Origin of the sequence: Nonomuraea sp. NPDC050227 (assembly GCF_044459705.1) — a bacterium.
In the GTDB taxonomy this organism is placed as follows: Bacteria; Actinomycetota; Actinomycetes; order Streptosporangiales; family Streptosporangiaceae; genus Nonomuraea.
Window position 1 is genome coordinate 56,908 of sequence record NZ_JBITJF010000010.1, and the last position, 53,407, is coordinate 110,314.

General features: G+C 72.0%; 62 protein-coding genes (2 of these 62 running past the window's edge). 21 read left to right on the forward strand and 41 right to left on the reverse strand.

Going from position 1 to position 53,407, the window contains the following annotated elements:
• On the reverse strand, positions 1-2,022 hold the 5' portion of the coding sequence (locus tag ACIBK9_RS33715) for a M4 family metallopeptidase (RefSeq protein WP_397162636.1). It extends 222 nt beyond the left edge of the window; the window shows 2,022 of its 2,244 coding nt (coding positions 1-2,022); its start codon is at positions 2,020-2,022; its stop codon lies off the left edge, out of view.
• Between the two features lie 467 nt (positions 2,023-2,489).
• On the reverse strand, positions 2,490-2,630 hold the full coding sequence (locus ACIBK9_RS33720) for a hypothetical protein (RefSeq protein ID WP_397162637.1): 141 nt from the start codon (positions 2,628-2,630) through the stop codon (positions 2,490-2,492).
• 244 nt (positions 2,631-2,874) lie between these two features.
• Between ACIBK9_RS33720 and ACIBK9_RS33725 the strand changes: the two genes are divergently transcribed.
• Positions 2,875-3,354, forward strand: coding sequence for a SigE family RNA polymerase sigma factor (locus tag ACIBK9_RS33725; RefSeq protein WP_358302255.1), 480 nt, complete (start codon positions 2,875-2,877; stop codon positions 3,352-3,354).
• The gene (locus tag ACIBK9_RS33730) at positions 3,351-4,391 is read left to right on the forward strand and encodes a hypothetical protein (RefSeq protein WP_397162638.1); all 1,041 of its coding nucleotides are present in this window, start codon (positions 3,351-3,353) and stop codon (positions 4,389-4,391) included. Before ACIBK9_RS33725 ends, ACIBK9_RS33730 begins: the two co-directional genes overlap by 4 nt.
• 165 nt (positions 4,392-4,556) lie before the next feature.
• On the opposite strand, the gene ACIBK9_RS33735 is transcribed toward ACIBK9_RS33730, so the two are convergent.
• Positions 4,557-6,056 (reverse strand): serine/threonine-protein kinase, encoded by a 1,500-nt coding sequence (locus ACIBK9_RS33735; protein ID WP_397162639.1) that lies wholly within the window; start codon positions 6,054-6,056, stop codon positions 4,557-4,559.
• Positions 6,057-6,294: 238 nt separating this feature from the next.
• Between ACIBK9_RS33735 and ACIBK9_RS33740 the strand changes: the two genes are divergently transcribed.
• Together ACIBK9_RS33740 and ACIBK9_RS33745 are read left to right on the forward strand one after the other, a co-directional pair.
• Complete coding sequence (locus ACIBK9_RS33740; protein WP_397162640.1) at positions 6,295-7,497, forward strand: sensor histidine kinase; 1,203 nt, start codon at positions 6,295-6,297, stop codon at positions 7,495-7,497.
• Positions 7,494-8,156, forward strand: coding sequence for a response regulator (locus tag ACIBK9_RS33745; protein WP_397162641.1), 663 nt, complete (start codon positions 7,494-7,496; stop codon positions 8,154-8,156). The genes ACIBK9_RS33740 and ACIBK9_RS33745 overlap by 4 nt, the downstream gene beginning before the upstream one ends.
• Before the next feature lie 32 nt (positions 8,157-8,188).
• On the opposite strand, the gene ACIBK9_RS33750 is transcribed toward ACIBK9_RS33745, so the two are convergent.
• From ACIBK9_RS33750 to ACIBK9_RS33770, 5 genes are all read right to left on the reverse strand, one after another.
• Complete coding sequence (locus tag ACIBK9_RS33750; RefSeq protein WP_397162642.1) at positions 8,189-8,788, reverse strand: TetR/AcrR family transcriptional regulator; 600 nt, start codon at positions 8,786-8,788, stop codon at positions 8,189-8,191.
• Positions 8,758-10,275, reverse strand: coding sequence for an FAD-dependent monooxygenase (locus tag ACIBK9_RS33755; RefSeq protein ID WP_397162643.1), 1,518 nt, complete (start codon positions 10,273-10,275; stop codon positions 8,758-8,760). Before ACIBK9_RS33755 ends, ACIBK9_RS33750 begins: the two co-directional genes overlap by 31 nt.
• Before the next feature lie 157 nt (positions 10,276-10,432).
• The gene (locus ACIBK9_RS33760) at positions 10,433-11,419 is read right to left on the reverse strand and encodes a CU044_5270 family protein (RefSeq protein ID WP_397162644.1); all 987 of its coding nucleotides are present in this window, start codon (positions 11,417-11,419) and stop codon (positions 10,433-10,435) included.
• A complete protein-coding gene (locus tag ACIBK9_RS33765) occupies positions 11,419-11,988 on the reverse strand; it encodes an RNA polymerase sigma factor (protein ID WP_352364199.1) in 570 nt (189 codons plus the stop codon). The genes ACIBK9_RS33760 and ACIBK9_RS33765 overlap by 1 nt, the downstream gene beginning before the upstream one ends.
• A gap of 215 nt (positions 11,989-12,203) precedes the next feature.
• Positions 12,204-13,196, reverse strand: coding sequence for a helix-turn-helix domain-containing protein (locus tag ACIBK9_RS33770; RefSeq protein WP_397162645.1), 993 nt, complete (start codon positions 13,194-13,196; stop codon positions 12,204-12,206).
• Between the two features lie 303 nt (positions 13,197-13,499).
• Here ACIBK9_RS33770 and ACIBK9_RS33775 point away from each other — a divergent pair, with 303 nt between their 5' ends.
• Positions 13,500-13,925 carry a spore-associated protein A gene (locus tag ACIBK9_RS33775; RefSeq protein ID WP_397162646.1) on the forward strand — a complete coding sequence of 142 codons (426 nt, stop codon included), beginning with the start codon at positions 13,500-13,502 and terminating at the stop codon, positions 13,923-13,925.
• Positions 13,926-14,182: 257 nt separating this feature from the next.
• Here the strand turns inward: ACIBK9_RS33775 and ACIBK9_RS33780 are convergent, their stop codons facing one another.
• The 6 genes from ACIBK9_RS33780 to ACIBK9_RS33805 all read right to left on the reverse strand — a co-directional run bounded on the left by ACIBK9_RS33780 (position 14,183) and on the right by ACIBK9_RS33805 (position 20,040).
• A complete protein-coding gene (locus ACIBK9_RS33780; RefSeq protein WP_397162647.1) occupies positions 14,183-14,644 on the reverse strand; it encodes a hypothetical protein in 462 nt (153 codons plus the stop codon).
• Positions 14,645-14,692: 48 nt separating this feature from the next.
• A complete protein-coding gene (locus ACIBK9_RS33785) occupies positions 14,693-15,154 on the reverse strand; it encodes a hypothetical protein (RefSeq protein WP_397162648.1) in 462 nt (153 codons plus the stop codon).
• A gap of 126 nt (positions 15,155-15,280) precedes the next feature.
• The gene (locus ACIBK9_RS33790; RefSeq protein WP_397162649.1) at positions 15,281-16,252 is read right to left on the reverse strand and encodes an ArsR family transcriptional regulator; all 972 of its coding nucleotides are present in this window, start codon (positions 16,250-16,252) and stop codon (positions 15,281-15,283) included.
• 70 nt (positions 16,253-16,322) lie between these two features.
• Complete coding sequence (locus tag ACIBK9_RS33795) at positions 16,323-16,757, reverse strand: YybH family protein (protein WP_397162650.1); 435 nt, start codon at positions 16,755-16,757, stop codon at positions 16,323-16,325.
• Entirely contained in the window at positions 16,757-17,362 is a 606-nt protein-coding gene (gene wrbA / locus ACIBK9_RS33800; protein ID WP_397162651.1) for an NAD(P)H:quinone oxidoreductase, read from the reverse strand. The genes ACIBK9_RS33795 and wrbA overlap by 1 nt, the downstream gene beginning before the upstream one ends.
• Before the next feature lie 95 nt (positions 17,363-17,457).
• On the reverse strand, positions 17,458-20,040 hold the full coding sequence (locus ACIBK9_RS33805; protein ID WP_397162652.1) for an ATP-binding protein: 2,583 nt from the start codon (positions 20,038-20,040) through the stop codon (positions 17,458-17,460).
• Between the two features lie 191 nt (positions 20,041-20,231).
• Between ACIBK9_RS33805 and ACIBK9_RS33810 the strand changes: the two genes are divergently transcribed.
• Positions 20,232-20,426 carry a hypothetical protein gene (locus ACIBK9_RS33810; RefSeq protein WP_397162653.1) on the forward strand — a complete coding sequence of 65 codons (195 nt, stop codon included), beginning with the start codon at positions 20,232-20,234 and terminating at the stop codon, positions 20,424-20,426.
• 68 nt (positions 20,427-20,494) lie between these two features.
• On the opposite strand, the gene ACIBK9_RS33815 is transcribed toward ACIBK9_RS33810, so the two are convergent.
• From ACIBK9_RS33815 to ACIBK9_RS33855, 9 genes are all read right to left on the reverse strand, one after another.
• Complete coding sequence (locus ACIBK9_RS33815; RefSeq protein WP_397162654.1) at positions 20,495-23,806, reverse strand: BTAD domain-containing putative transcriptional regulator; 3,312 nt, start codon at positions 23,804-23,806, stop codon at positions 20,495-20,497.
• A gap of 426 nt (positions 23,807-24,232) precedes the next feature.
• Positions 24,233-24,415, reverse strand: a complete 183-nt coding sequence (locus ACIBK9_RS33820; RefSeq protein WP_397162655.1) for an alpha/beta fold hydrolase — start codon at positions 24,413-24,415, stop codon at positions 24,233-24,235.
• Positions 24,376-25,065, reverse strand: a complete 690-nt coding sequence (locus ACIBK9_RS33825) for an alpha/beta fold hydrolase (protein ID WP_397162656.1) — start codon at positions 25,063-25,065, stop codon at positions 24,376-24,378. Before ACIBK9_RS33825 ends, ACIBK9_RS33820 begins: the two co-directional genes overlap by 40 nt.
• A gap of 37 nt (positions 25,066-25,102) precedes the next feature.
• Positions 25,103-25,300 carry a hypothetical protein gene (locus ACIBK9_RS33830; protein WP_397162657.1) on the reverse strand — a complete coding sequence of 66 codons (198 nt, stop codon included), beginning with the start codon at positions 25,298-25,300 and terminating at the stop codon, positions 25,103-25,105.
• A complete protein-coding gene (locus tag ACIBK9_RS33835; RefSeq protein WP_397162658.1) occupies positions 25,236-25,931 on the reverse strand; it encodes an alcohol dehydrogenase catalytic domain-containing protein in 696 nt (231 codons plus the stop codon). The genes ACIBK9_RS33830 and ACIBK9_RS33835 overlap by 65 nt, the downstream gene beginning before the upstream one ends.
• A 24-nt stretch (positions 25,932-25,955) precedes the next feature.
• Positions 25,956-27,218 carry a cytochrome P450 gene (locus tag ACIBK9_RS33840; protein ID WP_397162659.1) on the reverse strand — a complete coding sequence of 421 codons (1,263 nt, stop codon included), beginning with the start codon at positions 27,216-27,218 and terminating at the stop codon, positions 25,956-25,958.
• Positions 27,219-27,243: 25 nt separating this feature from the next.
• On the reverse strand, positions 27,244-28,647 hold the full coding sequence (locus tag ACIBK9_RS33845; protein WP_397162660.1) for an NAD(P)/FAD-dependent oxidoreductase: 1,404 nt from the start codon (positions 28,645-28,647) through the stop codon (positions 27,244-27,246).
• Entirely contained in the window at positions 28,644-28,862 is a 219-nt protein-coding gene (locus ACIBK9_RS33850; RefSeq protein WP_397162661.1) for a ferredoxin, read from the reverse strand. The genes ACIBK9_RS33845 and ACIBK9_RS33850 overlap by 4 nt, the downstream gene beginning before the upstream one ends.
• Positions 28,863-28,997: 135 nt before the next feature.
• On the reverse strand, positions 28,998-29,348 hold the full coding sequence (locus ACIBK9_RS33855) for a hypothetical protein (protein ID WP_397162662.1): 351 nt from the start codon (positions 29,346-29,348) through the stop codon (positions 28,998-29,000).
• A 252-nt stretch (positions 29,349-29,600) separates the two neighbouring features.
• Here ACIBK9_RS33855 and ACIBK9_RS33860 point away from each other — a divergent pair, with 252 nt between their 5' ends.
• Together ACIBK9_RS33860 and ACIBK9_RS33865 are read left to right on the forward strand one after the other, a co-directional pair.
• Positions 29,601-29,870, forward strand: coding sequence for a GlsB/YeaQ/YmgE family stress response membrane protein (locus ACIBK9_RS33860; RefSeq protein ID WP_397162663.1), 270 nt, complete (start codon positions 29,601-29,603; stop codon positions 29,868-29,870).
• A 90-nt stretch (positions 29,871-29,960) separates the two neighbouring features.
• Positions 29,961-30,446, forward strand: coding sequence for a hypothetical protein (locus ACIBK9_RS33865; RefSeq protein ID WP_397162664.1), 486 nt, complete (start codon positions 29,961-29,963; stop codon positions 30,444-30,446).
• Between the two features lie 33 nt (positions 30,447-30,479).
• On the opposite strand, the gene ACIBK9_RS33870 is transcribed toward ACIBK9_RS33865, so the two are convergent.
• Complete coding sequence (locus ACIBK9_RS33870; RefSeq protein ID WP_397162665.1) at positions 30,480-31,145, reverse strand: hypothetical protein; 666 nt, start codon at positions 31,143-31,145, stop codon at positions 30,480-30,482.
• Between ACIBK9_RS33870 and ACIBK9_RS33875 the strand changes: the two genes are divergently transcribed.
• Positions 31,144-31,617: a tyrosine-type recombinase/integrase gene (locus tag ACIBK9_RS33875; protein WP_397163077.1), complete on the forward strand. Its 474-nt coding sequence runs from the start codon at positions 31,144-31,146 to the stop codon at positions 31,615-31,617. The genes ACIBK9_RS33870 and ACIBK9_RS33875 overlap by 2 nt on opposite strands.
• A gap of 204 nt (positions 31,618-31,821) precedes the next feature.
• Here the strand turns inward: ACIBK9_RS33875 and ACIBK9_RS33880 are convergent, their stop codons facing one another.
• Both ACIBK9_RS33880 and ACIBK9_RS33885 read right to left on the reverse strand, forming a co-directional pair.
• Positions 31,822-32,439 (reverse strand): sporulation protein, encoded by a 618-nt coding sequence (locus ACIBK9_RS33880; RefSeq protein ID WP_397163079.1) that lies wholly within the window; start codon positions 32,437-32,439, stop codon positions 31,822-31,824.
• A 2-nt stretch (positions 32,440-32,441) separates the two neighbouring features.
• Positions 32,442-32,666, reverse strand: coding sequence for a Tn3 family transposase (locus ACIBK9_RS33885; RefSeq protein WP_397162666.1), 225 nt, complete (start codon positions 32,664-32,666; stop codon positions 32,442-32,444).
• A 174-nt stretch (positions 32,667-32,840) separates the two neighbouring features.
• Here ACIBK9_RS33885 and ACIBK9_RS33890 point away from each other — a divergent pair, with 174 nt between their 5' ends.
• Positions 32,841-33,140, forward strand: a complete 300-nt coding sequence (locus ACIBK9_RS33890; RefSeq protein ID WP_397162667.1) for a DUF4158 domain-containing protein — start codon at positions 32,841-32,843, stop codon at positions 33,138-33,140.
• Positions 33,141-33,169: 29 nt separating this feature from the next.
• Here the strand turns inward: ACIBK9_RS33890 and ACIBK9_RS33895 are convergent, their stop codons facing one another.
• From ACIBK9_RS33895 to ACIBK9_RS33910, 4 genes are all read right to left on the reverse strand, one after another.
• Positions 33,170-34,594 (reverse strand): FG-GAP and VCBS repeat-containing protein, encoded by a 1,425-nt coding sequence (locus ACIBK9_RS33895; protein WP_397162668.1) that lies wholly within the window; start codon positions 34,592-34,594, stop codon positions 33,170-33,172.
• A gap of 475 nt (positions 34,595-35,069) precedes the next feature.
• Complete coding sequence (locus tag ACIBK9_RS33900; RefSeq protein ID WP_397162669.1) at positions 35,070-35,654, reverse strand: hypothetical protein; 585 nt, start codon at positions 35,652-35,654, stop codon at positions 35,070-35,072.
• Positions 35,655-35,670: 16 nt separating this feature from the next.
• A complete protein-coding gene (locus tag ACIBK9_RS33905; protein ID WP_397162670.1) occupies positions 35,671-36,324 on the reverse strand; it encodes a C39 family peptidase in 654 nt (217 codons plus the stop codon).
• Between the two features lie 562 nt (positions 36,325-36,886).
• Complete coding sequence (locus ACIBK9_RS33910; protein WP_397162671.1) at positions 36,887-37,123, reverse strand: hypothetical protein; 237 nt, start codon at positions 37,121-37,123, stop codon at positions 36,887-36,889.
• A gap of 41 nt (positions 37,124-37,164) precedes the next feature.
• Here ACIBK9_RS33910 and ACIBK9_RS33915 point away from each other — a divergent pair, with 41 nt between their 5' ends.
• Positions 37,165-37,863 carry a right-handed parallel beta-helix repeat-containing protein gene (locus ACIBK9_RS33915; protein ID WP_397163080.1) on the forward strand — a complete coding sequence of 233 codons (699 nt, stop codon included), beginning with the start codon at positions 37,165-37,167 and terminating at the stop codon, positions 37,861-37,863.
• Positions 37,864-37,951: 88 nt separating this feature from the next.
• On the opposite strand, the gene vanY-N is transcribed toward ACIBK9_RS33915, so the two are convergent.
• Positions 37,952-38,524 carry a D,D-peptidase/D,D-carboxypeptidase VanY-N gene (gene vanY-N, locus ACIBK9_RS33920; protein WP_397162672.1) on the reverse strand — a complete coding sequence of 191 codons (573 nt, stop codon included), beginning with the start codon at positions 38,522-38,524 and terminating at the stop codon, positions 37,952-37,954.
• Positions 38,525-38,715: 191 nt separating this feature from the next.
• On the opposite strand from vanY-N, the gene ACIBK9_RS33925 reads away from it, so the two are divergent.
• Genes ACIBK9_RS33925 through ACIBK9_RS33935 form a run of 3 tightly spaced genes read left to right on the forward strand, consistent with a single transcriptional unit; the run spans position 38,716 to position 41,391 of the window.
• Positions 38,716-39,390: a response regulator transcription factor gene (locus ACIBK9_RS33925; protein ID WP_357986639.1), complete on the forward strand. Its 675-nt coding sequence runs from the start codon at positions 38,716-38,718 to the stop codon at positions 39,388-39,390.
• A 7-nt stretch (positions 39,391-39,397) separates the two neighbouring features.
• A complete protein-coding gene (locus ACIBK9_RS33930; protein ID WP_397162673.1) occupies positions 39,398-40,918 on the forward strand; it encodes an ATP-binding protein in 1,521 nt (506 codons plus the stop codon).
• On the forward strand, positions 40,915-41,391 hold the full coding sequence (locus ACIBK9_RS33935) for a hypothetical protein (RefSeq protein ID WP_397162674.1): 477 nt from the start codon (positions 40,915-40,917) through the stop codon (positions 41,389-41,391). Before ACIBK9_RS33930 ends, ACIBK9_RS33935 begins: the two co-directional genes overlap by 4 nt.
• Before the next feature lie 55 nt (positions 41,392-41,446).
• On the opposite strand, the gene ACIBK9_RS33940 is transcribed toward ACIBK9_RS33935, so the two are convergent.
• From ACIBK9_RS33940 to ACIBK9_RS33950, 3 genes are read right to left on the reverse strand one after another with little or no spacing between them, the layout of a single operon-like run.
• A complete protein-coding gene (locus tag ACIBK9_RS33940; RefSeq protein WP_397162675.1) occupies positions 41,447-41,857 on the reverse strand; it encodes a DUF2871 domain-containing protein in 411 nt (136 codons plus the stop codon).
• A gap of 59 nt (positions 41,858-41,916) precedes the next feature.
• Entirely contained in the window at positions 41,917-42,405 is a 489-nt protein-coding gene (locus ACIBK9_RS33945) for an RNA polymerase sigma factor (RefSeq protein WP_397162676.1), read from the reverse strand.
• Positions 42,402-42,917, reverse strand: a complete 516-nt coding sequence (locus ACIBK9_RS33950; protein WP_397162677.1) for a hypothetical protein — start codon at positions 42,915-42,917, stop codon at positions 42,402-42,404. The genes ACIBK9_RS33945 and ACIBK9_RS33950 overlap by 4 nt, the downstream gene beginning before the upstream one ends.
• A 72-nt stretch (positions 42,918-42,989) precedes the next feature.
• Here ACIBK9_RS33950 and ACIBK9_RS33955 point away from each other — a divergent pair, with 72 nt between their 5' ends.
• Positions 42,990-43,424 carry a DUF3995 domain-containing protein gene (locus ACIBK9_RS33955; protein WP_397162678.1) on the forward strand — a complete coding sequence of 145 codons (435 nt, stop codon included), beginning with the start codon at positions 42,990-42,992 and terminating at the stop codon, positions 43,422-43,424.
• Here the strand turns inward: ACIBK9_RS33955 and ACIBK9_RS33960 are convergent.
• Positions 43,421-44,053 carry a TetR/AcrR family transcriptional regulator gene (locus tag ACIBK9_RS33960; protein ID WP_397162679.1) on the reverse strand — a complete coding sequence of 211 codons (633 nt, stop codon included), beginning with the start codon at positions 44,051-44,053 and terminating at the stop codon, positions 43,421-43,423. The two genes, ACIBK9_RS33955 and ACIBK9_RS33960, sit on opposite strands and share 4 nt — an antisense overlap.
• A gap of 60 nt (positions 44,054-44,113) precedes the next feature.
• Here ACIBK9_RS33960 and ACIBK9_RS33965 point away from each other — a divergent pair, with 60 nt between their 5' ends.
• The 4 genes from ACIBK9_RS33965 to ACIBK9_RS33980 all read left to right on the forward strand — a co-directional run bounded on the left by ACIBK9_RS33965 (position 44,114) and on the right by ACIBK9_RS33980 (position 46,937).
• The gene (locus tag ACIBK9_RS33965; RefSeq protein ID WP_397162680.1) at positions 44,114-44,404 is read left to right on the forward strand and encodes an antibiotic biosynthesis monooxygenase; all 291 of its coding nucleotides are present in this window, start codon (positions 44,114-44,116) and stop codon (positions 44,402-44,404) included.
• 64 nt (positions 44,405-44,468) lie between these two features.
• On the forward strand, positions 44,469-45,386 hold the full coding sequence (locus ACIBK9_RS33970) for an ATP-binding cassette domain-containing protein (RefSeq protein ID WP_397162681.1): 918 nt from the start codon (positions 44,469-44,471) through the stop codon (positions 45,384-45,386).
• On the forward strand, positions 45,376-46,143 hold the full coding sequence (locus ACIBK9_RS33975) for an ABC transporter permease (protein WP_397162682.1): 768 nt from the start codon (positions 45,376-45,378) through the stop codon (positions 46,141-46,143). The genes ACIBK9_RS33970 and ACIBK9_RS33975 overlap by 11 nt, the downstream gene beginning before the upstream one ends.
• Entirely contained in the window at positions 46,140-46,937 is a 798-nt protein-coding gene (locus tag ACIBK9_RS33980) for an ABC transporter permease (protein ID WP_397162683.1), read from the forward strand. The genes ACIBK9_RS33975 and ACIBK9_RS33980 overlap by 4 nt, the downstream gene beginning before the upstream one ends.
• A 44-nt stretch (positions 46,938-46,981) precedes the next feature.
• Here the strand turns inward: ACIBK9_RS33980 and ACIBK9_RS33985 are convergent, their stop codons facing one another.
• Positions 46,982-47,728, reverse strand: coding sequence for a hypothetical protein (locus ACIBK9_RS33985; RefSeq protein ID WP_397162684.1), 747 nt, complete (start codon positions 47,726-47,728; stop codon positions 46,982-46,984).
• A 144-nt stretch (positions 47,729-47,872) separates the two neighbouring features.
• Between ACIBK9_RS33985 and ACIBK9_RS33990 the strand changes: the two genes are divergently transcribed.
• The gene (locus tag ACIBK9_RS33990) at positions 47,873-48,649 is read left to right on the forward strand and encodes a hypothetical protein (protein ID WP_397162685.1); all 777 of its coding nucleotides are present in this window, start codon (positions 47,873-47,875) and stop codon (positions 48,647-48,649) included.
• Positions 48,650-48,689: 40 nt separating this feature from the next.
• On the opposite strand, the gene ACIBK9_RS33995 is transcribed toward ACIBK9_RS33990, so the two are convergent.
• The 5 genes from ACIBK9_RS33995 to ACIBK9_RS34015 form a co-directional block, all read right to left on the reverse strand.
• On the reverse strand, positions 48,690-49,379 hold the full coding sequence (locus tag ACIBK9_RS33995) for a hypothetical protein (protein ID WP_397162686.1): 690 nt from the start codon (positions 49,377-49,379) through the stop codon (positions 48,690-48,692).
• Between the two features lie 252 nt (positions 49,380-49,631).
• Positions 49,632-50,534 (reverse strand): alpha/beta fold hydrolase, encoded by a 903-nt coding sequence (locus ACIBK9_RS34000; protein WP_397162687.1) that lies wholly within the window; start codon positions 50,532-50,534, stop codon positions 49,632-49,634.
• 97 nt (positions 50,535-50,631) lie between these two features.
• Positions 50,632-51,180: a DUF6461 domain-containing protein gene (locus ACIBK9_RS34005; protein WP_397162688.1), complete on the reverse strand. Its 549-nt coding sequence runs from the start codon at positions 51,178-51,180 to the stop codon at positions 50,632-50,634.
• Between the two features lie 190 nt (positions 51,181-51,370).
• Entirely contained in the window at positions 51,371-52,123 is a 753-nt protein-coding gene (locus tag ACIBK9_RS34010) for an SDR family oxidoreductase (RefSeq protein WP_397162689.1), read from the reverse strand.
• A gap of 14 nt (positions 52,124-52,137) precedes the next feature.
• Positions 52,138-52,629 (reverse strand): carboxymuconolactone decarboxylase family protein, encoded by a 492-nt coding sequence (locus tag ACIBK9_RS34015; protein WP_397162690.1) that lies wholly within the window; start codon positions 52,627-52,629, stop codon positions 52,138-52,140.
• Between the two features lie 216 nt (positions 52,630-52,845).
• Between ACIBK9_RS34015 and ACIBK9_RS34020 the strand changes: the two genes are divergently transcribed.
• On the forward strand, positions 52,846-53,407 hold the 5' portion of the coding sequence (locus tag ACIBK9_RS34020) for an RNA polymerase sigma-70 factor (protein ID WP_397162691.1). It continues 347 nt past the right edge of the window; 562 of the gene's 909 nt are visible here — the first part of the coding sequence; the start codon lies at positions 52,846-52,848; its stop codon lies beyond the right edge, outside the window.

Genomic DNA, 53,407 nt, shown 5'->3' on the forward strand with positions numbered 1-53,407 from the left:
CGTGATGGACAACTTCACCGGGGAGACCGCGGTGCCCGTCGCGTTGGACGTGATCGAGCTCTGGGTGGTGGAGTAGTCCCTGATCTGGTAGTCGGTGTTGTTGGTGAACGTCCGGCCGGGGCCGCCGGTGCCGACCGTCAGGGTGTACGTCGCGGTGTGCGTGGTGGAGCCGGTGCCCGTGATGGTGATCGGGTAGGTGCCCTGGGCGGTGGAGGCGCCGACCGACAGGGTCAGCGTGGAGGAGTTGCCCGAGGTCACCGAGGCCGGGTTGAAGCTGGCGGTGGTGCCGCTGGGCAGCCCGGAGGCGGTCAGGTTGACGGTCTGGGCGCTGCCCGAGGTCGTCTGGGTGTTGACCGTGGCCGTGGTGGTGGCGCCGGGCTGGGCGCTGCCGGAGGACGGGTTGAGCGACAGCGAGAAGTCGGGGCCGGCGGTGCCGCAGGCGGGCTCGCCGGAGGCGGCGGCGACGCTGACGGCGCTCCAGGCGGCCTTGGTGCTGTTGCACTCGGCGCTGTTGGCGCCGTACAGCTCGATGGCCGCGGCCACCGAGGCCGAGCGGATGTTGGCGTAACGCCAGGAGGAGGTCTTGCGGTTCAGGGCCCCCATGTAGATCTTGCCGGCCTTCTGGATGCTGACGCCGGTCACCGAGGACGGGCCGCCGGAGCAGATCGGGCTGGAGGGCTTGCCGCCACCGGGGTTGTTGCCCTCGGCCAGCAGGTAGAACCAGTGGTTGAGCGGCCCGGCCGCCGAGTGCACCTCGGTGTTGGGGATGGAGGAGGAGTAGCAGTTGGGGTCGCCCAGGGCGCTGGGGTTGTACATGTTGCGGATCGGGCCCTGGCCGACCAGGTCCACCTCCTCGCCCACGAGGTAGTCCGGCGGGTCGTTGGGGTTGTTGGCATACGCCTCGGTCAGCGCGCCGAAGATGTCGCCGGTGCCCTCGTTGATGCCGCCGTTCTCGTTGCCCGAGCCGGCGCCGCCGGGGGTGGTCTGGAAGACGGCGTGGCCGAACTCGTGGGCCACGACGTCGATCGGGGTGGCCTGCTGGGTGTTGGCCTGGTTGTGGCCGAAGTTGGTGTAGCTGCCGTTCCAGTAGGCGTTGACGTCGGCCAGGCCGACGCGGGCGGGGAAGCCCCGGCCGCTGCCGTCGATGCCGCTGCGGCCCAGCCAGTCGCGCAGCATGTCCCACTCGCGCTGGACGCTGAACAGGGCGTCGACGCAGGCGGTCTCCAGGTTGGTGCCCGAGCCGTTGCCCCAGGCGTCGTCGGTGCCGGTGTAGGCCGAGCCGCCCTGGCCGCCGCAGGCGATGCCGGGCCGGGTGGTGTCGGTCATGGAGTAGGAGCTGCCTGAGCCGCTGGTGTTGATGGTGACCTGGCCGTAGTAGAAGCCGTTGCCGCTGCCTTCGCGGACCAGGTCGACGGCGTCGGCGACGGCGCCGGTGCGGGCGTCGACGTAGACGTTCTGCACGCTGGGCTTGCCGTCGGCCAGGCCGGAGACCTTGACCTCCCAGGCCGGCCTGGGTGTCGCGTCCTTGGCGAGCACGACCAGGCGGGGGGCGGTGCTGTCGTCCACGCGGGACAGGCGGGCCTTGGCGGTGGCGGTGGCCTTGGCCGCCGAGATGGTGGCCTTGGTGGCGACCTCGCGCGTGGTGGGGCCGGCGGCCGAGACGGTGTCGCGGACGTTGCCGGCGGCGTCGGTGACCACGACGGCGTCGCCGCCGATCACGGGCAGGCCCTTGTAGGTGCGCTCGTAGGCGACGTAGAACATGTCACCGGCGCCGGGGGTGACCCGGACGCGGCTGTAGGCCTCGTCGGGGCCTCTGCTGAGGTTGTCGAGCTGGCTGGAGACCGCCCTGTCGGCGACCGCCGCGGCGAGCGAGGCGGGGTCTGCCGCGGCCGGTGCGGTGGTGCCGGGGTCTTGTGCGGGGGTGGCTCCGGGCGGGGCGGCGCTGGCGGGAGACGCGGGAAGCGTCAAGGTCGCGGCCGTGGCCAGGCCGGCGACCGCCGCGAGTAAGGCTTTGCGTTTCACGCTGTGGTGCTCCTTTCGGCAGGCTCCCTTCGGGCCGTTGCCGCCTTTGGGCGTGCGCGGGTCACCACGCGGTCAGGGGTCTCCTGGATCGCGGGAGGTGAAAGGGGGCATGGGGGGTGATAAAGGGTGACGGATACAGCAAGCGAACCGTTTCGCCTTGTTGCCGCCAGACGCTAAGCGCTGGTTGACTGCTCGAAAATACGTATGTTCATCGGTAGGCATACCGACATTTCTGTTACCGCTGGTCACACCCATCCACGTGCCAGAATCGGCCGTCATGCCGGACAATCGGGCAGGGAAAGTCCGGCATTCCGGGCCCGCTGAAGGGCGAATCGGCCGGCGGCGACCGGCTCGCCGACGCCCGATAGGGGCGGCGGCGTCACCGCTATTCGGCGGGACCGGAACCTGCACCGGCGCATCCGCCCGCGTCCCCGTGACCCCCGTCTAACCGGCACCGGACGGAAACGTCACGCCCCGGATGCATCCGGCACGGCCCGGGTGTTCAGTGCGGTTCCGGGGCGAGACAGATTCCGCTCATGAACCTGGTCCTGCGGCGGCGGCTCGACGGACACGTCGTTGCCCCAGTCGGTGAAGTCGATCTCGGTCACGCTGCTCCTGGGCACGCCCTCCTCGGCCGAGGGGTTGGCCGCGCGCCGGAGGAGGGCGCAGGCGCCGCGAGCCTCTCCAGCACCTCGGGTGACAGGACCGCCCGCGCGTCGAGTGCCCCGGCGAGCCGCGCCGCCGTCCCGCGTTCGGGGCTGCTGTGGTGCGGCCAGCTCTCGCTGTCCGCGAAGAAGGCGGGATCGGCGTGGCGAGGCAACCTGATCGCGCCGGCACCGCGTCAGTACGGGTGTGCCAGACAGGAAGCTCTTTGACAACTTCGTGGCCTCGCGATCCGACCGGTTACTGCGGACGGCGTACCTGCTGACCCGCGACTGGGGAACGGCCGAGGACCTGCTCCAGGAGTGCCTGGCCAAGGCGTGGTTCGCCTGGTCGCGCATCGAGGAGCCCGAGGCGTACGTGCGGCGGGTGCTCGTGACGACCTACACCTCGTGGTGGCGGCGGCGATGGCGCGGTGAGGTGCCGAGCGGCACGCTGCCCGAGGAGGGGGTGCCCGATGCCGAGCGGTCCGGGCGGGAGGAACTGTGGGAGGCGGTGGGAAGGCTGCCCGCCAAGCAGCGCGCGGTGATCGTGCTGCGGTTCTACGAGGACCTGTCGGTGCAGGAGGTGGCCAGGATCCTGGGCTGCCATGACGGCACGGTCAAGAGCCAGACCGCCAAGGCGCTGGCCAAGCTGCGCGTGGACGAGTCGATCGTGAAGGAGTGCCGATGAGCGTGCAGGACCTGCGTGAGATGCTGCGGGAGCGAGCCGAGGGCCCCGCGCCCGCGATCCCGGACCGTCACGAGCTCGTCCGCCGCCGTGTGCGGCGTACCTGGCGGCGCAGGGTCCTGGCCTCCGCCGCCGCGACGGTGGCGGCGACGGTGGCCGCGGGCGCGGCCGTGCTCTCCCTGCTGCCCGGTGACGCCGTGACGCGGCACGAGCCCGCGACCTCGGCCTCCGCCGTGGCCCCCGCCCCGGAGCCGCTGCCGGAACGGTTCACCGCCCACGACGGCACCGGCTACCGGCGGCTGGCGACGGCGACGGTCAGGACGGACGGCGCGCGCAAGACGTCGGTCACGATCCCGGTCACCGGCAGGCCGCTGGACGTGGCCGCGCTGTGCGACGGCTCGTTCGGCGCCACGGCGCCCAGGATCTCCGTGGCGGGCCGCGCCGCCGGCGCCTCCCCGCCCCTCTCCCCCTGCCTGAAGGGCATGGAGCTGGTCCCGTTGCCGGTGCCCGCCGGGGCCGGCCAGGTCACGGTGACGTTCGACACGACCACCAGGGGCGGGGGGTGTACGCGGCAGGAGAAGGGGGCGCCGTGCGTCACCCCCGAGCCCGTCAAGGCGGTCTGGAGCCTGGCCGTCTACGAATGGACGCCTCCCGCGCGGCCGGTCGATCCCGAACCGCTCAGAGCCTTCCCCAAGCGGCTGCCGAGCTGGGAGCTGGCCGGCGCGACGCAGGACCGGATCTGGCCGCAGGACGGGACGGCCACGGTCACGGTCCGGGGCGACGGCGGCAGGATGGGCATCGAGGCGCTCTGCGCCGGTGACCTGGCCAGGCGGATGTGGTTCACGTACCGGATCGGGGGCGGCGACGAGGAGGTGGTCACCTGCAGCCAGTGGACGAGCGGCCCGTACCCGATGGCGATGGCCGAGCTGACCGTGCCGGAGGGCAGGCGGGTCACCGTCACCGTGCGGGCGGGCATCTGGGGCGAGGACGCCAACCGCCCGGTCCGCTGGGCCTTGGCCGTCTACCGCAAGCGCTCCTGATCGTCGCCCCGCGGGTCGGTGACCGGGCGCCTGCCGGCCTGATGACGACGTTCGCCGGCGGCGGGCGGGGCGGCCGCCCGGGCCGCCTCGGCGACGTGGGCCTGCATCACGTGCCCCTCCCCCGGCCGGCGACGGACGAGACAGGCGGTTCCTCTGACAGCCGGGTCACCCCGATGACTGCGACGGGCCGAGATCGTTGAAGAAGCACGCGTCGGAGATCTCGGTCAGGTGCCCGAGCTTGTCCTTCGTCACCGCCTGCCGGTACGTGTCCACGTCGTCGGCGCGAAGCGCCTTGAGCGCCTTCTTGGCGGTGTCGATGTCGTTCCGGAGCGCGGTCTTGAGCGCCGGGCGGACCGCCTTGGACAGATTGGCCTGCTGAAGGTCGATGATCTCGTTGAGCAGGTTCTCGGTCGGCGGCAGCGGCACCGTTCCGCTGACCGGGACCTGGGTCCACTTCTCCATGACGCCGGTCTGGTTCTCGCAGCCCGGCGGTATCCCGTGGCCTTTCGTGCCGGGCTGGTCGTCGGCGGCCGCCGTCTGCTCTGCCGTCGTGCCGGACGAGCCCGCCTGCGGGGTCTGGTCGCCGTCTCCCGAGATGGCCACGACGACGGCGACGGCGGCGATCGCCACAGCGAGCCCTGCGCCGCCCGCGATGAGCAGCTTGCGGTTCCGCGGCCCGCCCGGGCCGGGCCGTGACGGGTCGTGGAAGGCGGGCGCCTGCTCCTGCAACGTGGGCGGCGGCGGAGGCGGGACGTTCTCGGTGCGCGCCGACGGGCCGGCCGGAGCGGAACCGGCGTCCGGGAAGGGCTGCCGCGGCGGCACGGAGTGAGGGCCGGCCGGGGGTGGCGGGGTGTTCGGCAGGCGAGGCTGCCCGAGGGCGTCGATCATGGCCAGGGCCTCGGCGGCGGTGGGGCGGTTGGCCGGGGTCTTGTCCAGCAGGCGGGCGATCAGCGTCCCGAGGCCGCCGGCGTCGCGGGGCACGGGCGGCTCCCCCAGCAGCACCGCGGTGAGCGTCTCCGTCGGGGTGTCGCGGTGGAACGGGGACACCCCCTCCAGCGCCTGGTACAGCGTCACCCCGAGCGAGTACAGGTCGCCGGCGCCGCCGCTGTCCACGCCGTTGAACCGTTCCGGCGCGATGTACTCCAGCGAGCCCATCAGCCCGCCGCTCTTGGTGAGGGCGGTGTCGCCCTGTTGCACGGCGATCCCGAAGTCGGTGAGCAGCACGCGGCCGTCCCGGGCGATCAGCACGTTGGCCGGTTTCACGTCCCGGTGCACGATGCCGGAGGCGTGTGCCGTGCGCAGGGCGTCCAGCAGGCCCCTGGCGGCCGACGTGACGGCGCCGGGCGGCAGGGGGCCGTCCCGGGCGATCAGCTCGGCGAGGGTGCCGCCGTCGACCAGTTCCATGACGATCCACGGCGCCTCGTCCTCGATCACCACGTCGTGGACGGTGACGATGTGCGGATGCGACCGCAGCCGGGCGGCGTTGCGCGCCTCCCGCTCGGCGCGGCGCAGCCGTTGCGCGTGCTCCTCGTCGGAGGTGGCCGACGGGAGCCAGACCTCCTTCACCGCCACGGACACGTCGAGAGACTCGTCGTGCGCCTTCCAGACCCGTCCGAAGCCTCCGCCGCCCAGAACGGACTCCAGCCGGTACCGTCCGCTGATCACACGTCCTGGTTGTGTCTGCGCGGCCACCATGCTCCCTCGTCGGTGATCAAGTTGTGGCAGCCTATCCAGGCGTGCTCGCGCGTATCTGCCGAATGTCCAGACTCGTGACCCATTCGCGCGCTGCCGCAGAGGCCGACGCGGCGCGTCACCTGTCCCCCTCGGCCGCTGGCTATCCTGTGGCAGGTCGAGCCGGGCACGGCTCCCCCACCACGAGCCCACCGGAAGGCGACGACCGACCGTGACAGCCCCTCCGCGCCGGAGCGCCTGGCCGGCCACGACGGTGGCGGCGCACGCGCTCCTGGCGTTCCTGACGGTGATCATCCTGGTGGGCGCCTGGTACCTGGGCGCGGCCTGGTGGCAGGTCCTGCCCGCGGCGGGCGCCGCCGTCCTGCTCCATGCGGGGGCGGTGGCGGCCGCCCGGCGGCCGTGGGCGGGGTACGCGATCGGCGCGCTGGCCATGCTCGTCCTGGTGCTGACGCCCTCCCCGGGATGGTCGCTGAACCTGCTGCCCTCGGCGGTGTGCTTCCCCTTCGCGTTGTGGCGGCTGACCGGCCTGGTCCCGGTCAGGTCCTCGGCGCCGGCGTTGGCGGTCGCGGCGCTCGGGATCGTCCTGAACGAGGCGGTGGGGTGGGCGCGGCTGCCCGCCGACCCGCTGTGGACCCGCCTGCTGGAGGGCGGGCTGCTGACGCTCGTGGTCGGCGGGGTGTGGCTCGCGGCCCTGCTGGTCCGGCGCAGGCGCGAGGCCGCCCGACGGGCCGAGGACGAACGGCTGGCCGCGGCGCTCGCCGGCGAACGGGCCGGCATCCGCCGCGACCTGCACGACGTGATCGCCCACACGGTCACCGTCATGGTCGCGCGGATCGAGGCCGCGGCGGTGACGACGGCGGATGCGGCGACCCGGCGCGAACTCGGCGACATCGCCGAGACCGGCCGGGACGCCCACCAGGGTCTGCGCGCGATGCTGGCCACCTTGGGCCCGTCCGCCGGGGGCCCGTCCGCCGGGGGCGCGGCCACCGCGGCGTCGCGCGCCGGATCCCGGCCCGGCCAGGCGCCGATCTCGCTCGACGTGCTGCCCGACCTGGTGGCCTCGGCGGCGAGCCCGCTGCACGCGGTGACGCTGGCGGAGGCGGGTGAGCGGCGGCCGCTGAGCCTCAGCGCCGAGGTCGCGGCGGTGCGGACCGTGCAGGAGGGCGTCACCAACGCGCTGCGCCACCTGGAACCGCCGGTCGCGGTGAGCGTCAGCCTGCGCTGGGGGCCGGCCGAGATGGTGGTGGAGGTCCGTGACGACGGCGGCAGCGCGCCTCGCGGCGCCCGCGGCCAGGGGACCGGCTTGATGGGGATCGAGGAACGGGTGCGCACCGCGGGCGGCACGCTGTCGATCGACGACGGGGACGACGGATGGGTGCTGCGGGCGCGGCTCCCCACGAAGGAGGGGGCATGAGCGCGATCCGGGTCATGCTCGTCGACGATCAGGAGCTGCTGCGGGCCTCGCTGCGCACGGTCCTGTCGGCCGACGAGCGCATCGAGGTCACCCACGACGTCGCCGACGGCGGCCAGGCGATCGAGGTCGTCCGGCGGCACCGCCTCGACGTGGTGCTGATGGACATCCGCATGCCGCGCCTGGACGGCGTCGCCGCCACGGCGGAGATCGTGCGGCTCGCTCCGGCGACCCGGGTGCTCATGCTGACGACGTTCGACGACGACGAACTGGTCGTGGCGGCAGTCCGGGCCGGCGCCAGCGGCTACCTGACCAAGGACGTCCGGCCCGCCGCGCTGGCCCAGGCGGTGTGCGACGTCGCGGCCGGCACGGCGGCGCTGGCCCCGGGGGTCGCCGCGACGATCCTGGGCCTCCTGCGGCAGACGCCGATGCGCAGGACGGCGGCCCTGGACGGCCTCACCCCGCGCGAGGTCGAGATCTTCGGCCTGCTGGCGCGCGGCAGGTCCAACGCCGAGATCCGCGCGGAGCTGGTGCTGAGCGAGAACACGGTGAAGTCGCACGTCCGGGCCGTCCTGCAGAAGCTGGGCCTGCGCGACCGCGTGCACGCGGTGATCCACGCCTACGAGAACGGGCTCGTGGCCCGCGACGATCTGCCCGGCTGAGCGTGCAGGGACGGGACGGCGGCCGCGCGGTGTCAGGGCCGGTACCCGATGTGCCCCAGCAGGGTCCGCAACCGGCGCTCGATCTGTTCGGCGGTCACGTCGTCGGCGTGCTGGAGCAGGACGGATCCGATCGAGCCGGCCAGGATGTCCTGGACGACGCCGGGGTCGGTGCCCGCCGGAAGGTGACCGGTCTCGACGGCCTGCCGCGCGACCTGGGCCACGGCGTCCAGCCGGGGCCGCAGGTAGCGCTCGGTGTAGGCGGCCACCAGCTTGGGGTAGTCGACCGAGGCGCCGATGACGCGGGCCATCAGCGCGCGGAAGCGGGGACGGCTGAGCAGCTCGGCGACGGAGCCGACCAGTTCCTCGATCGACCGCCCGGCCGGGGCGGCGTCGATGTCGGGGGCACGGGCGTGCTCCAAGGCGGCCATCAGGAGGTCCTCCTTGGTCCGCCAGCGCCGGTAGACGGTCAGTTTCGCCACGCCGGCGCGCTGGGCGACCGCTTCCACGCTGGTGCCCGCCGCGCCGCGTTCGATCAGCAGGTCCAGCGCCGCCTCCAGGATGGCGGCGTCGTTTCCCGGATCGCGGGGACGGCCGTGGCGTTCTACGCCGGCCACAGCACCTTGTTCAGCCATGTGGTCAGTCTGTCGGGTGCCGGATGGTGACGCCAACCGATGTGCCCGTCGGGGCGGATCAGCGCCACGTCGGGTGAGCCGGGCTCCACCGGCGTGAGCGCGAGGACCAGGTCGGCGCCCAACTCCGCCGCGGCGGCCGCGGCGTGGCGGGCGGCGACGTGCCGATCATCGGCGAGCACGACCCAGCGTCCGCCGATGGCGGCGTGCAGGGTGGTGGCGCCGCCGTCCGGGCGCCGGCAGGCGAGGTCGGGCATCCGGTCGCCGGGACGCAGTCCGGGCATCCACCGGTGCTCGGCCGGGGCCAGCGGTCCTCCTCGGTAGCTGATGCCGAGCTGGGAGGCGGCCAGCCACAGCCGGCGCTGCACGGCGGGCAGCCGCACGACCGGCAGGACGACGTGGTCGCGCAGCAGGCGTTTCCAGGGGGCGTTCGGCAGCATGATGTCCACGGCGGTGCTGGTGGCGCGCAGGACCTTGCGGGCCAGCGGCCGGCGTTCGCCTTCGTAGGTGTCGAGCAGCCGCCGGTCGGCGCGGCCGCGGGCGACCAGCACCAGCTTCCAGGCCAGGTTCTCGGCGTCGCCGAGGCCGGTGTTCTGTCCCTGGCCGCCGGTGGGGCTCTGGATGTGCGCCGCGTCGCCGGCCAGGAGGATCCGGCCGCGCCGGTAGGCGTCGGCCAGCCGGCGGTGGATGCGGAACTCCGAGGCCCAGCGGAGGTCGGTGACCGTGTCGAGGCCGATCCCGCTGCGGCGGGAGAACTCGCTCAGCACCCGGTCGCCGATCTCGCGTTCGGACAGCCGGTCCGGCAGCTGCGACGGCGGTTCGGTGAACACCCGCCAGGTGTCGTCGGGCAGCGCGGTGACCGACAGCATGTGGCCGGCCTCCATCCAGGTCGTGCTGCCGTTCCTGTCCAGCGGCCACCGGGCCTGCACGTCGACCATCAGCAGGCGTTCGAGGAGTTTGCGGCCGGGGAAGCCGATGCCGGCGAGCTTGCGCACGGTGCTGTGCGCGCCGTCACAGCCGATCAGCCAGTGGGTCCGGATCGGGCGCTCGGCGCCGTCGGCCGTGCGGACGGTGGCGGTGACGCCGGCGTCGTCTTGCCGGGCCGCGGCCAGGCGGGTGTCCCACTCCACCTGGCCGCCCAGTTCGGCCAGACGTCGCCGCAGCGTGCCCTCGATCTCGGCCTGCGAGATCAGCAGGGTCTGTTTCGGCTGGTCGGCGACGGCCTGGCCGACGTGGAGGCGCAGCACGGTGCGGGTGCCCTCGTTGTAGGACATGGTGAGCGAGGACCGGGAGCGCTGGGGCAGGTCGCCGAGCGCGCCGATGCGTTCCAGGACCTCCCTGCCGCGTGGTTGCAGGCCGAGGGCGCGGGAGGCGGTGGCGGGGGCGGGGGCGGCGTCGATGACGCGGACGGGGATGTCGTGCAGGGCCAGGTGGACGGCCAGGGCCAGCCCGGTGGGGCCGGCGCCCGCGATGAGCACGGTGTCAGTCACTTAGTAAACGATACGGTACCGATTACTAAGTGGGGAAGGGGGCTCGGGCGACTCCGGGTCCGGCCCGGGGGTCGATCCCGACCACTGCGGGCCGGGCTCCCCTTGAGCCCGGCGGCCGGTGCCCGGCCCTCGTCACGGGCACCGGCCAGGGGCTCGGCTACGGAAGGTCGCCCGCCTCGTCGACGATGCCGACGGACACCCGGGCCCTGGAGGTGATCACCTCGCCCTCGGGCAACCCGCTGTAGTACGGGTCGGGCGACTTGGCCCCGCCGACGTAGACGCGGCGCGCCCCGAGCAGGTCGAAGGTGGTCGGGTCGATGATGACCTCCTGGCGGACCCCGTCGTCGTCGCGGGTGTAGATCGCCACGCCCTGCCGGCCCAGCAGATCGCGCACCGGTTCCACGCCGACGTCGTCCAGCCGGGACAGGACGGTGTAGAGGGCGGCGCGCAGGCGAGCCGCCGGAGCGCCTTCTTCCAGGATGCTCAGGATCTGGTGGGACACCGCCCGCGCCTGCGGCAGAGCGATCTGGCTGGTGTCCTTCTTCAGGCGTTCGGCCAGGGCGGAGGGCTCCAGCGGCAGCGAGCGCAGGTAGGCGGGGTCGAACCGCAGACGGGGGTCCGCCCCGCCCCGGCGGCGTTCGATCGTCTTGCCGCCTTCCTTGCGCATGGCCCTTTCCTGGCCGTCGCCCCGCGTCCATCTCTCGACGGTCTCCCGCGAGTCCGCCCGGCCCGCGCCGGCCGGTGGCGCGGTGGCTCTGGCCGTCAGCCTGGGCGAGGTGTAGCTGTCCCATTTGACGTAGACCCACTGGTCGGCTCGCGGGTAGACGTCCGGCTGGCCGGCCGCCGCCGCCGTCGCGTGCTCGGCCAGGGTCTGCGCGTTGGCCACCGGCAGCCATGCCGGGGCGCCGGTGGTCTGCGTCCCCCGGCCGTCCGGGGCGAGGCTCTGCACCACCGTGACGCCCGCCGCGATCGTGGCGCCGAACGCGCCCACCGCGGCCACCCGCAGCACCACACGCCGGACCCGGCGGGCCGGTGGCTCCGGGGCCAGCGCGGCCAGCATCCGCCGCCGGGCGTGACGCAGATCGCCCGCCTCGCTCTGCCGCACCTCCGAGCGCAGGTCGCGGACCATGTCCAGATCGTTCATCAGACCTCCTCGATCACGTCGGTGGGGTTGCTGCCGCCCAGGGCGTGGGCGATCTTGCGGCGGGCCCGCGACAGCCGGGACCGCACGGTGCCGATGGGCACGTTCAGCGCCTGCGCCGTCTCCTCGTAGCTGAGGTCGCCCCAGGAGACCAGCAGCAGGACGTCGCGCTCGCCCTTGCCCAGCGCGGCCAGGGCGGCCGCGAGCGGTCTGCGGGTCTCCGAGGCGGAGACGCGGGCGACCACCCGCTCGTCGAAGGCCACCGCCACGGGGTCCTCCCCGGTTCGGGCGAGCGCGCGGTATCCGCGGGTCTCGGCCCTTCGATGGGTGCCGATGATGTTCGTGGCGATGCCGTACAGCCAGGGCAGGGCGTCCTGGCGATCCAGGGCGTACTTGTGGCGCTTCTCGAACGCCCTGGTGAACGTCTCGGCCACCACGTCCTCGGCCTGATCGGGCCCGAGCCGCCGGACGACGTAACGATGCAGGACGGCGGCATGCCGCTCGAACAGCTCGGCGAAACGCTCCGGCTCGGCCAGCGACGCCTCGATGACCGCCGAGTCCTGCGCGGGCACATCGAGGGCTGCTTCGAAGGCTGATTCGAGGACTGTTTCGCAGGCTGTGGGGACCTTCGGCTGGACCGGTGCCGGGCCGTCCGCCCGAAGCGGCGCCCGCGCGCCCGCCGGAGGACCTGCCAGGACGGGTTCGTCGTGTGGAAGGGATGTCACGACGGTACTTATCCGCATGCGGGAGAAAGGTTCCATCCAGGATCCCGCCGGGGGGGTTGAGGTCACCGCTGGCGGTGGGTCAGGTCGCCGCCCAGCCGGGTGAGCTGGTGGATGACCATGTTGGCGTGCCGGGTGCTGGTGATGAGCCCGGCCCGTTGCAGCACCTGGGCGTGCGCGCTGGCCGACGACAGCGAGGCGCCGGTCCGGCGGGCGAGCTCGCTGGTGGTGCAGCCGTCGGTGGCGGCGATGCAGCGCAGGACGCGGGCCCGGGTGGCGCCGAGCAGGTCGGGCAGCGCGTCGTCGGGGACGGCGTCGGGCATCTCGTGCTGGATCGGGAAGACCAGGACGGGCGGCAGGCTGGCGTCGGCCATCGCGACCGGGGTGAAGCGCCCGAAGTAGGAGGGGATGAGCGTCAGGCCGCGTCCTTGCAGGTGGATCTCGTACCGGCCGGGGGCGTAGTCGGCCTCCAGCACCGGGGGCCGCCACCGCATCGACGGCCCGAGGCCGGCGAGCATCGCCTCCACGCCCTGGCCGGTGAGCAGGCGGGTCAGCCTGGCGCGCTCACGTCCCAGGGCGTCCTCCATGTCGGTACGGCGGGAGCCGAAGGCGACCTGGCAGTACCGCTCGCCGAGCCGGGCCAGGCCGCGGATGGAGCGCCGGTTGCCGCGGGCAAGGTCGTCCAGCGTCGCGGGAACGGGCGCGTGCCGGCGCAACTGGTCGACCTCGTGCCGCACCCGTGCCGACGGTGTGTCTGTCAGGACGTCCAGCCCCTGCCGGAACCCGTTCATCGACTCGTACGGGGTCAGGAAGTCGGGGAAGTACGCCCCGAGCGGCACCAGCCGCACCAGCTGCTCCCGTACCGGTTTGAGCAACCCGGCCTCGGCGAGGTCGGCGCGGGCCTGCCGCCGCCAGCCGGACAGCGCGCGCACCCCGCCCGGCCGCTGGAGTATGTGCAGGCTCAGCGCCATTTCCCACATCATGTCCGCCCGGCCGGCGATGCGCACGCGGGCCAGGTCCTCGCCGGTGAAGATGATCCGCAAGGTCCCCTTGATCATGATCACATCCTCGGCCGTCAATGTCACCGTCAGATCAAAGGCGCCGCTTCGGGCCCCGGCGGGTGAACGCCGGGCCGGATTCTCGGCCCGGAGCTTGAGCGACACCGGGCTCGCGTCCTGCCGGGCCGGTGATCGCGCCGAAGGAGGGGCCGCAGGACTCGCCTGTCGCCGTCTGCGCTGCCGCCTGACGGCAACCCGTCGGGGGTGATTTGTGCGAACTATCACATTGATCACGAGTTGCGTGTAGCAGAAGTGAGCCGGTGGTACTCAAGATCGCAACACTGGGCAATCGAAGGGATCTTCGTGCGAGCACGCAAGCTGACGATCCTCCTGGCCGCCGCGGCCCTGACCTCCACCACCACCCTGGCGGCGACCGCCGCCCCGGCCGGCGCGGCCGGACCCTGCGGCAGCGGCTACACCCGGGTCGGCGTCTACAACATCGGCATCGAGAAGTACGGGTACCGCACCGGCATCCTGGAGGTGTACTACAGCTCCGGCACCGGCAAGAACTGCGCACTCACCTACGGCGACGGCCCCTACGCCAACACCACGAGCTGGAAGGGCGTCGTGATCTCCAGGGGCGACGGCAGCGGGAAGGACAGCGACGCCGGAAACTACCAGTACTACGCCGGCCCCGTGTACGTCTCGGCGGCCGGGCAGTGCATCGACGTCGAGGGCATCTCGCCGTCGTGGACGAGCGTCAAGCTCGACAACGTGCACTGCGGCTGAGACCAGCCTGACCGGCCGGCCTCCTCCCGCTGAGCACGCCGCCGTCCCGTTTGGAAGGACGGCGAGGGCGTGCCCCCAGCAGGGGGTTGTCGAGAAGAGCCCGCACCCCAGGGTCGAGGGCACTGGCGTGCGCCATGGGCTCTGACGGCTCAGTGCGCCATCACCGACGTCCGCGTCGATGACGCACTGAGCACCACACGACACCTGACCATGATCAGCCTCGCGCGCTTCCCTCGCCGCGTCGGCCGCACGGCGAGTCAGTCCAGCGGTGTCCCGCCCACGGCCGCGAGCAGCAGGACGGGGAACTCCGGATCGGCCTGACCGACGGCGAGCGCGACCCAGCGGCCCGCGTCCGGCCGGCGCCAGGCGAGCATCGTGCCGGTGAGCTGGCCGAGCTCGTCCAGCGGCGCGGGCGCCGCGGCCTCGCCTTCCGCGTACGGCCACAGATCGACCACCCGAGGGGCACCCCAGCGCTCCGTCAGGGCGGCCGCCAGCTCCTGGAGGGCGGCGTCGATCTCCGCCTGGGCCGCCTCGACGACCTCCTCGCCACGGTCGTCCCAGAAGTCACGGCTGGCCATCAGGTAGCACACATGGTGGTCCGGGCCGCTGGAACGGTATCCCTCCCACACCTCCCGCGACCTGCCCTCCCGTTCCTCCGTCTCCGGGAAGGGACGGGCCAGGAGGGCGTCCACGACGGCGAGTCGATCGTGCAGAGCCATCCCATGAGGATAGGGTCCCGCGGCGCGGTCCCTTCGGGGCGGCGGAGATCACTTGTAGTACTGCACCCAGTACTCGACCGTGTGCTTCTTGTCGAGGGAGAAGGTCGCCCAGTACTGCGAGTGGCCAGCGTTGCTGATGCGGACGATGCCGTACTTGCCGTTGCAGCGCCACCTGCCGGACTTGGCGACCCTCTCGCCACCGAAACGGCGCAGGAACCACAGGTCGACCTTGATCCCCGTGTCGTTGCCCCAGCAGCGGGCCTTGACCTGCATCACGCGCACGCCCGAGGGCCGCTTCCACTCCGAGGTCGAGAAATATCCCTTGTACGGGCCCAACTCCTCGTGCCGCTGGGTGTGCCAGCTCGCCAGGGCGCTACCGGCCTTGGCGGTGCTCGCCTGGGACGTGACCTGGCCGCGCGCGGCCGGCGCGGCGACGGCGGGAGCGGCCGTCAGCACGGCCAGGCCGGAGACGGTGGCCGCGAGGGCGAGGGCGGTTCTCGTGGGACGCATCGGCGCCTGCCTTCCGAGGTCGAATCAGGTGTTCTGCTCGAACGCGAAGGTATGACCGCAGGTGTTGAGAAAGCGTTGAGCGCACGTTGAACCGGCCCGCGACGATCCGGCCAGGCGGCGTCGCCGTCAGCCGGCGTCCGGGGAGCCGTTCAGGAGGGCCTGGCCGAGCGGCGTCAAAGTGTGCAGGACCGAGCTGCCCGTCCGGACGGTCGAGACGAGCCCGGCGTTGCGCAGGACCGTGGTGTGCTGGCTGGCCGAGCCGAGGGAGACACCGACGCGTTCGGCCACGAACGTCGTGGTGGCCGGGCTGCGCAACGTGGCCAGCACCGCCGCACGGGTACGGCCCAGCAGGGGCGTCAGCACGTCGTCCGCGCCGGCCGGCCCGCCCGGGACGCACATCGGGTACACCAGCACCGTGGCCGCGTCCGGCCGGTACATCACCATCGGACGGGGCGCGAAGTAGGACGGGATCAGCAGCAGCCCCCGCCCGCGCAGCGCGACGTCGTGATCGCCGTCGACCGGGATGTGCAGGGTCGGCGGCCGCCAGCGGCACCCGGGATGCAACGTGGCCAGCAGGGCGTCCACCCCGCCGCGCAGCAGGGTCTCCGAGCGCAGGGCCCGGTCGGCGCCGGCCTCCGCCTGGATCTGCGACCACAAGGGCTCCACCGACGAGCCGAAGAAGCCGCGCAGGTCGTCGGCGAGGGTCTGGCGCGCTCCGCGGCTGCCGCCGGCCAGTTCCCGCGCCCAGCGCCCCGCCCGCTGGGCGGGCGACAACGCGCCCAGATCGGCCGCCAGGTAGGAGCTCGGCGTCCGACTGGCCAGCTCGACGCCGGCGGCGAAGTCACCGGCGTCCGGCTGGAGCAGGAACGCCGGCACCGAACTCCGCGGCGGGACCAGGGGCGCCAGCACCCCCGCCCGCTCGGCCAGGCTTCCTCCCACCTGCCGCAACAGCCGGCGCGCTGCGGGCCGCGTCCAGCTCCTGCTCGTCGGCGCGCCGAGCAGCAGGCGCACACTCAGCACCGTCTCCCACAAGGCGTTGGGGGCCGGGGCGAACGTGATCTTGCGCAGGTCGGCGTCGGAGAAGTGCACACGGATCATGACGAAGGATTCTCACCGAGCCGGCTCCCTCCGGCCAAGGAGACCGTCTCCCCCGACGGGCGCGTGGACGTCAGATCGGCTCGTCGCCCGGCGGGAACCACGCCTGCAGGGTCGCCGGGTCGATCGGCACCGAGACGTGCTCGTGCGTGATCAGCCAGCCCTGTCCCGTCCGCCGGAAGCCGAGGGACGACCTCACCCAGATCGAGGTCTGCAGGCCGTTCCTGCGCCGCCCGCTGTCGCGGTGGAGCATGTGCGCGAACGCGACCTCCCCGCCCGCCGCGACCACCGGCTCGCGCGTCTCCAGCGCGATGGGCCCGTCGTACTCCGCGAACCAGCGGACGAAGTTGCCGCGAAGCTCATCCAGCCCGGCGAATCTCATCGGCGGCACGACGTCGAAGTAGACGACGTCAGGAGCGTAGAGCGCCAGCAACCGGTCGACGTCCTTGACCTGGCAGGCTTCGACCCGGACCGCCAGCAGCGCCCTGATCTGCGACTCGCCCGACATCAGCGCCGCCCGGCCTTGAGCACGGCCGCCGTCTCGGCGACACGGCGGGCCTGGTGAGCGGCAGCCTGCAGGGTCACCTCGGCGGGCGGCCCGTCGCCGGCCACGTGGGAGGCACCGTAGGGGTTGCCGGACCGGAACTGGACGGGGTCGGTGTAGCCCGGCGGGACGATGACGCCGCCCCAGTGGTAGAAGGTGTTGCTCAGCGCCAGGATGGTGGACTCCTGCCCGCCGTGCGCGGTGTTGGAGGCGGTGAAGGCCGAGTACACCTTGTCGGCCAGCCGGCCCTGCGCCCACAGCGGGCCGGTGGCGTCGATGAAGGCCCGCAGCTGGCTGGCCGGGTTGCCGAACCGGGTCGGCGTGCCGAACAGCACCGCATCGGCCCAGAGCAGGTCGTCGTGGCCGGCTTCGGCGACGTCCGCGGTGTCGCGCAGGTGCTGGGCCCAGGTCGCGTTGGAGTTGACCGCCGGCGGTGGGGCGGTTTCGGCGACCCGGCGCAGCCGTACGTGCGCGCCCGCCTCCTGCGCGCCCTTGGCCGCGGCCTGGGCCAGCGCGTGCAGGGTGCCGGTGGCGCTGTAGTAGATGATCGCCACGTTCACGTTGTCCATGGCCGCAACGCTAGGCCGCGGCCCCGCAGGCCCGAATCCGTGACGCCACGGTAGTCGCCCCCGGTAGTCGCCACGGGGTCGCCACGGGGTCGCGGTCACACCAGGCGCGCGAGCTCCTGCCGGGAGGCGACGCCGAGCTTCGGATAGGCCTTGTAGAGGTGGTACTCCACGGTCCGGTGACTGAGGAACAGCTGCGCGGCTATGTCGCGGTTGCTCACCCCCGCCGCGGCCAGCCGTACCACCTGGAGCTCCTGCGGGGTGAGCGCCGCCAGCGCGTCGGCGGGCGGCCCGTCGGGCGCGCTCTCCCCGGTGGCGCGCAGCTCGGCCCGGGCACGCCCGGCCCACGGCGCGGCGCCGAGCCGATCGAAGATCTCCAGAGCCGAGCGCAGCGGCGAGCGCGCCTCGGCCCTGCGCCGCGCGCGGCGCAGCCACTCGCCGTACAGCAGCTCGGTGCGGGCGCGTTCGAACGGCCGGCCGCCGCGCCGGTGCAGCCTTACGGCCTGCGCGTAGTGCTCGCCCGCCTCCCCGGCCGGGCCCAGCAGGGCACGGCAGCGCAGCGCGACCGCCTGCGCCCACGGCTGCCGGCCCGCCTCGGCCCACGCCGCGAACCGGGCATGGGCCCCCGCCGCCCGGTCCGCCGCCTCGACCCGGACGGCCGCCTCCACCAGATCGGGCGCGGCCGAGACGGCACTCACCCCTTCGATCTCACGAAATGCCTGCTCATACCGCCCGAAAGTGAGATGAAACAGTCCCCGATGGACGGGATCGGAGCCGTGTTCCGGGCCGCCCTCGATGGCCGCGATCCGGGCGGTGATCGCGGTGAGCTGCCCGATCCGGTGGCTCTGCCCGGTGTCCCTGGCCAGGTCGACGGCCTCGGCCACGGTCGCGGCGGCGTCACGGTGCCGGCCCGCCATCAGCTGCGCGTGCGCGAGCGCGTGCAGGGTGACCGGCAGCGCGCCGGCCAGCCCCTCGTTCCTGCAGCGGATCACGTCCGCGGCGGCCAGCTCGGCCACGGCCTCGTCGTCGCCGAGGAACAGCGCGACGCCGACGACGAAGATCCGGGCCAGGGCGTCGTCCAGCGGGTTCGTCCGGGCCTGGGCCACCAGCGCCGTCAGGGCGGGCAGCGCGTTCGCGTGATCGTCGTCGGCCAGCCCTGCCAGGGCCTCGATGGCGCGCGCCGTAGGGCCGGCGAAGGAGCCCGCGAGCCGGGCCACCCGCCGGACGGCGTCGATCTCGCCCGCCGGCCAGGCGTTGCTCGCCGCCATGGTCAGCATCGTCAGGGCCAGGCCGGGATCGTCGCGCAGGATCGTCTGCGCACCGTCGGCGAGCACCTGCGCGGCGCCCCGCGGCGTGCCGCGCTCGAACGCGACGCTCGCCCGGACCAGCGCCAGCCCCGCGCTGTGCCCGCCCAGCTCGGCGGCGCGTTCCGCCAGGGCCGCGGCCTGCTCGGTGCGTCCGCCGGCGACCGCGGCCCGCGCGGCCAGGGTCGTCCGCCGCGCCCGCTCGGCCCGGTCCGGGCTGAGCAGCGCGGCCTGCTCCAGAATCGACGCGGCCGTGGCCATGGCGCCACGGCCGCGCGCCGCCACGGCCGTCTCCTCCAGAAGGGCGGCGATCCCCTCCTGCGGCCCGGTCGCGGCGGCGGCCAGGTGCCAGACCCGCCGCTCGGCGTCCACGACGGCGGCCAGCGCCTCGTGCGCGGCCACGCGCAGGCCGAGCGGGGCACGCTGGTAGGCGGCGGACCGGACCAGCGGGTGGCGGAAGGCGATCGAAGCCCCTGTGATCCGCAGCAGCCCCGCCTTCTCGGCGGCCTCCAGGTCCGCGACGCCGCCGCCGAGGGCCCGGGCCGCCCGCAGGACCGTCCCGAGATCGCCGCTCCCCTCGGCGGCGGCCACCAGCACGGCCAGCCGGGCACGCGCGGGCAACTCGTCGATCTGGGCGCCGAACCCGGCGACGACGCGATCGGTGGCCGGCAGCGCGCCCGGCATCGCCTCGCGCCCGGCGCGCTGCTCCGGACTGAGCCCGGCGGGCAGCTCGATCAGCGCCAGCGGGTTCCCGCCCGCTTCCCGGACGACCCGATCGCGTACCGAGGAGGCCATCGTGGAGAAGCGCTGCGCGAGCACCTCGGCCGCCGCGGCCTCGTCCAGCCCGCCCAGCCGCAGCTCGGGCAGGCCCGGAGCGTCGAAGGCGTCCCGGGCCGCGAACACCATCGCGACGCCGTCGGCCGCCAGGCGGCGCGCCGCGAACAGCAGCGCGTCGGCGGAGGCGGCGTCCAGCCAGTGCGCGTCGTCGATCAGGCACAGGACCGGCCGTTGCGCGGCCAGCTCCGACAGCAGGCTCAGGACGGCGAGACCGACCAGGAACCGGCTCGTGCCGGCGGCGTCGGCCAGGCCCAGCGCACCCCGTAGCGCCGCCGCCTGCACGCCGGGCAGGGTGTCGAGGCGGTCGAGCACGGGACGCAGCACCATCTGCAGACCCGCGAACGGCAGCGACGTCTCGGCCTCCACCGCGGTCGCCCGCAACACGCGAACCCCGCGGGCCCGGCGGACGAGCTCCTCCAGCAGGGCCGACTTGCCGATGCCCGCCTCGCCGCGCAGGACCAGGACGCCGCTCTGCCCCGCCCGCGCCCGTTCGAGCAGCCGCGCGGCCTCGCCGAGTTCCTTGTCCCGCCCCCGTAACATGCGAAAAATCTACCCATACGCCGCAAAGGGCCCAGACCCGAGGGTGTCCGGCCGGGAACCCCGCCTCCGGCCACATCGGCTTCGCCGAACGCCTGCGCAGCGAACACGGCGTCCCCGTCTTCGTGCACGCCGGCGACGCCGTCCGCACCCGCACCCGCACCGGAGAAAAGCCCAAAACCGCACTCGGCCCCATGCGCCTCGGCCCGACCCTCGGCTTCTTCGCCTACTCCCTCCGCAAGAACGGCCTGCGCACCCGCTACGTCAGCGAAGTCCCCGAGATCGCCGACGGCGACATCCTGAACCTGCCCGGCAAGCCCCCCTTCACCCACGGCGCCCCCTGGCGCACCTCACCGGCCCAGGTGAGCCAGGCCGTCAAAAACAGCTGACAACGCGGGAACAGCCGCTTCGCCCCCTACGACGGCGATCACCTGGCCAACGTCTGCCGCATCACCCGCTAGAAGGACGCACCCAACGCGGTCGCCCGCGACCGGGCCTCGGCGGCCCAATGAGGAGCGTTCCACCGGTCCGCGACGACGGCGGCCCGAGCGAAGTGCGCCGCGGCCTCAGGACGGCCCAGGAAAACGGCCAGCTCACCGAGAGTGTGAGCCACCGGGCGCAGCGCCATCGACAGACTCTCCGCACCCGCCGGAGGACCGTCACGATACGCAAGCAACACCTCGTAGATCTCCTCGGCGGCGTCCCGATCGTCCAAGGCCACCACGGCCATCGCGCGCAACGAGGTGAGGAACGTGAAGAAGAAATCCCGACGAATCGGACCGGGGGGTGTGCGAACCTCCCGGGCCTCGACATCCAGCCCGTTGGCGTGCAGGGCCAGCGCCAGCAGATCCGACGTCATCGAACCCAGCACGGCGTGCAGAGCACGCACCTCCTCCAGATGCCCACCCAGCGTGCCCTCGTTCAGCCAGATCGTGGCCAACGCCAGCTGAACAAAACCCACAGCGTGCACCGACCCGATCCGCCGCATGCCCTCGCCGGCGTCCACATAAAGAGTCTCGGCATCGGCGAACCGGCCCTCGACGAGCGCCAGACCCGCCAACGTGATCTCCGCCACCGCGATCGCCTCACGCATCCGATACGCGCGCGCAAGCTCCAGAGCCTCCCCGATCACCCGACGCATCGTCACAGGATCATTGGCCGCAGCCGCGACACCGGCATGATTGAGCAGCCCGGAGACACGGTAAACCGGCAGGTCGTGCTCGACCCCGATCTCCACCAGCTCCCGGCACAACCCCGCATCACCCAGAACCTCGGCCAAGATCTCCAAAGCCGCCGCCCGCAACCGGGGATCGGAGGCGAGAGCGAGCGCCTCCCGCGCCGCCTCCACCACTGACGGATCATCCTCGCCGACCAGCTCGTGCGCATACGCCGACAGCAACCGCGACCGCACCGAAGGAGCCAACTCCCCCTTCAACAGCCCACTCAGACGATCGACCACAGGCCGATCCACCGTGCCGTACGCACGAGCCTGCCACGGGGTCGGCTCCGTCCACGCCGTGAACGCCGCGATCATCAGATCCACACGCCCCAACGACTCCGCGTACTCCACAGCCACACGCCGCGTCTCACGGGCCGCAGCGACGGCCCCCGCCCGGATCTGCGCCCGCAACAGCCTGCCGAGCAGCTCCACACGCTCCTCCGGCCCGGCCGAAAGAGCCACCGCATCAGCCAGAAGATCGGCCGCCACATCATGGGCGTAACGCGCCTCGGCAAGCTCCGCGGCCCGCACACAATAGCCGACAGCCTTCGGCGAGCCCGCCCGCGCGAAATGATGAGCCAGCGCCGCGACATCGTCGCCCCCCTCAAGAGCGGCGCCGATCCGGGCATGCATCCGAGTGGCACGCAACCCGCTCAGATCAGCGAGAAGTGTGTCCCTCACAAGAGCATGCACAAAACGGACCAGACCGGGACCAGGCTCATCCAGAAGCCCCGCGACGACCCCCGCCTCCAACGCGTCCAACACCCCGTCCTCGTCCACGTCAGCAGCCTTGACCAGGACGTCCACCGAACTCTCCCGGCCCGCCACCGCAGCCAGCCGCAGAACCGACACCCCACCCGCCGGCAAACGCGCCAGCCGGCGCCGCAGCACATCCCGAACCCCCTCGGGAACCTCCGACAACGCCACCAGCGCACCCTCACCGCTCAGCAACCGGGCGCTCTCCCGCACATAGAACGGATTGCCCCCCGTACGCTCCGCGATCCCCGCCACCGTCTCGTCATCGGCCTCGCACTCAGCCCGCACGAGCCGCGCCACGGCCTCCTCGTCCAACCCCGGCAACGCCACACGGACAGGCGCCACCCGCGCCAGAGAGGCCAGCGTCTCGCCGAGACGCCCGCCCTCCTCCGCACGGTACGCCACCACCACCAGAACCGGCGCCCGCAGCCCCACACAACCGCCCAGCAGCTCCAACGTGGCCGCATCCGCCCCATGAAGATCATCCAGCACCACGGCCACCGGACGCTCCGAGGCGACCGCCGCAAGCCACCGCCACACGGCCCGACGCAGACGGAACCGCCCAGCGGTGGCATCGCCGTCCACCGGCCCGCCATCGGCCAGCAGCGGCGCCAGATCGCGCGCGAACTCACCAGGAGACGCAGACGCGGCAACGGCGCCCAGCACCTCGCTCCACGCCCACGCAGGCGGCGCACCATCGACCTCCGGGCAGCGACCGACGGCCACCAACCACCCCTCACGCTCCAGCCGCCTGCCGAAATGATCCAGCAACGTCGACTTCCCGAGCCCCGCCTCCCCGGTGACACAGGCGACCCGAACTCCATCGGTCACCGCCTCGGCAGCGGCCGCGACCAACGCCGACAGCTGCGCCTCACGTCCGACGAACGACGCACCGATCACCGGAACCGGCCCCTCGGCGGCGGCCACCTGCGGCAGCGGCGCGACCGGCGAAACCGGCGCAGGCACGGTCGCACGCAGCACCTCCATGCGCCGAGTGAGAATCGCCTCCTCCAACGCCACCAGCTCAGGACCCGGATCAAGCCCGAGCTCCTCAGCGAGAATGCCACGAGCACGGCGCAGCGTCGCCAGCGCGTCCGCCTGACGGCCACTGCTCCACAACGCCAAGGCGTGCAACCGCCACCCCTCCTCACGAAGAGGCTCCTCACGGGTGAGCCGCTCGGCCTCGGCAACCACCACAGCAGGATCACCGACACGCAGACCCGCCGCCACATGCAGCTCGGCAGCCACCGAACGCAGTTCGTTCAACCGCGCCGTCTCGGCGGCCGCCCACGGCTCGTCCGCCACCTCGGCGAACGCCGGCCCCTGCCACAACCCCAGCGCCTCACCCAGCCGAGCCCGCGCGACACCCGCGTCACTGTCCGCACGCGCCCGCCCCAGCAACCCCTCGAACCGCCAGGCGTCCACCGCCTCCGACGGCAACCGCAACGCATAACCCGGCGCCGCACTCACCAGCAACCGAGCCGGCGAGCGCGGCGGACGCCCAGGCTCCAGCAACCGCCGCAGGTTCGACACGTACGCCTGCAACGACAACAACGCCCGAGCGGGCGGCTCCCCACCCCACAGATCCTCGATCATCCGATCGACCGGCACCACCTGCCCGCGCGCCGCCACCAGCAACGCCAGCACACCCCGCTGCCGCGGCCCGCCCAAGGGAACCGGCTCGCCGCCGACCTCAGCCGCCAGAGCGCCCAGAACCCGAATGAAGACCATGATCTGCACATCGTATGCGGACGTCCCGAATGACCTGCAAACACCCAGGAGCAGGCTGAACACCTCCCAACCAGCCAAGGACGGGACCAGCCCAACGCCCCCCAGGACACTCCGGCACGTCACCGACCGCCTCCACGGCCAAACCCCTTCTCCGGCAGCACGCTCGCCGCGCACAACAGCAGCCCGAGCGTGTCGACCGCGATATACCGCTTCCGCCCCCTTGATCTTCTTGCCTGCGCCGTACCCGCAGGCTGTCGCGCCGACGGTCTCGGCCGCCTTGACCGTCTGGGAATCGATGCACCCGGCCGTGGACAGCTCGCTGTTCGCCCTGGTCGTGTCCAGCCGGGAGTGGTGTTCATCAGGTCCTCGCTTGTGAAACGCCGGCGCCCCGCAGACCGAGGAAGACGGACGAGCCAGAAGCTGCCGACAGGGACGGTAGCCGATCGGGAAGGCCCAGCCCGGCGCAGGGCTGGGCCTTCGAGCGCAACGTCAGCGGGTGGCGTCGTAGGCGGAGAGGATCTGCCGGACGACCGTGTCGGGGCGGGACATCATCACCACGTGCGAGGCGCCGGAGACCTCTTTGACCTTGCCGCCTGCCCGCTTGGCCATGAAGCGCTGCACGGCCGGCGGAATCACGTTGTCCTGAGTGGGGATGACGAACCAGGACGGCACGCTCTTCCAGGCTGGGATGCCGCTGTGCCCCGGACAGTCCGCCCACGCTGCCGGGACGCTGGGTGGCGGCCATCAGCCGGGTCTGCGAGGCGGGTAGATCGGCGGCGAACACCTCCCGGAACTTGGCGGGATCGATGTAGCCGTCCGTCCCGCCCGGGTAGGGGCGCGCCACGAGCGCGGGGGGGCAGCTTGCTGCCGGGGAACTTCCCGGCCAGCTCCAGCGCAGTCTCACCCTCGTCGGGCGCGAAGGCGGCGACGTAGACCAGGGCCTTGACGTTGTCGTGGCCGCGGGCGGCGTTGGTGATGGCCGCGCCGCCGTAGGAGTGGCCGACCATGATGACCGGGCCGGGGATGGTGTCGATGATGCTGGAAACGTAGGCCGCGTCGCCTGCCAGGTCGCGTAGCGGGTTGGCGGCGGCGATCACCGGGAAACCCGCCTTCTGCAGGGCGGCGATGGTGGCGTTCCAGCCGGAGGAATCGGCGAACACCCCGTGCACCAGCACCACAGTGGGTTTGGCCCGCGTACCCTCGGTGGCTGCCGTCGCCGATTGCTCCGCCGAGGCGGGTGCGACGGTTCCGGTCAGGCCGAGCGTCAGGGTGAGCGCGGCGAGCAGCAGGCTCAGGCCGCGGCGCTGGGAGCGGATGGTCATGACGGTCTCTCCTCGGGTTCGTGCCGGTGAGGCGTTGTCACGGCACGAGCATCGGCCGCCGGGGCGCGGGCGTGACCAGACCCGCTCGCTCGGCCTCCAGCAGCTCGTACGGCGACAGCTCGGCCCGGTGCTGCAACCGGTCGCCGTCGAGCGCGGCCACCAGCAACGTCCTACGGATGTGCGGCGCCAGCTCCAGCAGCCGGCCCGCGAACCCGGTCTCCAGCCTGGTCCGCAAGGAGCTCCAGCTTGTCGGCGGCGGTGTCCACGGCGATGACGGTGGTCGCCGCGCTGAGCGCTCGCAGAATCTGGATGGCCATCTGGCCCAGGGCGCCCGCCCCGATCACGACCGCGGTCGAGCCCGGCCCCAGCAGGTGCAGCGACCGCTTGACGGCGTGGTAGCTGGTCAGCCCGGCGTCGCTGAGCGGCGCGGCCTCGCGGGGATCGAGGGTTTCGAGCGGGATCAGGAATCGTGATGCCGGGACCAGCAGGTACTCCGCCATCCCGCCGTCGTGACCGCCCAGGCCCCCGCCCATGCCGGCGGTCTTCTCGCAGTAGTTCTCCCTGCCCTCCCGGCAGTTGGGGCACAGGCCGCAGCCCCAGGGGCCGTAGACGATCACAGGGTCTCCGGGCGCGAACCCGGTGACGCCTGGTCCCGGCGTCTCCACCCAGCCGGCATTCTCATGGCCGAGCGTGAAGGGCAGCCTGGTGGCGACCGGTGGCGCGGGTGCCTGCATGATGTGCAGATCGGAGTGGCAGGCCCCGGCGCTCCCGATCTTCACCAGGACCTGCCCCGGGCCGGGCTCGGGCACCGGCACCTCGCGCAGCTCGGGAGGTTCTTGCCATTCGACGAGTTGAAAAGCCCGCATAGCAATCCTTGTGCGCATACGTGGTCAGTCGCGGATCCCGTCGATGTCGACCAGGACGTGGCGCGGGCCACGGAAGATCTGGTTGTGGCGGTACGGCGGCGGGTCGGCGACGAGCCGTGGGTTCTCCACACGGCGGACGAACTCGCCGACCGCCACCTGGACCTCCAGCCGGGCGAGCGGAGCGCCGAAGCAGAAGTGGATGCCCTGGCTGAAGCCCAGATGCTGGTTGTCGGGGCGGTGCAGGTTGAGCTGGTCGGGGTCGGTGAACCGCTCCGGATCGCGGTTCGCCGAGCCGTACACCAGGAAGATCGGCGCGCCCGCCGGGATGGTGGTGCCGGCGATATCGATGTCCTCGACGGCGGAGCGGGTGTGCCAGAACTGGACCGACGACTCGAACCGCAGCAGCTCCTCCACCGCGGGCACGATCAGATCGGGGCGGCGGCGCAACTCCTCCAGCGCCTCGGGGTGCCGCAGCAGGGTGAGCACGCTGTGGGCGATCAGATTGACGGTCGTCTCGTGCCCGGCGAAGAGAAGGAGCACGGCGTTGCTGGCGAGCACGCCCTCGGACATGTGCCCGTCCGGGCCGCCGTCGTGGACCATCGCCGAGAGCATGCCGGGGCCGGGCCGCTCGGCGTACTGCTCGAGCAGCCCGGACATGAACTGCGCGAGCTCCTCCACGCTGCGGCGCGCGCCCGCCAGCCGGTTCCGCATCTCCTCGGAGGCCGCCTCCGGGCCGAAGTCGAGGGCGTCCAGGGCGGTCTCGATCCAGGCGTGGAAGCGGGGTTCGTCCTCCAGCGGCACACCCAGGACCTTGCAGATGAGGGTCACCGGCAGCGGGTAGGCGAACTCGTCCACGACGTCGATCCGGGTCTTGCCCCGCATGCCGTCCAGCAGGCCGGTGACGATGCGGCGGATGTCGGGCTCCAGGTCGGAGATCTGGTGCGGAGCGTGGGCCGGGCCGAAGAAGTGCCGCGTCATCATGCGGCGGTCGCGGTCATGTTCGGGCGGGTCGCAGGTGATGATGTTCGGCTCCAGCTCGATGACAGCCTCGGTGATCGGCTCGGCCCCCGGCTCGGCCGCGGCCGGGGCGCGGGCCGGCAGCCTCCGGACATCGGAGCTGACGCGAGGATCGTGGAGCAGCTGGACGATCTCCCGGTAGGTGCTGACGACGTAGGTGCCGTCCGGCTGCCGCGCCACCGGGGTCTTGCGGAGCTCGGCGTAGAAGGGGTACGGCTTGGCGCGGTTGGCGTAGCGCAGCGCCTGCTGCCAGGGCGTCTCCTCGGGCATGATCTTCCGCTCCTTCCTGCCGCTCTCAGTGGCCTCGGGGCCGGAACTCGGCCCTGCGCTCGTTCGGGTCGTGGCCGGTGAGGACGACGTCGGGGATCGCCGTCGGGACACCCGGCGCCGGGAACTCCGCGGGGACCGGTTTCATGACGTCCGGCCGGTCCCAGCCCGGCGGCGGGGGCGGGAAGGCAGCCGACTCCTCGATCAGCCGCGCGTAGTACTCCAGCCACTTGCCGTGGTCGAAGGTGACGGCGGCGACGACGCGGCCCCGGCGGCCGTAGGCGGCGGCGAAGGAGCGGTCCTTGACGGAGCCCTGCGTGAAGACGATCTCGTCACCGAACGACGGCACGCCGACGGACTTGATGTTGACGCCGAACTGGCCGGACCAGAAGCCCGGCAGCAACAGATGCGGGCGGTAGTGCGGTTCGAGGTTGACCATGTTGTGAGCCGCCACCTCGGCGCCGAGGACGGCGTTGTCCCAGTGCTCCATCGCGAGGAACTGGTACTCGTACAGCACATGTGGCGCGCGCGCCACGTCCCCCGCCACGTAGACGCTGTCGGTCACCACGCCGTTGATGTCGAAGGCCCGGCCCCCGGCGTCGCAGCCGACCCCCCAGAAGCCGGCCGCCAGCCCGGAGCCCTGCAGCCATTCCACGTTACGGATCGACCCCAGGGCGGCGAGCACCACGTCGGCCTCGACGGTGGTCCCGTCCGAGAGCTGGGCGCGCCGCACGTGTCCGCCCGCGTCGCCCTCCAGCGACGACACGCTCACCCCACAGCGCAGGTCAACGCCGTGGTCGCGCTGCATCTGCGCGGCGATCTCGCCGATCACCCCGCCCAGCGCCCCGACCAGGGGGGCCGAGCCCCGCTCAGTGAGGGTCACGGGGATGTCGAGCTCCCGGCAGACGGAGGCCACCTCCGAGCCGATGAACCCGCCGCCGACGACCAGCACCCGCGACGGCCGCGCGGCCAGCGCCTGCTGCATGCCCGCGGCGTCGTCGCGCGAGCGCAGCGAGAACACGCCCTCAAGGGCGGCCTCGGCCGGGTTGGGCCACTGCCGCGCGCGCGTCCCCGTGGCGATCAGCAACCGGTCGTACGGGACCGTCTCGCCGTCGGCCAGGCGTATCTGTTTGGTGCCCCGGTCCAGCCCGGTGGCGGCGACGCCGAGCCGCCACTGTGCGTCGACGTCCCGGAAGCGGGGCAGCAGGGTGTGATCGGCCGGCACCCAGCCCTTGAGCACCTGCTTGGACAGGGGAGGACGGTCGTAGGGCTCGTACGGCTCGTCCCCGATGATGGTCAAGGATCCGTTGAAGCCCTCCTCGCGCAAGGCTTCGGCGGCCCGTAGCCCCGCCAGGGAGGCGCCGACGATGACGATCCGGCCGTTGGCCCTGAAGTCGCGCACCAACTCGGCGAGCGTCGCCGACAGGGTCATGATCGCGCACCCCGCTCCGCGCCGTCCAGGCGGTCGATCATGATCGCCCGCACCGGGCAGGCCGCGGCGGCTCGCTCGACCTGCAGGCGCCGCGCGTCGTCGGGGTTCGGCTCGTAGGTGAGCGCCTCCGTACCGTTCAGCTTGAAGACCTCGTGGGCCAGATACACACACTGCGCGTATCCCTGGCACCGGTTCAGGTCCACGACGATGCGCATGGACAGACCCCCTCCGTCCTCGCCTGCCCGGCCGCCGGAGCGGTCAGGCGTCTGACCAGCAGGCCACAAGACGATTCTCCGCCGCCGGTTTTCATCACCACAACCACCGCACAACCACTGCCAGGGAAAAGATGCTCACGCCGGGGGCAGGCCGGGTCGTCGGCGCGGCAGCAAGAGTCGCAGGGCGCCGGGCCGGATGTCGCATGTCGCGGGCCGGTGGAGTTCCACCGTTTCCCCGTCGATCCCGGCCGGGAGGAGCCGTGCGGCGCCGTCCAGCCTGACATGGGCCGCCGCCCAGGCGATGATGCCGGTCTCGGCCGAATCCGCGGTGGCCTGCCGGCGCAGGTCGCCGCGCAGGCGTACGAACAGGTCCGCGTCTACCTCGCCAGGCCGCGGCGATCTGATCCGGTGCTCCTGACACCCGCCGATGTCGCGTTCATCGACCCGGGGATGCGGCCGTTGCGCCTGGTGGCGGATGTGACCCAAGATGATCGCTGCTCTCCACCGCCCGCCTTGCCGTTACACATCATGGTCATGGGCTTACAGCGCTAGTCTCGGCTCTGGGGCGGGTTTCCTTCGTGGAGGGGGAAGGGTTCGCTTCTGCCCAGTCGCCGCGGCGGGAGGCGCGTGCACCTGCGGCTCCTTGCGCCGCCGCGGCAACGCGGCGGCGGGAACCAGGCGCGTGCACCGGTTCGTTGAGTCAGCGCAAGGGATCGCCGTGGCAGGAAGGTGTGTGGCGTGGAAGTCACCGGGATCATTTCCGGCATCATCATCGGCCTGGTGATCGGCGCTCTGGGGCGGCTGGTCATTCCTGGGCGGCAGCGCATCCCGATCTGGCTGACGCTGGTGATCGGCGTGGTAGCGGCCTTGATCGGTACGGCTCTCGCGGCGGCACTCGGCGTGGCTGATACGCGCGGAATCGACTGGATCGAGCTCGGCATTCAGGTCGCGCTGGCGGCTCTGGGGGTGTCGCTGACAGCGGGCATGTACGGCCGGCGCCGCGAGTAGCCGGCCGCGAGCGGATCACGACGGTACAACGGTACAACGGCCATGGGCAGGCGCCCGTGGCCGTTGCCGCTTCCCAGTCAGTTCCCAGCAATGATGGCTGGCCTCGCCGGCCATGATGTGGAAGCGCAAAATCGACGGCGCGCCGGCCAGGTACGCAGGACTTCGCATCGAGCGCGCAGGGAAAGCCGGGCATACGGTGGAACCTGCTGGCAGGTCCACCGCAATGCCGTTCCGGCCCCCGCCGATCCGCAAGCCGATCGTCTGCTGAAGGCGCCGGTGTTCCTCCTGTCTCCGGTACGGTCCGGCTCGACGTTGCTGCGGGCACTGATGAACGCCCACCCTGCACTGCACGTTCGCCGGCTGCGGGTGGAGTTCGGCACCGGCCTGGCCGAACAAGCGATGGCGGCGCTCGGGCGCGACCTGTCCGGCCTGGAGCACCTGCTGTGGGATCGGGTGCCGCACCGAGAACTGGTGCGCTCCGGCAAGCGGTTCATGATGGGCAAGACACCGGCCGACGTGTTCACCATCGAACGGATCGCCGCCTGCTGGGGGTGTTCACGGGTACCCGTGAGCTAGACCGATACGGGCCAACTGAAGATCGCTTCCGCCTCACCTGAGATCGTTTCGCGCCGCCTCGGCTCTTGAGGCTCGCCACCGTACGCGCAGGAAGCAGGCAAACACGAGGCCCACAGTCACGGCGGCCGCCGTCCACACGACCCACTGCCCGATGTTCCTGAGCACGTCGTTCCTGCCCGGTGGCAGCACGGCCATCTGGACGGCCGCGCCCACCGGCACGGTCAGCCGGGCGAGCACACCGATCAGTCCCGGATGCCCAGCGCAGGCTCCGATGGCACCGAGTACCGGACCGAACAAGGCGCTCGCCACCCACCAGTAGACCGTGTCATCGACGTAGGAGCCGGATGAGACGTCGTGGACGATCGTGTCGGCGATGTAGTAGGCAGCGGTGGCGGCGACCAAGGCCACCACGCCGACGACGGCGCCCAGCGCCAGCCGGCGGCCCGTGAGGACACCTCCTAGGCCACGGGTGGCCCACCATCCCGCCAGCACCCCCAGTCCGGCCCACGCCCAGCCGGCGTCCAGCAGGATGCTGACGATCTCTGTGATCGACCACCCTCGGGTGGTGGCCTCGGTGCTTTCCACATCCACGGTCGTAGTGGCCGCGGCGTTGGCCAGCGAGGTGGCGGCGCCGAATATCGCACCGACGGCCAGGGCGCTCAGCAGGGAGATGAAGCGGGGCCGCGGGATGGTGGTCATGGGCGGCTTTCTACCAGATTGGGCGGCCGGCCCGGAGGGCCGCGCTCAAGCGCCCGCTGTCGTGAGTTCGCGGAGGGCTTCAAGGACGGCTGGGCAGCGGCCTTGCGGAGGGCAGGAGCACCACCCCCGCCAAGCCGCTCAGAGGCTAAAGGCGGGCGAGGCATGGCAAGATCACAATTTGGTGTTCCGCACGAGCGTCGGCACCCGACTGGACGCATCGAACGCGCGGCGGGCATTCCGCAAGATCACCAAGGCGGCGGAGATCGGACCCGCATGGAGCCCGCGAGAACTGCGTCACTCGTTCGTTTCCATCATGAGCGAGCAGGGCGTACCCATCGAGTCCATCGCTGCTCTCGTCGGACACGCGGGCACCAGCGTCACAGAAGCGGTCTACCGGCACCAAATCAGTCCGGTGATCACCAAGGGGCCCCCGGCCATTAACTCGATCTTCGGCGAGAAGCCCACGGGTTGAGAGTCCGAGTGAGATGGCTCCCCGATCAGTATCGACTTGCGGCCATGAGTAAAGGGCCTTCGGATTGCTCCAAAGACCCTTCTCACCTGGAAGAGGCGATATCGCCGACGATCACTGGACGGCCCGCTGACCGAGACGCTGCGGCCTGGTCAGCGGGCCGCTCAGGCGGGTGCCCGCCATCGGCGGATGGCGGGCACCGGCGTGCTACCAGTCGCTCTCTTCGCCGCCTTCATCGTCGTCCTCGAAGATCTCTTCGACGATCTCGCCGGCGACCAGGCCACCGACCACACCGGCAGCACCGGCCGCGGCCACGGCTCCCCAGCCGGGGCCGCTGCGGTGCTCCTGGTGAGCGTGGTGACCGTGGTGCGGGTCCTGATGCCCGTAGTGCGGGTCGTGGTGGCCGTGCAGCGGGGCGTGGCCGTAGGGGTCGCCATGATGGGGGTCGTGGTGGCCGTCGTGGTGGCCGCCGAAGCCACCGCCATGCCCGTAGCCGCCATGCCCGTAGGCGGTCAGGCCGGACAGCCAGCGGTCGATCTCGCTGGGCCAGTCGGTGCGCATCGCGTCGTCGTGGCTGATGGAGAAGCGGCCGATGGCGTCGCCGGAGCAGCGGCCGGCGCGCTTGTCAGCCTCCAGGATGACCTCCAGCCCGGCCGGGCCGGCAACGAAGGTCAGTTCGACCTCCCCGACGAGTCCGCGCTGCTGGGCGGGCGGGTAGAACTCGATCTCCTGGTAGAACGGCAGTTTCTGGTGCACCCCGTACAGGTGGCCGCCTTCCAGGTCGGCGGGCTTGAAGTGGAAGCCGAGGTCCAGGAAGGACTGCAGGGTTACACGCCGTCCTCGTCCACGACGGCAGAAGAAGCGTCCTGGGGCAGCGCCGCCACTCCGAGCGGTCGCAGGCCCTTGTCCGGGGCCGAGGAAGCGATCGCGTGGCGGCCCAGGCACTTGAGGTGGGCGTGGCCCAGCGGGCTGAGCCGGGCCACGTCCTCGTGCACGCCCTGGGCACGCAACTGGTCCACGATCGCCGACAGATACTTCGAATTCCACAACACCACGGCATTCCCAGTCGGGCGGCAGGCGACGTGTCAGGTGATCGGAGATTCCACCAGCTGCAATAGCGACTAGTTGGAGGCTGAGTGCAGAAATTAGCGGTACAGAGTTGATCTTCGTACCGGTTCGATGACAGGCACCGTTTTGACAGGTCGCGGGGCTTACGTTCCTGGGCCATGCCGTTCGAATTTCTCTCCGACGAACAAATCGCCCGCTATGGCTGCTTCCCTGAGGAGCCCTCCGCCGCAGAGCTGGAGCAGTTCTTCCGGCTGGATCGCAGTGATGGGATGTGCTGGCGTCCAAACGGCGTCCGGCCGCGAAGCTCGGCTGGGCCGCGGTGGGGCTCGGTGCGCATGCTGGGGGTGTTCCTGACCGGCGATCCGCTGGCCGTTCCGCCGGAGACGGTGGCGTTCGTCGCCGAGCAGCTCGGCCTGGATCCGGCGCATTTGGCCGCCTGCGGTCTCGCGGCGCGTTGACCGGGCCGCAGGCGGCCGTGTCGGCTGGGTCAGTGCAGCAGGGTGTAACCGAACCGGCCGGCCTCGGTGAGCCCGACCGAGGCTGCGTGGACGACCTGGCCGCTGGCGGGGATGCCGCTGGCGGTGCCGGGCAGGACAGCCAGCATGCCGCGGCCGGTGTTCTTGCCCGGCGCGCCCGCCACGAGCTCGCCCTTGCCGTCCCCGGTGACGTCGATGATCGAGACCGACGCGCCGAAGGCGTCGCCGGCGACCGACTGCTCGCTGACCGGGTCGGCGGTGGGCTCGGCGCCAGGGGGTGCGACGCCGTCCTGGGTGATGATCTGCGTGCCCGAAACGACCGGCCCGGTGGGTGAGCCGGGGATGAGGGCGACCGCGCCCGCCCGGTCCGCGCCGGACACCTGGGCGGTGGGCAGGCCGATGGCGATGTCGGCCGTGCCGTCGCCATTGAAGTCGCCGGTGGCCAGGCTCGGGGAGCGGCTGTAATGGCTCGGCGAGAACGAGGTCAGCCAGCTCAGGCCGCGAGCGGTGAAACCGACCCCGTACATGCCGCCGCCGTACTTGTCGCCGTACCAGACATTGATGGTGCCGGTGCTGGGAGTGACCATGACCAGGTCGTGGTAGCCGTCGCCGTTCACGTCGCCGAGCACCAGCTTGGAGTCGGCCTTCGGGCAGGCCAGCTTGGTGGTTCCCGGGGCGGCCTCGCACGCCTGCGGGCTGCCCATCATGTGCGGGTCGGGAGACGGGTTGCGCAGGTCACCGCTGTACCACAAGTACTCGCCGCCACCGATGGCGAGATCCGTGCCCACCCACATGGCCTCCAGCCGCCCGTCGCGGTGGATGTCGCCGATCACCGTGGACCAGGAGGTCAGGCGCCGCGTGGGGCTGAATCGGTTGCTCTCGAAGGCGCCGCCGTTGTACCAGCCGCCCAGCGCCTGCCCGTAGCCCGACCGATACACCCCCACGATGTCGGGACGCGGGTCGCCCTGGTCGGCCAGGCCGAAGACCAGCGACTCCATGTCGCTGGCGCCGGTCTCGATCTGGCGGGTGGTGTCGTTGCCGCTGGTCCAGGAGTGGATCTGGCGCGATCGGTAGCCGCTGGAGATCAGGTCGGTCTTGCCGTTGCCGTCGGTGTCGGCCGCGGCCATGCTCGTGCCCCATCCGGAACAGGGGGTGTTGATCGAGTAGAGCATGCAGCCGGGCTCGGGCCGCAGGTGGGAGCGTCCGGTGAAGCCGTCCGGGCCGCCGTACAGGACGGTGATCTGGCCCGTGTTGCTGGTGCCTGAGGCGGCCGGGTAGGAGGGCATGCCGACGGCCAGGTCGTTGTAGCCGTCGCCGTTGAAGTCGCTGTTGTAGGCGATCGGAGCGGCCGAGGCGGGGGCCGGGGTGGTGACGGAGGTGAGCGTCGTGGTCAGTGCGAGCAGCGCCACCGACCAGGCGATCTTGTTCACGTGCATGCCAGCATGATCGAGGCCGTGACTTGCGGACTGGTTGGATCCGGATGGTTGTCTGGGCGTGGACGCCCTCACATTTCGTCCGCGACCGGCAGATGGACGACCTTGAGCACGTGGGGCTGATCTACCGGGCCGGGACGCAGACATACCACCTGCTGCACAGCGGGTTCGGCCGGAGGACGCCAGAAACACACCGCGTGGCGTAGCTGCCTGGCCTGAGCGCTTGCGTTGGCGGGCTGCGGGGTCGTGTTCGGCGGTGATGCGGGCGAACGTCTCCTCGCCCAGCCTTACGTAACGGCCGGGGCCGAGATCCTCAGGCCAAGGGCCCGGTTCGGCCGGCCGGGTCGAGCCCCGGCCGGACGGTGGCGGGCACCACGGCCTTGGAAGCGGGGGCGATGAAGTAGCCCCCGCTTCCCGAGCAGCTCACGCCGACCGGCGGTTCTTTGCGATCACCTCCGGGGAGGGCGAGCGGATGGCGTCAGGTCGGCTCCCGGTCGCGGGGCTGGTGGGCTCTGTACTCCTGGGCACGGACGGCGAGTTCCCGGAAGAACACCGGGGGTGGTGTGACCTGGCCTTCGTGCCCGATCGGGGAGGGCGCCAGCGGTATGAGCAGGTCGGTATTGGGTGAGTGCAACCACAGGGCGGTCTGGTAGAGCTCGGGGATTTGCAGGAGCCGGAGATCGAACCCTGCCATTTCGAGCTGCGGCAGGGCTCGTGCGGCTTTGACCGCGGTCGCGGTGGCTCCGACGGATGAGCTTCTGTAGAACGTTGGCGGGAAGGTGCGGTCCGGCGTTTCGGCGACTTCGGCGCCGGCGAGCACCTTGCCGCCGGACTCCAGCAGGAATCGCCAGCCCACCGGCTGCGCCACCTCCAGGCGGCCGCCGGCCTCGATGTCTTTGACGAGCAGGGCGAACACCCGGTGGGGGGTGGACACCTCCACGTCATCCGGGGAGATCTCGCCCAGCAGTTTCGGGCCCTCTCCGCCGGCTCTGGCGATCAGGCCGAGATGGGAGCGAGTTTCCTCCCGGATCCGTCCCGGCGGTTCAGGCATGTTCAACGGCATCGCATGCTCCCTGAGGCTAGTTTCGCCGAGTCTTGAAGGTCCTGTTCCAGGTGCCGTTCGGGCCGCCCGGATAGCCGCCGAAGAGCGTCTCCCACGCGACCCACATGATGGGATCGTTCTCCTGGCCCGCGTATGTCCCGTGCGTACCCTGCCACGGGTCATGCACCCAGACGTGCACCAGTTCACCGGTCTCCGGGCGGTAGCTGTACCCCCAGATGTTGACGATGTGGCCGGAGAGGCCGCCACCCCAGCCGATGTTCATCATGATCGGGCGTCCGGCGTCTATCTCTGCCTTGACCTCGTTCTTCGTCAACGCCGGGAACCTTCTGATCTGCACCCACCCGGGCGCCTCGACCCAGTCGAGGTAATTCCTGGCATCGTCGGGGGCCGGGACGTAAACCCCGGCTTGCTGCAGCGGCCCGGCATCGGGCCACCAGCCCTGGTTGCAGTCCCCGCGTAACGCGCCGTCCGGGCAGCACTGGAACGGCTGCTGGGCGGCGAGCCGGGAGTCTTTCCTGTTGAGGACCGCGGTGGCGAACCCGCACTGGGTCCATGCTCGCGCGTTGGCGTAGAAGTTCGCGATGCTGATCGTTGTCGCGTTCCAACACCAGTATGTCTTTTCCTGGTATTGACGCCAGCTCCAGTATGTGGAGCCGAGGCTCTTGATCATTACGCTCTCGTCTGGTTGTGACATGCGATGCCATCCCTTCGCTACGCGGGGGTTACGTCGTCACCGTCTTGCGCCTCCTGGCCGGCCCGGAAGGGCCCACGCGCTGACGTTAAGAGAGCGCAACTGCGCTCGCAATGATCACGATTTGTCAGGTTGGACCGAAACACACAGAGTGGGGCTCACGTTTTCAGTTGCGGCTGTCCGGTACGTCTTGGCCTTCCGCTCAGCCACGACCAGCAGCGCCCCGCACGGACTTGTATCCTCGGCGCCAAACCGCGAGGTCCGGGTCGAAAGCACCCAAGCCTCGGCCTGGTCGCATGGGGGAGATCGCTTCGGCTCTGCCACTCCGGTCCCATCAGCCTCCGAGTGGACCGCCGTAATCGTCACCACCCTCGTGGCCTTATCCGGCCACTGGCGCAGCAGCTTGGGCCAGGAGAGAGCATCGGATTCAGTTCTTGGATGACAACAGTTAATCAAGCAACTGACTTGGTGGGTTGCCTCCTGATCGCGGGCGTACTGTCCAACGAACGGTCCCTTGGCCGGCTGAAGATGGCTTCCCACTTCACCGGCGAGGCAGCAGTATCGAGGCGGCGCACATCACGCCCGCAGCCGTGAAGAGCGACGTGCGCGTGTCGGTCCAGGTCGCTACGAGGCCACCGAGGAGGATGAACAGGGGCTGGGTGACCGTCGTGGCGGACGACCACAATGTGGCCACGCGAGCCATGAGATGGTCAGGGGTCTGTAGCTGCCGATAGCCGGCCATGGTGGAGTTCGCCGCGCCGGCGAACAGCAGCACCATGCCGAACCCGAAGCCGCACCGGCTCGGGCACGGGCAAGGGGCTGGCGGCCGTCAGCCGGGTCGGCTTCACCGTCCGCAACGGCACGATCAGTGGCTTCAAGTACGGAATCTACCTCTCGTCCTCCTCCGGCCTGCCGCGCACCGACGTCACCGCCACGGACGTGCGGCTCCTCGCGGCGCCCATCGACGCCTGGCCCGGCACGATCACCTTCACCGGCACGCGTCAGGACGCCTGCCTGCTGTCCGGTCTGCGGCTGGTCGACGGGCTGATCACGATCGAGCGGTGCACGGTGACCAGGCAGACCGTCATGGTGCGCGGCACCGGCTCGGCGATCCGCAGCAGCACGCTCACCGGCGGAAGCCTCACGGTCAGCGCGACCGACCAGGGCACCTTCACCCGTAACGTCTTCGACGCCTTCCCCATGGGCCTGTCGAACGACAGCCGCCGCAACCTCGTGCGGGCCAACGTCTTCAAGAATTCGGCCACAGCGGGCCTCGGCGCCGCGGAGACCTTCCTGCCGCAGGACGCGAACACCATCGAGGACAACGAGTTCACCGGCAACGGCCTGCACCCCAGCGGCCTGGTCGACGGCCAGGGGCACACGGTCCAGGGCGGCATCCACCTGAGCTCCCGCGCGGCTCTCACGCCGCCGGCCACCTCATCTGGGCGCCCCCGGGCACGGTCGCCGACGGAGGCGGCAACCAGGGCCCCTGTGGCCCCACCCCCAACCCCGACCTGACCTGCTGGTGAGACCACCGGCTTGCTGGTGAGACCACCGGCCCGGTCTCCCGGGCGCGGGACGGCCGAGGTCCGCGGGCGCGCGCGGGTCAGCTCCGGCGCCTGTTCTCCTCCGCGTGACCGACCCCGGGGTGGGGCCGTCGGCGCGGGGGCGTGCCGCCGTACTCCGGGTGGTGCTCGAAGTGCCACCACTCGTTGTCGAACATGCGGTAGAGGTCGTAGCGGGCGCCGTGCTCCTCCAGCCAGCGCGCGCCTTCGTGCGGACGCACGTCCAGGGCGATGCCCTTGACGTGGTTGGACTCCGTCGGCGGCAGCACGAGCATGCGCGCCAGCGCCGGGGAGCCGGTGCGGCGCACCTCCTCCTCGAACATCCGGAGCTGAACGAGCGGATCACGGTATCCCGAGGTGAGGCCGAGGAGCTGGCCGTGACGCCAGAGCGCCTCGGTGCGCGCCGCGGTGAACGCCGCCAGGGCGCCGTCGGTGAGCCCGGCCAGGTCCTCGGCGGGGAAGCGCATCCGTAACGCCCACTGGCAGGCCAGCTCGCGGGCCCGGCCGGGGCGGCGGACGAGCGCCGCGGGCAGCAGGAGCACGGCGAGCACCAGCGTCACCACGGCGAACAGCCGATCTCGGGGCCGAGCTGGGATGGTGCGTGGTTCGTTCATGACGAACTACGATTGGCGCCGAATGTGAGTGGGTCGTCTGCCGAATGTCACCGTTTGTCGACGGCCGTCACCCCGGCATCACCGTGACACAACGATGACATGGCGCTGACAAGACGGGGACATCACCGGCCGACAGTGGACGGAGTTGACCGGCGAGCGAGGTTACGGAGCGTGCTGTGGTACTCGGCGGCGTGTCGCGAGTGTTGTTGATCGAGGACGACCCGGCCGTGCGGGAGGGCCTTGAGCTGGCCCTGACCCGGCACGGGCATCGGGTGGGCGCCGTGGAGTCCGGCGAGGAGGGGCTGGAGCGACTGCGCGCCGACCGTCCCGACGTCGTCGTGCTCGATCTGATGTTGCCCGGCATGAACGGGTTCGAGGTCTGCCGCCGCATCCGGGCCATCGGCGAGGTGCCGATCATCATGCTGACCGCGCGCGGCGACGACATCGACGTGGTGGCGGGGCTGGAGGCGGGCGCCGACGACTACGTGGTCAAACCGGTGCAGCCCAGGGTGCTCGAAGCGCGTATCCGCGCCGTGCTCCGGCGGATCGGCCGCGACCAGGCGGAACTGGAGCGGCACGGTGAGCTGACCATCGATCGGGCCGGGCTGGTGGTCACCAAGCGCGGCGCCCCGGTCGGGCTCACCCCGGCCGAGCTGCGCCTGCTGCTGGAGCTCTCCGGCACGCCGGGCCGGGTGCACAGCCGCCAGCAACTGCTGGACTCGGTGTGGGAGCACGGGTACTTCGGCGACTCGCGGCTGGTGGACGCGTGCGTGCAGCGGCTGCGCGCGAAGATCGAGGACGACTCGGCCTCCCCCGTCTACGTGCAGACGGTGCGGGGGTTCGGTTACCGGTTCGGGCCGGTGTGAACCGGCGGTGACGCCCGTGCCGAGCCCGGGGCTGCGTGCCCGGCTGTTGTTCGCGTTCGCGCTGCTGTGCGTGGTCACCACGGCGGCGGTGACCGGCGGGCTCTACGTCCAGGCCCGCACCGACATCCTGCAGCGGGCCCAGGACGCCGCGCTGCAGGCGACGAGAGCGCGCCTGGAGACGCTCTTCCCGTTGCGCACCCCGGCTCCGGACCGGACCGAGCTCGGCAGGATCGCCGCCACCATGGCCGAGCGGGACAGCTACGCGCTGGCCGTCTACCGCGGGCTGTACGCGCAGGCCGGCCCGCCGTCCGACCGGGCGCCGGGCCTGATGCGGAACCCGCCGCCGGGAAGCGGGGGACGCGACGGGAACGCGCCGGCCCTGGAGGCCGAGGACCTGAGGCCCCAGGCCCTTTCCGTGAGCCTGCGGCGGAAGGTGGCCGAAGGCGAGATGGCGTGGCAACGGGTGGTGCGGGAGGGCAGGCCCTTCCTGATCATCGGCGCGCCGTTGCTGATCACCGAGGGTGACCGGTGGCGGGTGTCCGGCATCGAGGTCTACACCACGCGCAGCCTGCTTCCCGAGCAGCGCAGCATCGACTTGCTCGCCAGCCGCGCCTGGCTCAGCGGCGGGGCGGCCATGGCGTTCGCGGTGGTCGTGGCGTTGCTGGCCACCCGCAGCGTGCTGCGCCCGGTGCGCGAGCTCGGCCGGGCGGCCCGCCTGCTGGGCGAGGGCGAGCTGCGGACCAGGGTCGCGGTCCGCGGTTCCGACGAGCTGGCCGACGTGGCGCGTACCTTCAACGACACCGCCGCGGAGCTGGAACGGCACGTCATGCAGCTGCGCGCGATGGAGGCCGACGCCCGCCGGTTCGTGGCCGACGTCTCGCACGAGCTGCGCACCCCCCTGGCCGCGCTCGCCGCCGTCGCCGAGGTCCTCGACGACGAGGCGGCCGAGCTGCCCGAGCCCGCCGGCCGGGCGGCCAAGCTGGTCAGCCAGGAGACGCTCAACCTGACCGCGCTGGTGAACGACCTCATCGAGATCAGCAGGTTCGACTCCGGCGTCGCGGCCCTGTCGCTGAACGAGGTGGACGTGGCCGAGCTGGTGCCCGCGACCCTGCGCGTACGGGGCTGGTCGGACGCGGTGCGCACCGAGCTTCCCTCCTCGGTGACGGCGAGGCTGGACCCGCGCCGCGTGGACGTCATCCTCGCCAACCTGGTCGGCAACGCCCTGCGGCACGGCGAGCCGCCGGTGTCGGTGCGGTTGTCCGCCGACCCGCAGTGGATCACTGTCGAGGTCCGCGACCACGGTCCGGGGCTGGAGGAGGCGGTGCTGCCGCACGCGTTCGACCGGTTCTACAAGGCCAGCGCGGCCCGTGCCAGGTCCGAGGGCAGCGGCCTGGGCCTGGCCATCGCGCTGGAGAACGCGCGCCTGCACCGGGGCGACCTCACCGTCGCCAACGCCCCCGACGGCGGCGCCCTGTTCACGCTGCGCCTGCCACGCAGGGCCCCCGAGCAGGACGGAGCAGCCGGATGAGGGCCGCACTCCCCCGCCGCGCGCTCGCCGCGGGTCTCCTGGCGCTGGTCGCGGGCTGCGGCGTGCGTCCCAGCGACGTCATCGCCGTCGGCGAGCCGCCGAAGGGAGCCGTCGCGCTGACCACGACGATCATCCTCTACCTGGTGAAGGACGGGCGGCTCAGCGCCGTGACGCGGCCGAGCGCCCGCCCGCTGTTCCGGACCGAGAGGCTCGCGCTGCTGGCGGCCGGGCCCATCGAGAAGGAGCGGGCGCTCGGGCTCAGCACCGAGGTGCCGCCGGAAGCCGATCCCTTCCTGGTGACCGTCAAGGCGCGCGACCGCATGGTGCTGACCCCGTCCGCGCCCGGCGGTGACCTGTCCCCCCTGGCCGTGCAGCAGATCGTGTGCACGGCCGCCGCGTTGCCGGACAGCCCTGCCCGCATCGCCGTCGCGGGGGCACGCACGAGCGTCGACCCCCGCGACTGCCCGGCCTGACCGCCGGAGGGAGCGCGGAGCAGCCCAGCGGCCTCCCCCGCGGACCTGGCCGCGGTCAGGTCTTGGCGGGGATGCGCTTGCCGAGGTTGATGAAGAACAGGACCAGCCCGACCGTCAGCACGATGTGCCCCAGCCCCGCCATCCCGGTGATCGCCGGGCTGGTCTCGGCGCCCAGCACCGTCTGGGTGCCGTGCACCAGCATCATCGCCACCGTCAGCGCCAGCCCGCCGTTGTAGACCCAGAAGAACCAGGTGAACAGCCTGCCGCCGGCGCTCAGCGTGAACACCTTCTCCAGCACCAGCACGATCAGGAAGAACAGCATGCCGAGAGCGAGCAGGTGGGTGTGCACCACACCGAGCTGGGTGTCGCCGGTGAAGTCGTTGAGCTTGGTGATCTCGCGATAGTAGAGGCCGGTGATGACGCCGACGATCATGTAGATGTGCGCCGCATGGTAGATCTTTCTCACGGTTGAGACCTTAGAGGTTGTTTTGCCACCATTCGTACCGGCGTCCCCGCCGGACGGGCTCAGCCCTGCCAGGCCCGGCGGAAGCTCGCCCGGGCCCGGTGCAGCCGGGACTTGACCGTGCCCGACGGCACCCGCAACATCCGCGCCGCGACGTCCTCCGGCACCCCTTCCAGGTCGCGCAGCACCAGCACCGCCCGATGCTCCGGCGACAGGCGCTCCAGCACGTCCCGGACGTCCACGGCACGCTCGACGTCGTGCGGCGAGGGCACGCCGGCCAGTTCCGCCGGGCTGGACCGCCCGTCGCGCCGGGCGATCCGGACGGCCTCGCGCACGGCTATCGCCCGCGCCCACCCGAGCAGGGCCTCGGGTTCGCGCAGGTCACGCAGATGCCGGAAGATCGCGATCAGCGCCTCCTGCACGGCGTCCGGCCCGCTGTCCAACGCGATGGGCCCGCAGATCCGGCCCAGGTACGGCGTCAGCTCGGCGAGCAGGTCGTTCATCGCCATCGTGTCGCCCCGCTGGGCGGCGAGCACCCGGGCCGCCGTCACGACGCGCCCCCGGCGTCCCGGGCCGCGTCCCGGGCCGCGTCCCCACCCGCGCCCCTGGCCGTGACCCGGGACGCGAGCCTGGCCAGCGCCTTCTCCCCCGCCGCCCGCACGCCCCACGGCACCAGCGCCGGGCGGCCCGGGACGCGCACCCCGCCCGTCTGCGCGACCAGCGTCCCCTCCGGCACGGCGGTCGCGGCCAGGCCGACGAGCAGGAACCGGCTCTGCATCCAGCACCAGCCCGGCCGCAGGTCGACGTCGAACCGGGCGCGCATGCCGTACCGGCTGCGGGCCCTGGCCACGAGGCGGCCGCCGTCCGGGCCCGCGGACTCGACGGTGAGATGCCGCATGTCGGGTTCGAACGTGCCGAACTCCTTCTCCAGATCGCTCACCACGGCCCAGACCGCCGCGAAGGGTGCGGGAATGACGCGCTCGGCGACGGACGCCCCGGGAATGGCCGCGGCCAGCGCGCGCAGGCGGCGTACGGGGTCCAGATCGGCAACAGGCCAGCTCATGTCCATCCAGAGGCGGGAGGGGCGCGAAAGGTTCCATGGAACCATCACGGATTTCGCCGACTCCTGCCGGGCATGAACATTCCACGCCTCGGCGCCCTGACCGCCTCCGCCCTGCTCACCGACGCCGCCGCGCACCTGTACTGGCTGACCGGCCGCACGTGGCCCGCCGGCGACGTCAGCTCCCTCTCCCTGGCGGTGCTGAACTTCGAGGTGCCGTTCACCTCGCGCGTGCTGGTGCCGCTCGTCGTCGTGCTCGGCGCCGGGGCGGCGGCGGTGCTGGTGTGCTCACGCGGTCGCGGCTGCCTGCCCGCCCGCCTGGTCACGGCCGCCGTCGCCGCCGGGACCCTGGTGCGGGCGGCGGCCGGGCTGGTGTGGATCGCCGGCGTCGGCGCGGACACCGGGACCCCGTTCTACTGGCTCAACCTGTTCCTCTACACGCCTGTCTGCGTGTTCATGGCCACGGCGGCGGCCCTGGTCGCCTCCCGCCGCGGCGCCCGGCGGCTCTAGCCGGAGCAGAGCTGGGCGCGCAGGGTGCGGAAGGCCCATTGCTCCCAGCGCTCCCGCGGCCAGCCGCGGCCGTGCACGAACAGCAGGTACAGCTCGGGGCTGAGCAGGCCGTACAGCAGGTCGGCGGCCTCCTGCGCGGACACCCCGGCCCGCGCCCCGGGCTTGCCCACCAGGGCCTTGGCCGCCTCCTGCTGGACGACGTAGCGGGGATCGACGTCGTCCGGCCACAGCGCGGCCACCTCCGGGTCGCCGGCGACCGCCGCCTCCAGGACCTTGCCGATCGGCGCGACGCGCTCCAGGACGGAGCTGGTGCCGGCGACGTAGGCGCGCAGCAGGTCCTGGGCGGTGCCGGCGGCCAGCGCCGCGACGTACCAGGGCCGGTCCATGGTGGCCACCGGCTCGTCGTCGCCCGCGATCGTGACGTCGACCAGCTCCTTGAGCAGGGCGCGCTTGTTGCCGAAGACGAAGTAGATCGTCTGCACCGCGACCCCGGCCTTCTCGGCCACGTCCTGGAGGTTCGTGGCGCCGTATCCGTCGCGGACGAACAGCTCCGACGCCGCCTCCAGGATGCGCCGGCGCGTCTCCTTCGCCTTCTGGGCCCGCTTGTTCGGCCGCTTGACATCGCTCATGGCTAGAGTCTATCTCTAGATTCAGTCACTAGAAGTCAACTCTAGAGAGAAGGTCTAGCCATGCCGGTCATCAGCGTCACCCGCTTCCAGGCCGATCCCGCGGACGCCGAGGAGGTCCAGGCCCGGCACGCCGCCCTGGTCACCGCCATCAGAGCCACCGAGCCCGGCCTCACCGAGGCCCGCCTCGGCCGCCTGGACGACGACACGTGGGTCGGCGTCTGGCGCTGGAACTCGGCCGCCGCCCTGCAGGCGGCCCGCCAGGCCGCGCCCGGCACCCCCGCCGCCGTCGCGGCGTTCGAGGTCGTCCGCGACGTCACGGCGCAGGACATCGAGGTCCTGGCCGAGCTGTGACGGCCCGCCCCGGCTCCCGGCCCCGAGGCCGCGGGCCGGGGCTTTCCCGAATCGAGGAGATGACATGATCGAAATCGACGCGTTGACCAAGGTGTACGGATCGGCGCAGGTCCGGGCGGTCGACGAGGTGTCCCTGCACGTCCCCGCCGGGTCGGTCGTCGGGTTCCTGGGCCCCAACGGCGCGGGCAAGACCACGACCATCAAGATGCTGGCCGGGCTGCTGTCCCCCACCTCCGGCCGGGTCCGGCTGGCCGGGTTCGACGTGACCCGGCAGCGCCGGTCCGCGATGGCGTGCTTCGGCGCGGTGCTGGAGGGCTCCCGCAACGTCTACTGGACCCTGTCGGCCTGGCAGAACCTCATGTACTTCGGCCGGCTGAAGGGCCTGCGCAAGGCCCGGGTCGCCGAGCGGGCCGAGGATCTGCTGACCGATCTCGGCCTGTGGGAGCGCCGCCACGAGAAGGTGGGCGGCTTCTCCCGGGGCATGCAGCAGAAGGTCGCGATCGCCGTCGCCCTGATCGCCGACCCGCCCGTCGTGCTGCTGGACGAACCGACGCTCGGCCTGGACGTCGAGGCCACCCGCACCGTCCGGAACTGGATCGCCGAGCAGGCCCGCGAGCTGGGCACCACCGTCCTGCTCACCACCCACCAGCTCGACATCGCCCAGGAGCTGTGCGACCGGGTGGCCGTCATGCGCCAGGGGCGGCTCGTGGCCGACCTGCCCACCCGCGAGCTGCTGGCCCGCTTCCGCGAACGCGACCGGTACGAGATCCGCGTCGAGGGAGCCGCGCCTCCCGGCTTCGACGCCGACACCCGTGACGGCGTCACCACCATCCGCGTGCGGGTGAGCGATCCGGCCGAGGTGTACGACGTGGTCGGGCGGCTGCGCGCGCACGGAGCCGTCCTGGAGTCGCTGACGCAGGTCCAGCCCGGCCTGGAGGACGTGTTCCTGGCCCTGGTGAACGAGCCGTCCCATGCTGCCTGACGTCCTGCGCGCCGAGATCGGCAAGGGCCTGCGCGTGCAGCTCGCCCACCCGGCCGGGCACGTCGTCACGCTGCTGATCAGCACCATGATGTATCTCGGTCTGCAGTTCGTGCTGGGCCAGGGTGAGCTGCGCCAGGATCTGCTGCCGCCCACCCTGGTCGCGATCGGCGGCTACTGGTTCCTGCAGTACGCCGGCCTGGTGATGGTGGCCGACCTCGTCGAGGAGATCCGCGCCGGCACCTTCGCCCAGTCCCAGATGAGCCCGGCGCCGCCGTGGCTGCCGATGCTCGGCCGGCTGCTCACCGCGTCGGTGTTCGGGCTGGTCGTGGCCGCCGTCGCCGCTCTCGTGCCGGTGCTCCTGGCGCAGATCGCCGTCCCGTTGCGCTGGGCCGCGCTGCTGCCCGCCGCGCTGCTCGGGGTCGACGCGCTGGCCTTCACCTTCCTGCTGGCCGCCCTCGCCCTGGTCTCCCCGGCGGTCGGCGCCCTGCAGTCGTTGTTCACCTCGCTGGTGCTGCTGCTCAACGGTTCGTTCCTGCCGCTGCACCTGTATCCGGACTGGCTGGCCGCGGCGGCCCGGCTGCTGCCCACCACGCTGGGCGTCGAGGCGCTCAACCGGACGCTGTTCGAGGGCGGCACCCTGGCCGGGCTGTGGACCGGCGGCACGCTGCCCTGGCTGCTGGCCCACACCCTCGTCCTCGCCGCCGTGGCCGGCCTGCTGTTCGTCCGCAACCACCGGCGAGCCCTGGAGGCGTCATGACCTTCGTCCGCGGATTCGCCGCCGAAGTCCGCAAGGGGATGATCGGCCTGCTCGCCGGATGGCGCGAGGTCCTCCTGGAGATGATCACCTTCCCGCTGTTCTACCTGCTCGTCGTGCTGTTCATGGGACGCGGGCAGCTGCGCGCCGACCTGCTGCCGCCGGTGTTGCTCGGCATGGTGGCGCTGACGTTCGTCCACGAGCAGGTCAACCGGGTGTTCTGGAGCTACCTGGGCGACATCCGGTCCGGCGTGCTGGAGCAGACCTACCTGACCCCGCTGCCCTCGGCCGCGAGCATCCTCGGCCGCCAGGTGGCCGCCGTGATCGCGGCCGTGCCCGCCGCGCTGGCCGTCCTGGCCACCGGGGTCGCCGCCGTCGCCCTCCAGGGCGGGCGGCTGCCCCTCGACGCGCAGGTGATCGTGCCGCTGGCCGCCATCGTGCTGGGCACCTGCGGGCTCGCGCTCATCCTGTGCGGCCTGTGCCTGGTGTTGCGGCGCATCGAGATCGTCACCCAGCTGTCCGTGGCCCTCTATGCCGTCGCGGGCGGCACCCTGGTCCCGCTGGCGGCCATGCCCGAACCGGTCGCCTTCCTCAGCCGGCTGGTGGTGCCCATCACGCCCGGCATCGAGGCGATGCGCGACATCCTGCTCGGCGGGTATTCCCTGGCCGCCCTCCCGACCGGCTGGGGCCTCGGCTGGCTGCTGGCCCAGCCGCTGCTGATCACGGCGGCCGGGGTGGTCCTGTTCCACCGGCTGGAGAACGTCGCCCGCCGTCGCGGCACCCTGGCCCGCTCCTGAAGACCCCGCCGCCTGGGCCGGTGGGCCGGGCGGCGGGTGACCGGTCAGGGGCCGACCCGCCGGACGGTGATCTCGTACTGGTCCACGGCGCCCTCCCACCGGGCCACCAGCGCGCCGCCCTCGTCCCTGGCCGTGCGCATGTCCTGACGGCACAGGGCCAGCTCGTCGGAGCGGGGGTCGCAGAACGCGCGCAGGTGCGCCCGGAGCCCGGCGTGCTCCACGGCCGCGAGGGCCGCCGCCGTCTCCGGGTCGCCTCCTTCGTACGGCACCAGGCTGTCGAAGCCGTCGCCGATGCCGGTGGCGACCCGGAGGGCGTCGAGGAGCGTGCCGTCCGAGGCGATGGTGGCGCTGGTCACGGACCAGGCCGTGGCCGGCAGGCCGACCGCGTGGCGTGCCGTCAGGCGCGCCAGCTCGGCGCCGCCGACCTGCGGCCAGCGGTCGGAACCGGCGAGCCTGACGGCCACCAGCTCGTCCCCGAAGCCGGCCGGGAACCCCGCCGCGGCGTCGATCTCGAACAACGACCGGCTCGGGTCGAACCGCAGCTCGGGGTAGCCGACCTCGTCGAGCAGCAGCAGGTTCTCGCTGGAGATCGTCGCGCGGCCGGCGAGGGCGGTCGGCTCCAGCCACGCCGGATCCCTGTTGAACCCCGTCTCGTCGAGCCAGTTGCCGCTGTAGCAGGCCGCGTACTCCGCCTCGGGGTCGAAGCCGGAGAGCGGGTGGCCCAGCAGGACGCCGAAGGCCTGCCTCAGCGACGACTCCCAGTCGTCGCCGGTGGTGGGGGCGGACGTCACGGTCGCGCCTTTCGTCAGTGGGGGGATCGTGACGCGCGGCACGCCCGCCGTCTGGCGTCACTTCTCATGATCAATTGTAGAGTGAGGCATTCGTCCCCCTCCCCCTTCGGGAAGCGTCCTGTGTTACGTCGTCACCGTTCGGCCGTGCCCGCCCTGCTTCTCACCGTTCTGTACGGTGCCGCGCTGACGGTCGCCGCCGTCGTCGCCCTGGTCTCCGGTGAGCTCGGCCCGTTGTGGGGGCTGACGCTGTTCTCGGCCACGGCCGAAGGCGTCACGGCCACCGGGCCGAACCTGTTCCTCCTGGTCCTGGCCGGGCTGTCCTGGTCCTGGGGGATCTGGCAGATTCTGCGCGGGCCGTCGGCGGGGCCGCCGCCCCCGCGGGACCCCGACGCCCTGCGGTTGCGCCTGGCGCTGTACGCCTCGGCGGCCACGACGTTCCTGCTCCACCTCACCGCGTCGATGTGGGCCGACACGACGGTGCTCGACTCCGCGGTGATGTGCGTGCTCGTGGTGCTGTTCATGCGGGTGCTGGGCCGCGGCCGGCCGTACATGCGGGGCGCCGGGCTGCTGGGGTACGGCGGGTTCACCGTCATCGGCGTGCTCGGCCTCCTCGGCCGGCCCGTCCCGGAGGGGGTGGAGCTGGTCTGTGGCCTGGCCGGTCTGGTCTGGACGGTGCTGGTCCTGCGGGCCCAGGGCTCCGACGACCGCTGGGGGACGGCGACCGTCGCGTACGGCGTCGCCGCCCTGGTGACGCCGCTGGTCCTGGTGCTGGCGGCGTTGCCGTTCGCCGGCGAGGAAGGCGCGGCCGAGGCTCTCGGCGTGGTGTCGAGCGTCCTGATGATGATCTGGCTGGCCCGCTCCGCCCACGACCTCGCCGCCCCGCGCCGCCGACCGGCCTCCGAGGCCACGCCGGAGGCATGAGCTCGGGGCGGGCCGGTGAGCCGGGGCCGGTGACCGGGGCTCAGCGTCTGCGCTGCCTGGTCTCCTCGGTCGAGGGCGCCTCCTGCGGCAACGGCGGTCTGGCCAGGGGCGCCAGCGCCGGCCCCTGCCACTGCTGCCTGGCCGGCCCCGACCGCTTGTCGCCGTCAGGATTCCCGCCGTCGATGGACAGGATGCGGCCCCTGAACTTGGGGTGCCTGGTCTCCCAGTACCGCCACCCCTCCACCCTGGCCGGCACGCTGGCGATCCCGGAGGCGATCTCGACCTGCTTGCAGGTGCCGAGGACCGACCAAGCCGACCAGCCGATGCGGTAGCCGAAAACGCGGTACCACATATTGCCGTACATCCCTTTAGTGATAGTCCGGCTGTATTCATGGCCGGTGAAGACCATATGCCGCTCTTCGAGGTGTGGCACGCCCATCTTGCGCAGGTTACGCACCAGATCTCCGGTCGTGATCGAGAACTGCTGCTCGTTCTCCGTCTCCCGGAACGCCCTCACCTCGTATTCCCGGGTCACCGTCACCGTGATGGTGCCGCCAGGGCCGTCAATGTAGCGGGTACGGGGAATGAAGAAGTTTCTCGGCGAGAGCGAACGGATTTTGAAGAAGGTGTGCGGGTCGCACCGCCCGTCGCCGTCCGCGTGCGCGGCCAGGGTCACGGCGGGGGTCATGGCCAGGACGAGGGCCGTCGAGAGCGAGCCGCGCACGGCCACTCGTGTCATGCTCCGCCCAAGACGAGGCGCCGCCGGCCGGGTGGGGTTGCTGAGGGCATTTGCTCGTATTTTGGGTGAGAACATGTACCGTTCCTTTCGGAATGCAGCCCGTAGTCGCCATCCGAACCCATAGACCGGAATGCGGCCCTTCCGCACGCCGATCAGGGCATCTAGACCGGTACGATGTTTACACTTGCCACGAATCACTCATCGACGCCACACCGAAACCGCATTCCCGGTGACCGGCAAGATTCAGTTGTCGGAATGCCATGGCTCAGGGGCATCGCTCAGCGAAATCGTTCCCTCCGACCCCGGGACGCGCGACCGCGTGAAGGCCCGGATCCGTTCGGCGATGACCTCGGGGGCGTTCAGGTCGGGGGCGTTGTGGTCGAGCCCGGCGATGATCTCGTGCCGGGCGTCGGGCATGAGGCGGGCCAGGCGAGCGGGCACATCGGTGAGGTAGCCGGGGGACCTGTCGCCGCCGAGCAGCAGCGCCGGGGAGCCGACGCCGGCGTACCTGGCGCCGTCGGAGTCCAGGCGGACGATCTCGCCGAGCTCTGCGGGGGTGGTCGCCATCATCGCCCGCGTGTCGCGCCCCTCCGCCCCGCGCAGCATCAGGAACGCCAGCGCGCTGAACACCGGCGCCGGCGCGTCGCCGACCGGAACCAGGCGGGTGGCCTTGAGGAAGGCCGCCATCGCCGCGGTGTGCCTGCCCTGCGCCAGCAGCCGCTCGAACGCCGGCAGCCAGCCGGCGGGGAAGGAGCCGTCGATGCTCACGCCCGGTTCGTAGACCATGAGCGCGGCCACCCTGCGCCGCAACCCGAGGTGCAGGGCGACGAGACCGCCGTAGCTGTGGCCGAAGACCAGGCGCGCGCCCGTGCGGTCCATGACGACCAGCGCGTCGTCGACCTCGGTGTCCACGCCGTACGCCGGGCCCTGCGGGCCGCTGCCGCCGCGTCCGCGCCGTTCGATCACGTGCACGCTGTGCGTGCCGGACAGTGCTCGCGCCAGCGCCCCGTAGTGGTGGGCGCGCCGGTTGTTCCCGGGGATCACCAGCAGCCCCGGCCCCCGCCCCGCGCTGAGCACGGCGATCGTCGTGCCGTCCTTCGAGGTCACGTCCGCGCCGCGCCACCGCATCGACTTCTTGCCGCCCATCACGCCCTGCCTTCACGTCGGTGGAGACAGCAGCCTGGCCGCTGGGGCTGTCACCCGGCTGGCAGAACGCTGGCACCGGCGCCCGGGAGGAGAACGCTCAGGCCCAGTAGTCGCCGTCGGGCAGCCGCAGGTACGTGTCCGGTTCCGTGAGCGAGCGGGCGTCGGCCGGGCGCAGCCCCGCGCCGGCGAAGCAGTACGCCTCGGCGCACCCCTCGTACAGGTACGTGCGCAGGATCTCCTCCGGCGAGTCCTCCGGGGAGGCGTCGCCGCCGCCCGGATGGGTGTCCCATTCCTCGACCTCGCCGTCGCGGTAGACCCTGCCCTGGTTGCCGCTCTTGGGATTGGCGTACATGCCGTAGGCGACCGTGCCCGCCGACAGCGCCTTCATGACGCCGGGCGTGGCGGCCATGTACCCCCACTCCTGGAAGACGACGCAGCCGCCCGGCACGTCGGTGACGCCGACGAACCGCAGCGCGTCGTCCTCGAACGGATCCTCCTCGACCTCTTCGAGCTCCTCCTCCGTGGCGGGTTCGGCGGCCAGCAGGCGCGCCGCCCCGGCCGCGCTGACACCGCGCACGCACGTCAGGCTGAAGCCGTCGCCGTCGAGGCCCTCCAGGACGCCGACCAGGCGCGCGGCCTCCGCCACGGCCGCCGTCTCGGCCTCGGTGAGCCGGGCGTGGCCGGGCGGGAACGTCCGTTATGCGGAGACGAGCGGTGTCATCATGGCGCAGGGCACGGACAATTTTCGAAGATCATCCAGACGGCGACCCTCCGGGACGCCCGCACAGGGAACCCCTTGTCCTCGGCGTCCCACCGAGGACAAGGGCGGGGCCGGATCAGGGCTGGGCGTCCAGCCATTCCCGGAAGGTCGGGCCGGCGAGCCTGGCGTGCGGGCCGGGCAGGAACGCGCCGGCGGCGGCCAGATCGGCATCGGGCATGCCCGCGCCGTCGACGCCCACGACCTTGACACCCCGGCGGGCGCCCAGGAGCCGGGCCGCCTCCGCCAGCGTCTCCCTGCGCGGACCGGCGATCTCGGGGATCGGCGTGCCGGGCACGGTCGCGGCGACGGCCAGGTCGGCCAGCTCCTCGGCCACGACGCGGCAGGCCACGAGCTGGGTGGGCAGCTCCGGGACATAGGCCACATCACCGGGCCGCCAGTCCAGCAGCTGCCCCACGAACTCGTGGAACTGCGCCGCCCGCAGCACGCGGACGGGAAGCGGCCCGGCAAGCAGCAGCTCCTCGTGCACCCTCTTGGCGGCCAGGAAACCGGCGGTGGCCCTGTCGGCCCCGATGATGGACGCCACGGCGATCCGCGCGACCCCGGCCCGGCGGCCGTACTCGTGCAGGTTGCGGGCCGAGGCGCGGAAGAACTCCGTCGCCGCCTCCTGGTCGGAGGAGTGCCAGGAGGCGACGTCGATGACGACCTGCGCCCCCGTCAGCGCCTCGGCGAGGCCCTGACCGGTGACGACGTCCACGCCGGTGGCGCGGGACATCGGCACGACCCGGTGACCCCTCTCGGTCAGGACGTCGACGACGTGGCGGCCCAGCCGGCCGGTCGCCCCGGCCACCGCGAACGTGGTGATGCTCATGTCAGGCGCCTTTCTCACTCGCTGTAGTTCCGGCCGGGCGGCATGCCGGGGATCGGCTTGGCGATGAGGGCCGCCGGGGTGAAGAAGCCGATGTGGGCGATCGCCATGACCAGCGACCACATCGCCCTGTCGTCGTACAGCGCCGACGCCCTGGCGTACAGCTCGTCGCCGACGCGCTCCCCCGACGGGTTCGGGGTGAGGACCGCCTCCACCAGCTCCAGCGCGACGCGTTCCGCCTCGGTGAAACAGGTGGCGTCCCGCCAGGTGGCCACGGCGGTGATGCGCTCCTCCGGCTCCCCCAGCCCGCGCAGGTTGGCGGTCTCCCTGACCGTGAAGTACGTGCTGCCCAGCAGCTGCCCGGCGCGCAGCTGCAGCAGCGCGATGGTCACCGGGGGGATCACCCCGTTCCGCAGGGCCTTGTGCAGCCCCTCGCCGACCACCGCCAGCTCGGGGAGGAAGGGGAGGGGATTGGGCATACGCGACCGCCGGCCGGTCGTCGTGGACATGGACATGAGGAAGACTTCCCTTCGCGTTCTCGACTCGTCGTCGCGCCGCGCGGATCGTCCGCGCGGCGTCCTGACGACCACGAGACGCCGCCGCCCCGGCCCCCGTAACACCGGCGGCGCTGTGACGTAGGCCACCGGCCGGACGTGTTACGCGGCGGCGCACGACGGCGTCTTGTGCGTGTGGCAGTGCGCAGAACGGACAGGCAGGAGCGGGACATGACCGATCACGACGAACACGCCGGGCCGCCCGGCTCCGCCACCCAGGTGTTCGTCGCCCACCGCAACCTGCTGTTCACCGTCGCCTACGAGATGCTCGGCTCGGCCGCCGACGCCGAGGACGTCCTGCAGGAGACCTGGCTGCGATGGGCGGACGTCAACCTCGCCGCCGTCCGGGAGGAGCGCGCCTACCTGGTGCGGATCGTCACCCGGCAGGCGCTCGACCGGCTGCGCGCACTGGGCCGGCGCAAGGAGTCCTACGTCGGGCCGTGGCTGCCCGAGCCGCTGCTGACCGCCCCCGACGTGGCCGAGGACGTCGAACTCGCCGAGAGCGTCTCCATGGCGATGCTGCTGGTGCTGGAGACGTTGCAGCCGACCGAGCGGGCGGTGTTCGTGCTGCGCGAGGTGTTCGAGCTGGACTACGACGAGATCGCCGACGCCGTCGGCAGGAGCCCGTCAGCGGTCCGCCAGATCGCCTACCGGGCGCGGGCGCACGTCGCCGCCCGCCGGCCGCGCGGCACCACCTCCCCGGCCGAGACCCGGGCCGCGCTCCAGGCCTTCC

Coding starts and splice junctions, on each gene's coding strand:
- ACIBK9_RS33730 (WP_397162638.1), top strand. CDS start 3,351: ATGAGCGTGCAGGACCTGCGTGAGATGCTGCGGGAGCGAGCCGAGGGC.
- ACIBK9_RS33745 (WP_397162641.1), top strand. CDS start 7,494: ATGAGCGCGATCCGGGTCATGCTCGTCGACGATCAGGAGCTGCTGCGG.
- ACIBK9_RS33750 (WP_397162642.1), bottom strand. CDS start 8,788: ATGGCTGAACAAGGTGCTGTGGCCGGCGTAGAACGCCACGGCCGTCCC.
- ACIBK9_RS33760 (WP_397162644.1), bottom strand. CDS start 11,419: ATGAACGATCTGGACATGGTCCGCGACCTGCGCTCGGAGGTGCGGCAG.
- ACIBK9_RS33770 (WP_397162645.1), bottom strand. CDS start 13,196: ATGATCAAGGGGACCTTGCGGATCATCTTCACCGGCGAGGACCTGGCC.
- ACIBK9_RS33780 (WP_397162647.1), bottom strand. CDS start 14,644: ATGGCTCTGCACGATCGACTCGCCGTCGTGGACGCCCTCCTGGCCCGT.
- ACIBK9_RS33785 (WP_397162648.1), bottom strand. CDS start 15,154: ATGCGTCCCACGAGAACCGCCCTCGCCCTCGCGGCCACCGTCTCCGGC.
- ACIBK9_RS33790 (WP_397162649.1), bottom strand. CDS start 16,252: ATGATCCGTGTGCACTTCTCCGACGCCGACCTGCGCAAGATCACGTTC.
- ACIBK9_RS33795 (WP_397162650.1), bottom strand. CDS start 16,757: ATGTCGGGCGAGTCGCAGATCAGGGCGCTGCTGGCGGTCCGGGTCGAA.
- wrbA (WP_397162651.1), bottom strand. CDS start 17,362: ATGGACAACGTGAACGTGGCGATCATCTACTACAGCGCCACCGGCACC.
- ACIBK9_RS33805 (WP_397162652.1), bottom strand. CDS start 20,040: ATGTTACGGGGGCGGGACAAGGAACTCGGCGAGGCCGCGCGGCTGCTC.
- ACIBK9_RS33810 (WP_397162653.1), top strand. CDS start 20,232: ATGCGCCTCGGCCCGACCCTCGGCTTCTTCGCCTACTCCCTCCGCAAG.
- ACIBK9_RS33825 (WP_397162656.1), bottom strand. CDS start 25,065: ATGACCATCCGCTCCCAGCGCCGCGGCCTGAGCCTGCTGCTCGCCGCG.
- ACIBK9_RS33835 (WP_397162658.1), bottom strand. CDS start 25,931: ATGCGGGCTTTTCAACTCGTCGAATGGCAAGAACCTCCCGAGCTGCGC.
- ACIBK9_RS33840 (WP_397162659.1), bottom strand. CDS start 27,218: ATGCCCGAGGAGACGCCCTGGCAGCAGGCGCTGCGCTACGCCAACCGC.
- ACIBK9_RS33845 (WP_397162660.1), bottom strand. CDS start 28,647: ATGACCCTGTCGGCGACGCTCGCCGAGTTGGTGCGCGACTTCAGGGCC.
- ACIBK9_RS33850 (WP_397162661.1), bottom strand. CDS start 28,862: ATGCGCATCGTCGTGGACCTGAACCGGTGCCAGGGATACGCGCAGTGT.
- ACIBK9_RS33865 (WP_397162664.1), top strand. CDS start 29,961: ATGATGGCTGGCCTCGCCGGCCATGATGTGGAAGCGCAAAATCGACGG.
- ACIBK9_RS33875 (WP_397163077.1), top strand. CDS start 31,144: ATGGGCGGCTTTCTACCAGATTGGGCGGCCGGCCCGGAGGGCCGCGCT.
- ACIBK9_RS33870 (WP_397162665.1), bottom strand. CDS start 31,145: ATGACCACCATCCCGCGGCCCCGCTTCATCTCCCTGCTGAGCGCCCTG.
- ACIBK9_RS33890 (WP_397162667.1), top strand. CDS start 32,841: ATGCCGTTCGAATTTCTCTCCGACGAACAAATCGCCCGCTATGGCTGC.
- ACIBK9_RS33895 (WP_397162668.1), bottom strand. CDS start 34,594: ATGCACGTGAACAAGATCGCCTGGTCGGTGGCGCTGCTCGCACTGACC.
- ACIBK9_RS33900 (WP_397162669.1), bottom strand. CDS start 35,654: ATGCCGTTGAACATGCCTGAACCGCCGGGACGGATCCGGGAGGAAACT.
- ACIBK9_RS33905 (WP_397162670.1), bottom strand. CDS start 36,324: ATGATCAAGAGCCTCGGCTCCACATACTGGAGCTGGCGTCAATACCAG.
- ACIBK9_RS33910 (WP_397162671.1), bottom strand. CDS start 37,123: ATGGTGCTGCTGTTCGCCGGCGCGGCGAACTCCACCATGGCCGGCTAT.
- vanY-N (WP_397162672.1), bottom strand. CDS start 38,524: ATGAACGAACCACGCACCATCCCAGCTCGGCCCCGAGATCGGCTGTTC.
- ACIBK9_RS33935 (WP_397162674.1), top strand. CDS start 40,915: ATGAGGGCCGCACTCCCCCGCCGCGCGCTCGCCGCGGGTCTCCTGGCG.
- ACIBK9_RS33950 (WP_397162677.1), bottom strand. CDS start 42,917: ATGAGCTGGCCTGTTGCCGATCTGGACCCCGTACGCCGCCTGCGCGCG.
- ACIBK9_RS33955 (WP_397162678.1), top strand. CDS start 42,990: ATGAACATTCCACGCCTCGGCGCCCTGACCGCCTCCGCCCTGCTCACC.
- ACIBK9_RS33960 (WP_397162679.1), bottom strand. CDS start 44,053: ATGAGCGATGTCAAGCGGCCGAACAAGCGGGCCCAGAAGGCGAAGGAG.
- ACIBK9_RS33965 (WP_397162680.1), top strand. CDS start 44,114: ATGCCGGTCATCAGCGTCACCCGCTTCCAGGCCGATCCCGCGGACGCC.
- ACIBK9_RS33970 (WP_397162681.1), top strand. CDS start 44,469: ATGATCGAAATCGACGCGTTGACCAAGGTGTACGGATCGGCGCAGGTC.
- ACIBK9_RS33975 (WP_397162682.1), top strand. CDS start 45,376: ATGCTGCCTGACGTCCTGCGCGCCGAGATCGGCAAGGGCCTGCGCGTG.
- ACIBK9_RS33980 (WP_397162683.1), top strand. CDS start 46,140: ATGACCTTCGTCCGCGGATTCGCCGCCGAAGTCCGCAAGGGGATGATC.
- ACIBK9_RS34000 (WP_397162687.1), bottom strand. CDS start 50,534: ATGGGCGGCAAGAAGTCGATGCGGTGGCGCGGCGCGGACGTGACCTCG.
- ACIBK9_RS34010 (WP_397162689.1), bottom strand. CDS start 52,123: ATGAGCATCACCACGTTCGCGGTGGCCGGGGCGACCGGCCGGCTGGGC.
- ACIBK9_RS34015 (WP_397162690.1), bottom strand. CDS start 52,629: ATGTCCACGACGACCGGCCGGCGGTCGCGTATGCCCAATCCCCTCCCC.